The organism is Mycobacterium gordonae (genome assembly GCF_001417955.2).
GTDB classification, from domain to species: domain Bacteria; phylum Actinomycetota; class Actinomycetes; order Mycobacteriales; family Mycobacteriaceae; genus Mycobacterium; species Mycobacterium gordonae_B.
This window is the reverse complement of the sequence record NZ_LKTM01000338.1, coordinates 1-45,500: the sequence shown is the minus strand read 5'-3', so window position 1 is coordinate 45,500 and position 45,500 is coordinate 1. Positions and strand designations below refer to the sequence as shown.

Sequence of the window (45,500 nt, the reverse complement as noted above, 5' to 3'; positions counted from 1 at the left end):
GTGTTGATCCGTATCTCGCCCTGCATCAGGCCGGTTTGCTATGAACCACTGGACTCAACTCACCCTGGCACGCAGGGTCCCGACGAAGCGATAACTCGCTGTGAACCGTCTTGGTCGAACAGTTCTTTGCTCCAATGCTCCAGGACCGCGGCGCTGTCCCAATCATCAGGATGGAAACCCGGGCGATTGTAGGAACGGAAACGCCGCAGCGCATCGGCGGTGAACATCGGGGTGCGACTAAAGCGGTACAGACTGCGCACCAGGGTGACCGGGTTATATGAGGCTCTATCAGCGGCCATAGACAAGGCAGTCTGCAGAATGAGCTCGCCGAACAGAATTACTGAAGCGATCCGCATGCCCCGTACACGGGTGCGCTCGGTTGCTCCCACCAGCCGATAGACATCAAAGGCAACCGCTTTGTGCTCCGACTCCTCGAAGGCATGCCACAGCAGAATCGGTCGAACCTCTGTCTGGCCGATGAGCTTCTGGGCGTCTTCGCTGGTAAGAATGATTTCTGCCAGCGTAGCGGTGTAGTGCTCCAACGCGGAGGTCATGGACAGCCGCATTTCCGGCGAAAAGCGCCGTTCCAATCGCTTGATCAAGCGTCCGACATGACGGTCGATTCGCGCGGTCGGATAACCCATGACCTGGAGTCGCTCGTTTAGGAGACGATGCTGGTGTCGATGTGTGGCCTCTTGTCCGATGAAACCCTTGACCGCTGTCTCTAGTTGGGGATCGTCGATGGAACTCTGGAAGTTCCTGACCGAGCGGATGAAGAAATCCTCGCCTTCCGGGAACGTCGCAGAAAGCACCGAGATGAAATGGCTCATCACCAGGTCGCCATCGACAAAATGTTGCCGCTTCGTGGAGGTCGGCATCGGAAACCGAACGCGCCTGGGTTTTGGCAGCACCCGGGTCGGGGTCGGGGCTTGATCGTCCGACATTTGAGGTCCTTCCTCGAAGTTTGGATCTGACTTTATGCCTTGTCAGATAAGACTGCCAGACTGTAGGACATGAGTCCAGCACGTGTCTATGGCGGGCTGTCCGCAACTCAACGCGATGCACAGCGTCGCGTGATGTTGATTGATGCCGCGGTCTCAATCATGGGCACCCACGGAGCTACCGCGTGCACCGTGACCGCCGTGTGTGCGAAATCAGGAGTGACGAGCCGGTACTTCTACCAACAGTTTCGCGATCGAGACGCGCTCTTGCGTGCGGTATTTGCCAAGATCTCCACTACCTTCCAAGCGGTGATAACCAGCGCCATTCCGGACGACACGGTTGCTCCTCAAGAACTGGCTTACGCTCCGATCAAGGCCCTGGTTCAGGTGATCGAGAACGATCCCCGCATGGCCCGCATACTGTTTGTCGAGTCGGGCGCAGAACCCCTCCTTCGGCAGCTGCGAAGCGATCTGATGACCGATTTTGCGGAGCTGGTGCTCAGAGAGGCCCGCTTGCACCTCGATATACCCAGCGATGTGCTCCAAGTCGCAGATCTCGCCGCTACCTACGGTGTCGGGGGCCTGTTCGAGATACTCCGTCGCTGGATAGATGGACAACTGAACCTCTCGACTGAAATGCTCATCGAGCACTGTGCGGGTTTTCTCGGCATTCTCGGCCTGTATACCCTCGGACAGGCGCCTGATCAGGCCGCTCCGCCGCTGGCCAAAGCCGAGGAGACCCGATAGATTCTGGCCGACCGGCGTTATGCACTACTCGGTTGGCTGAAGGGCATGGCGCGACACTGACAATCGCTGCGGGTGTTCACCCGAGATCGCGAACCGTAGACTCCACGCGCGCCGGACGAGGAACTCGATACGACCTCGCACGGGCCCTGTGTGCCGTCCCTCCCCAGTCAATTCCTTCGATCGCTCGATCTGCAGCGAACGCACCGCTTCGATCCTCGCCATTCGACGGAACCACGGCGCGGAACAAATCCGACGCCCGCCTGCGCCGTTGTCACCTGATGTTAATTGCGGCTAACATCAGCGCCTAGTAGATCGACGTCGATGCTCGCCCGGAAGGAAAACTTTGGTACAGGTCCTGCCCGATCGGGTCGACGACACCGCGCCCGGCTATCTCAAGAACCGCGAAGGACTGAGCGCGCAACTCGACACCATCGCGGAGCAACTGGCGCTGGTCAACGGCGGCGGCGGCGCGAAATACGTTGCGCGCCACCGTAAGCGGGGCAAGCTGCTTGTCCGCGAGCGCATCGAGCTGATGCTCGACCCCGACACGGCGTTCCTCGAACTATGCCCCTTCGCCGCCTGGGGCAGTAAGTTCCCCGTCGGCGGTAGCGTGGTGGTAGGCATCGGCGTGGTCGAGGGCATCGAGTCGATGATCATCGCCCACGACCCCACCGTCCGCGGCGGCGCATCGAACCCTTATACCTTCCGCAAGGTGTTCCGCGGCATGGCCATCGCGCGGGAGAACCGACTGCCCATCATCAACATCGTCGAATCTGGCGGCGCCGACCTGCCCACACAGGCAGAGATCTTCGTGCCCGGCGGACAGCTGTTCCACGACTTGACCCAGCACAGCGCAGCGGGGCTGCCGACACTGGCCCTGGTCTTCGGCAACTCGACCGCGGGAGGTGCGTACGTCCCGGGCATGTGCGACTACGTCGTGATGGTGCGCAACCGTTCCAAGGTGTTCCTCGGCGGTCCGCCGCTGGTCAAGATGGCCACGGGCGAGGTCTCCGATGACGAGTCGCTCGGCGGCGCCGACATGCACGCCCGCACCTCGGGGCTGGCCGATTACATGGCCGAGGACGAGCAGGATGCGATCCGCATCGGCCGTCGCATCATGGCGCGGCTCAACTGGCGGAAGAACGGCCCCGGACCCACCACGCCGCCGCACCCACCGGTGCACGACCCCGATCAGCTGCTCGGCATCGCGTCGGTCGATCCGAAGGTGCCCTTCGACCCCCGCGACGTCATCGCCCGAGTGGTCGACGGCTCGGCCTTCGACGAGTTCAAACCTCTCTACGGCACGTCACTCGTCACCGGCTGGGCCTCGATCCACGGCTTCCCGGTCGGCATCCTCGCAAACGCACGGGGCATCCTGTTCAGTGAGGAGGCCGAGAAAGGTTCGCAGTTCATCCAACTGGCAAATCAGATCGACACCCCCCTCATCTTCCTGCAGAACACCACCGGTTTCATGGTCGGTGCCGAGTACGAACAGGGCGGCATCATCAAGGACGGCGCCAAGATGATCAACGCCGTATCAAACAGCACGGTCCCCCACGTGACCATCACCATGGGTGCGTCCTACGGTGCCGGGAACTACGGCATGTGCGGGCGATCGTACTCACCGCGTTTCCTATTCGCTTGGCCTAACTCGAAGTCGGCCGTGATGGGTCCGGCGCAACTGGCCGGAGTGCTGTCCATCGTGGCGCGCGAGTCCGCCGCCGACCGCGGGCTGCCCTTCGACGAGCAGGCCGACGCCCAGATGCGCGCCGCCGTCGAGGAACAGATCGAGCGCGAATCCGTCGCACTGGCCAACAGCGGCCGACTTTACGACGACGGGATCATCGATCCCCGCGATACGCGGACCGTTCTCGGGTTCTGCCTGTCGGTGATCCACAACGGCGAGGTCCGTGGCCAGCGTGGCTACGGCGTGTTCCGGATGTGATGGCGATGCCCAAGATCCGCAAGGTCCTGGTCGCCAACCGTGGCGAGATCGCGCGGCGGGTGTTCCGCACTTGCCGCGATCTCGGGATCGCCACCGTCGCGGTCTATTCCGACGCCGACGCCGACGCGTGGCACGTCGCCGACGCCGACGAGGCCGTGCACCTTCCCGGCTCGTCTGCCGCCGAGACCTACCTCGACATCCACCGGATCATCGCCGCTGCCTCGCTCACCGGCGCGGACGCAGTACACCCCGGCTACGGCTTCCTTTCGGAAAACGCCGGGTTCGCGCGCGCCTGTGCCGCCGCCGACCTCGTCTTCATCGGTCCGCCGCCCGGGGCGATCGACGCGATGGGCTCGAAGCTGCAGGCCAAGAAGACGATGTCCGACGCGGGGGTGCCTGTGCTGCCCGGTGGCGACACGACGGGGCTATCGGCCGAGCAGCTGGCGAAGCTGGCCGCCGACGTCGGCTACCCCGTGCTGGTCAAGGCCAGCGCCGGCGGCGGTGGCCGAGGCATGCGCATTGTCGCGTCGCCGGACGAGCTCGACGAAGCGGTCACCTCCGCTTCGCGTGAGGCCGCCGCCGCGTTCGCCGACGGCACCGTCTTCCTCGAGCGTTACGTCCAGCGCCCACGCCACGTCGAGATCCAGATCATGGCCGACACGCACGGAAACGTCGTCTCTCTGTTCGAGCGCGAGTGCTCCGTGCAGCGTCGACACCAGAAGGTGATCGAGGAGGCGCCGTCACCGGTCGTCGACGACGCGTTGCGCGCTCGGATGAGCGAGGCCGCCATCGCCGCCGCGCGCGCCGTCGGCTACGTAGGCGCCGGGACGGTCGAGTTCGTCTACGACGCCGCTCAGGATGGCAAAGCCGACTCCTTCGCCTTCCTAGAGATGAACACCCGGCTGCAGGTCGAGCACCCGGTTACCGAGCTGATCACCGGCCTCGACCTGGTGCGTGCCCAGCTGCTCGTAGCCATGGGCCGCCCGCTGCCTGAGGAGATGCACAACCCGCGAATTCGCGGTCACGCGGTCGAGGCCCGGCTGTGCGCCGAGGATCCGGCCGATGACTACCGGCCCTGTACCGGCACCCTGCGCACCTTGGATGTCCCGGCGCTTGCCGGCGTGCGGGTTGACTCGGGTTTTCGTGCCGGTTCGGTCATCAGTCATTACTACGATTCGCTGCTGGCCAAGGTCATCGCGTGGGCACCAACGCGCGACGAGGCACTTGCCAGCCTCTCGGCGGCGCTGGCCGGCGCCCGTATTCACGGCGTGACCACCAATCGCAACCTGCTTGTTCGCGTCCTGCGCCATGACGAGTTCGCCGGGCGGGGCACCGACACTGGGTTCCTTGACCGACACGACGTCGCCCAACTCGGCGCTGCCCTCCCAGACACGCAGTCCGAGCGCCTGCACGCCGTCGCGGCGACCGTGGCCGGGGTGGCCGCGCGGCGTGCCGTCGCAACTCTGCAGGCCACGTTGCCCGCCGGCTGGCGCAACAACCCTTCGCAGCCGCAGACCACAACCTGGCAGACCCAGGGCGGGCGCGAAGTGCGCGTCGGGTACACGTTAGGTTCGACAGGGACCTGCCTGCAGGTCGACGACGAGCCGTTGGCCGACGTCGAGGTTGTCGAGGGCAGTAGCGAGCGGGTGGTGCTGCGCGTCGACGGGGTGCGCCGCACTTATGATGTCGTCCTCGACGGCGATGTTGCCCACCTCGACTCGGTCGCCGGCTACTCCGCCCTGCGGCTGGCGCCACGCTTCGTCGACCCGAGCACTCTGAACCCGCCCGGGTCGCTCACCGCGCCGATGCCGGGCTCGGTGATCCGACTACCGGTCGCCGAGGGCGAGACGGTGTCAGCCGGTCAAACGCTCGTCGTCCTGGAGGCGATGAAGATGGAGCACACCGTCGCGAGCCCGATCGACGGGGTGCTGAGCGCCCTGCCGGTCCAGGTCGGCCATCAGGTCTCGAGCGGTGACGTCCTCGCCGTGGTCGAGGCGGTGGACGGCGGTGAAGTGGCGTCGGACGCCACGGAGCTCTAATGAAGCCGGCGCGCTCCCGATCGGTGGCGCGTCGATACCGATGTGAGGAGTGTCATGGAATTGCACGAGACAGAGGAACGTCAGGACCTGCGCAAGGCGGTCGCCGAGATCGCCAAGGACTTCGGACACGAGTACTACCTGGAAAAGTCGCTGGCCGGCGGGAAGAGCACCGAGCTGTGGCAGGCCGTGGGCAAACAGGGCTTCCTCGGGGTGAACCTTTCCGAGCAGTACGGCGGCGGCGGCGGCGGCATCTACGACATGCAGATCGTCGGTGAGGAGCTCGCCGCGGCGGGCTGCCCGCTGCTGATGACCGTCGTCTCGCCGACCATCTGCGGCACGATCATCCAGGCATTCGGCAGTGAGGAACTCAAGCAGCAGTGGCTGCCGGGCATCGCCAGCGGCGAGACGATCATGGCATTCGCGATCACCGAGCCGGACGCGGGCTCGAACTCGCACAACATCTCCACGACCGCGAAACGCGACGGCGACGACTGGGTCATCAACGGCACCAAGTACTACATTTCTGGTGTCGACGAAGCCGAAGCGATCCTGGTCGTCACCCGAACGTCTACCAACGACAGTGGTCGCGGACTACTCAGCTTGCTCGTCGTGCCCACCGATGTCCCCGGGCTCACCAAGTCACTCATCCCGGTGCAGGCGGTCACTCCAGAGAAGCAGTTCACTCTATTCTTCGATGACGTCCGCGTGCCGGCCGCCAACCTTATCGGCGCGGAGAACGAGGGCCTGCGCCAGGTCTTCATGGGCCTGAACCCGGAGCGAATCATGGGGGCGGCGCTCGGCAACGGCATCGGTCGCTACGCGCTGGATAAAGCCGCCGATTACGCCCGCAACCGCCACGTGTGGGGAACGCCGATCGGCTCGCACCAAGGCGTATCGCACCCGCTCGCCCACGCCAAGATCCAGGTTGAGCTGGCCCGGTTGATGACTCAGCGTGCCGCCTCCCTGCACGACGCCGGCGATCCGGGGTCGGGTGAGGCGTCGAACATGGCGAAATATGCCGCAGCCGAGGCGGGCATCCTGGCGCTCGACCAGGCGATTCAAACCCACGGCGGCAACGGCATGGCCACCGAGTACGGCCTCGCCACGTTGTGGGGTCCGGCCCGGCTCATGCGCACCGCGCCGATCAGCCGCGAAATGATCCTCAACTTCGTGGCGCAGCACAGCCTGAAACTGCCCGCGTCCTACTGAGTCGCCGCGGAATGAAAGGGAATCGAATGCAACTCGGCATCGGTCAGTGGGTGAGCCGGCGCGCCTTCCTCAACGGCGGGCGCACCGCGTTGATCAGCAACGGCGCGCACATCACCTACGCCGACCTCGATCGGCGCACCAACCAGGTCGCCGCCGCACTCATCGCCCTCGGCGTGCGCAAGGGCGATCGGGTCGCGATGCTGCTGGTCAATTCGACCGAGTTCATCGAGGTGCTGCTGGGCTGCGCCAAAATCGGCGCACTTGCAGTTCCGCTCAACGTGCGCCTTGCCGGACCCGAGATCGGCTACATCCTGGCCGACTCAGGCGCCGATGTTCTGGTCTTCCACGAGCCGTTCGCCGCGCAGGCCAGGAGCGCCGTCACCGAGTCCGGAGTCCGCGTGCGCCATGTCGTGCGCGCCGGTGGGGTGCCGGCGCCGGGCGAGCTCGGCTACGAAGACGTCGTCTCGGGCGCCGCGCCCGAACCGCTCAACGGTGACGTCGACGGCCGCGACCCCGCGTTCATCATGTACACGTCGGGGACGACGGGCCGACCCAAGGGCGCGATCCTCACCCACGACAACCTGCTATGGAACGCGATCAACGTCCTCGGCACCGACATCGGCCTGCGGGGCGAGGACGTCACCGTCGCGGTGGCGCCGATGTTCCACATCGGCGGGCTGGGAGTACACACCCTGCCGCTGTTGTACGTCGGCGGCACCAGCGTGATCATGCCGTCCTTCGAGCCGCGAGCGACGTTACAGGCGATGGCCGACCACCACGTCACGGTCCAGTTCATGGTGCCGGCCATGTGGACCGCACTCACACAGGTGCCCGACTTCGACTCCTTCAACCTGTCTGCGCTGCGTTTCGCCATGGGCGGCGGGTCGCCCGTCCCCCTCACGGTCATCGACTTCATGCGCGAGCGAGGCGTGCCCTTCACCGAGGGCTTCGGCATGACCGAGACCGCTCCCTTGGTGACCGTCCTCGACGCCGAGAACGTCAGCACGCGGGCCGGGTCGATCGGCCGCGTCGCAATGCATGTCGACGCCCGCATCGTCGACGACGACGACCGCGACGTCGCGACCGACACCGTGGGCGAACTGATCGTGCGCGGCCCGAATGTGTTCACCGGCTACTGGATGAAGGCCGAGGCGAGCGCCGAGGCGTTACGCGGGGGCTGGTTCCACACGGGCGACCTCGGGCGCATGGACGCCGAGGGCTTCATCACCCTCGTCGACCGCAAGAAGGACATGATCATCTCCGGCGGCGAGAACGTCTACCCGATCGAGGTCGAGCAGGTTCTCTTCCGCCACCCGGCGGTGTTCGACGCCGCCGTGATCGGCGGTAAGGACGCGAAGTGGGGCGAACGCGTCGTCGCGGTCGTGGTCGCCGACCCGGCGACACAGGCGCCGAGCGCCGAGGAGATCGTAGCGTGGTGCCGGGAGCGGCTGGCACACTTCAAGTGTCCGCGTGACGTGCACTTCGTCGCCGAACTGCCGCGCAATGCCACCGGCAAGCTGCTCAAGACCGAGCTGCGCGCGCAGTTCACGGGCATCGAGGGCGGAGTCGTTTTGCGCTGAGTCGTGCCGCTGCACATCGCGGGTTCGAAGCAGGGCCCCTAAATCATGAACTGAGAAGAGGATGCGACAGCATCGGCGGGGGCTAGCGGTTTCGTTCACCTCCCTTGATTTGGTGCGGCGGGTGCCGACGCAGGCAACCCCAGCGCCGGTAGGATCCCAGCCCGGCCCAGCGGATCGGACGGCGAACAACGTAACCACAAATCGACAGGAGGCCTGAAAGTGGCCGGTTTGCGCCGCAAACTGCTCCTCGAGGCCGCCGCCGACCTGTTCGCGCGGCAAGGCTTTCACGCCGTGGGCATCGACGACATCGGTGCCGCAGCAGGGGTGAGCGGGCCGGCCGTCTACCGGCACTTTCAGAACAAGGACGCGATCCTGCGCGAGTTATGCGACGCCGCCATGACTGAGCTGCTGGCCGGCGCCCGGCGCGCCACCAACGCCGGCACACCGACGGAGGTCCTGCACGCCCTTGTCGACCTACACGCGGCCTTCGGCGCGCGACGACGCGGCCTGTTGGCCGTCTACGCCCGCGAGCACCGCTCGCTGTCGCCGCTGGCGACCCGTGCCCTGCGACGCCGACAGCACAGGTACGAGTCCTTCTGGGTCGACGCGCTCGTACGAGCACGGGGCGATCTGGACCGTGAGCGCGCACAGGGCCTGGTCGCCGCCGTGCTGTCATTGCTCAACGCGTCCGCGTACATGCCGGCGTCGCTGGACGACGCGACGATTGAGGCGATGCTGGCCGCCGCGGCCGTTGCGGCGCTGTTCAGCCGCGCGGTTACACAGCAGGTAGACGGCGCCCCGCACCGGATTTAGTGTGTGTCGAGCAGCGATTCGGGAACGTCCACCACTCGGGATCGCACGTACTCCCCGAGCCCCTTGGCCTGCGCGTCCGGCCGGGTCGAGGAGGCCACCCCGTCACCGAGCAAGCCGTGCACCACCACGTTGAGCGCGCGCAGGTTCGGCAGTTCGAAGCGCTCGATGCGCAGGTGCGCCGTCTCCGGCCCGAGCAGTGTGCGCAGCCGCTCGACGCTCAGGTACTCGCGCGCCCACGCGTAACCGGGGTCGTCGCGTGCCCACAGTCCGAGGTTGGCGTTGCCGCCCTTATCTCCGGACCGCGCACCGAGTACCGACCCGAGCGGCGCGAGCCGCGTCGGCCCGGATGGCGCCGGCAGCTTCGCGGGCGGGGCGATCCCAGCCGGCGGGACCGCACCGGTCGGCGGGTCAGGGATCACGTGCCGATTGCCGTCGGCGTCGACGAGCACGTGCGTGAGGGCCGAGCGCGGAACGTAGGCCGGCCGGTAGACGCCGAACGCGGTCTCCGAGGACGGTGGCGTGGTGGTGTGGAAGCCGGCGAAACCAGCCAGGGCGATCTCCATGACCCCGCCGGAGAAGGCTCGGCCCACCTTTCGCGGGTCGGCGTCCTTCACCGTCACACGCAGGTGCGCGCAGGCTTGCTCGTTCGTCGGCGCATCGGAGACGTCGAAACGCAACAGTCGCACGTCGACTTCGTCGAAGGCGTCGCGTCCGCCGAGAACGTCGAAGAGCTGCTGTTCGGCGAAGGCCGCCTTGGCCTCGATGTCGAGGCCGGTGAGCACCATGGTCATCGTGTTGCGGAAGCCGCCCACCTCGTTCAGCGCCACCTTCAACGTGTCCGGCGGCGGACTGCCTTTCGTACCGCTGATCGCGACACGGTGCTCACCCTGTTGAGCCAGGCGAATGGTGTCGAAGTGGGCGACGACGTCGGGGCCGAGGTAGGCAGGTTCAGCGATCTCGTAGAGCAGCTGGGCGGTGACCGTGCCGACTGAGACCAGTCCCCCGGTGCCGGGATGCTTCGTGATCACCGAAGAGCCGTCCTCGGCGACCTCGGCGATCGGAAACCCCGGGTAGCGGCGGTCGGTGATCTCGTCGAGGAACGCGTAGTTGCCGCCCGTCGCCTGAGGGCCGCACTCGATCACGTGCCCGGCGACGACCGCACCCGCGAGCCGATCCCAGTCGGCGCGTGCCCAGGCGTGCCACCAGGCCGCGGGACCGACCACGAGGGATGCGTCGGTGACCCGGCCGGTCACGACGACGTCGGCGCCCGAATGCAGCGCCTCGGTGATGCCCCAGGCGCCGAGGTAGGCGTTGGCCGACACCGGTTTGATGTCGCCGACGGGCGGCGTGATTGCGTGGAGGTCGCCACGTAGGTCGTCGCCCTCGACGTGCGCGACGCGCGCGGTGAGGCCGAGACGTGCGGACAGCTCGCGCAACGCGGCGGCCAAGCCGGCGGGATTCAGCCCGCCCGCGTTCGCGACGACCTTGATGCCACGATCGAGACAGGTGCCCAGCACCTGTTCCATTTGGGTGAGGAAAGTCCGCGCGTACCCGCCGGACGGGTCTTTGGCCTGGGCCTTGGCCAGGATGAGCATGGTCAGCTCGGCCAGATAGTCACCGCACAGGACGTCGATCGGTCCGCCCTCGACCATCTCGCGGGCTGCGGCGATGCGGTCGCCGTAAAAGCCGGAGCAGTTGCCGATGCGGACCGGGACGCTCACCGCTGACCCCCTGCGAACTGGCCCGCCACGCGCCCGCCGCCAGGGGGCCCCGCGAAGGCCTGGGCGATCGCGAGCCACTGGTCGGCCAGCGGTCCGTCGGCGACCAAAGCGGTGTCGTCGCGGTGGCGGCGTTGGGTCACCAACAGGCAAAAGTCCAGCGCCGGCCCGCTCACGCGGTTGGCGGCGTCGGCTGGCCCCCACGTCCAGACGCTGCCGTCCGGAGCGGTCAGCTCGACGCGTACCGGGTCCGCGGGGAGGTCCAGACCGTTGGCCAGGTAGCTGAAAGCGCGCGCACCCACCCCGATGTGGGCCACGTGCCGCAGCCGTGCCGTGGCCTCGCGGGTCGCGCCGAGCGCGTCGACGATGTCCTGGCCGTGCGCCCAGGTCTCCATGAGTCGCGCTGTCAGCGACGAGACCGCGCTCATCGTCGGCCCGAACCACGGCAGGCGGGTCGCCGGGGCAATGTCCGCGAACGCCGCAACGAGGGCTGCACGCGACGTGTCGAACCACGCGAGCAGGTCGGCAGCCGGCATTTGACGGTAGCGCTCAGCGATGACGTCGGGTGAGATGCTTCCGTCGGCCATCATCGGCAGGTAGTCGCTGCTGAAACCGTCGGGGTCGGTGGCCGAGCGCACCGCCACGTCGTCGAAGAACGCCAGATGGCTGATCTGGTCGCGGATCGCCCAGCCCACGGCCGGAGTCGGCGCGTCCCAGCCGCGCGGACCTTCGGGCAGCGGTGCGATGAGTTCGCGCAACGCGGCCGTTTCGGCTTCGATGTCGGCGATTACCGACTGCATGGTCACCGCCATGTCAGCGTCCCTTCCACTGTGGTGCGCGCTTCTCGCGGAACGCCGTCGGGCCTTCCTGCGCGTCGTCGCTCAGATAGACCGGCTCCCATATCTCGTCGGCCAGGTCGTAGGCGGCGGCGAGGTGGTGCTGTGCCGAGAGGTACACGGTGCGCTTGGACGCAAGCACCGATAGCGGTGCGTTCGCGGCGATGCTGAGCGCCAACTGCCGGGTACGCTCGCGCAACTGATCGGCCGGCACCACCTCATTGACTAAGCCGACCTGGTGGGCGCGCTCGGCGGTGATCGGGTCGCCGGTCAGCAGGATCTGCATGGCAACGCGTGGGGGCACCAGCCACGATAGCGGTGCCGCCCACGGCGACCCGCGGCCGACTTTGACCTCGCTGACGGCGAAGGTCGCGTGTTCGGCAGCCACGACCAGGTCGCACTGCTGCGCGAGCAGGAAGCCCCCGGCGAACGCGACACCGTTGACGGCCGCGATCGTCGGCTTCGCGACATCGATGTTGCGGCCGAACTGCGGAGCGAAGTCCTTCGGGGGCACCTTGAGCGCGTTCTGCGCCATCTCCTTCAAGTCCCCGCCGGCGCAGAACGCCTTATCGCCCACGCCGGTGAGGACGAGCACCTTCGCCGCGTCGTCGTCATTGAAGCGGCGTACCGCGTCGAAAAGCCCCGTGCGCACAGCGTTGTTCAGCGCGTTGCGCGCCTCGGGCCGGTTGATCGTCAGCCAGGCCACGCTGTCGACGACCTCGTAGCGAACCGGTTGCTCGGCCACCGAGCCTCCGTCCCTCACCGTCGCCTCGCATGTGAGTGGCAGCTCACCCCGGCACCTCGACAAACGGGTCGGCCAGCTCAACGGTGGCTTCACTCGGCACGCACGGACCATCTTCGCTCGAGACGAGCAACTCGAGGTCGACGAGGCGCCGTCCGCCATCGTCGCGTTTGGCCACGACCTTGCCGCTCAGGGTTGCGGTCTGGCCCGGATAGATCGACCGGATCATTGAGATTCTGCGGCGCCGGATGAGCGCGTCGGGTCCGGCCCATTCGTTGAGGCCGCGGTCGATGAAGCCATGGAAGAAGAGGGTTGACAGGTAGATCGTGCGCTGGCCCTGGCTGCGCGCGTAGTCGGGGTCGTGGTGACCGGGGAACCAGTCCCATGTCGAAGCCGCGTTCATGCAGATGCGCTTGTAGCTGATCTCGATCGAGACGGGCGTCAGGGTGTCGCCGACGGCGATGTCCTCGAACCGCACGGGGACGCGGACCATGCTGCGCTCGGTGGAGTCGTTCATGATGCGCCTTCACTATCGGCGGTGTCGTATCGGAAGAGCACGTTGGTGTTGCGGCCGATGACCTCACCGTGCTGGTCGGAGAAGGTGCTCACCGTGGTGATGAACACACCGGTGCCCACCCGCGTCGTCTTGGGCTCGGAGATCGAGGCGATCTCCTCCACGATCGACACGTGATCGCCTACCCGGGGCCGGCGTTCGAACTCCGTCGTCGTCGAGGCGTTGATGATGTGGTGGCCCGGCAACGGGACGCTGAGCGCGAACATCATGTCGGCACGCGCTAGGTACCCGGGCACCCACTGCGGCGCGAAGCCGAGGCTCATCAGCAGCCCGGGCGGGCAGTCCTCACCCTCCCAGTAACGGGGGTTCGCGTCCTCGACGAGCGAGCAGTAGTACAACACCATCGAGCGGTCGATCGGGAACCACGCATGCCGCGGTTCGGAGCGATGACCGACCCACGCCCGGCCTTCGTCGAAGGTCCCGAACGTCATCCCGAGGCCGGTGACGTCGCTCGTTGGCGCGCTCACCGGGTCACCTGCACGACGGCGCTCCCCTTTATCGCGGGTTCGCCGGTCTGGCGCGTGACCACGAGTTCGAGGTCTGCCACCTGCTGCCCTCCGGCCTCGCGCACGCCGGTGACCCTGCCGCCGAAGCTGAGCAGGTCACCGGGCCATACCTGACCGGTGAACCGGATGCGGAACGAGCGGATGTTGGCCAGCCCCACCCAGGCGGTCAGCCGCTGCGCGAGCACACCGCCGTGCAGCAGTCCCATGCCGAACACACCGGGCATGCCGGCCGCGCGGGCGAACTCTTCGTCGTGGTGGATCGGGTTGAAGTCGCCGCCGGAGCCGGCGTAGCGAACGATGTGCGAGCGCGTCAGCGGGCCGAACTGTGAGGTCGGCATCTCGTCGCCGATGGCCAACGCCACCGGCGCGGGGGATGTCGTCATTGGGTGGAGCCTCCGGTTTCGATCAAGACGTCGGTCTGGCGCACGACGAGTTCGTCGCGCTGGTTGGTGAAGTCGGTCTCGATCGTCACGATTGTCATGATGCCGCCGCGCTTCCCCTCGCGGCTGGTCACGTTCGACACCCGACGAGTCTCGGTGAGCTCGTCGCCGACGAACACCGGCGCGAAATACTCCCAGCCGCACTCACCGTGCAGTACGCGTCGCAGGTCGAGCCCGAGGGCGCCGAACATGTCGTCGTCGGCGCGCCAGTGAGCCGAGGAGACGACGAAGGTCGGAGGAGCGGGGATCGCGCCGAAGCCGGCGGCGCGGGCGGCCGCGACGTCCTGGTAGATCGGGTCGCGGTCGCCGAGCGAAAGTGCGAACTCGCGCACTTTGGACCGGTCGACGGGAAACGTGGTCCTCCCGAGTTGCGTCCCGATGAGCGATGCGTCAGCCACTCTGGTCACCTTTCCCGCCGGCGAAGGCCGGCGCACAATCGCGAATGAGGCTGCCGAGGTTCTCGGCGATGCGCTCGGGCGCGAGACCAATCGAGGGTGAGTAGAGAACGATGTGGTCCAGCACGCCCTCGTAGCGGCGCAGCCCTTCTCGGACCTCGGCGGCGGTGCCGGCCACCGCCATCGCGTCGATCATGTCGTCGGTGACCGCGGCGAACATGGCCGGCAGGTCACGCCGTGCGAACGCGTCGCGGATGGCCGCTGCCTGCCTGGCGAAACCGCTGACGTCGAGCACGTGCTCGTAGGTCTTCACCGAGGAGTAGAACGCGATCTGCTGCGCGGCCTCACGACGTGCGATCTGTGGGTCGTCGTGCACCGCGCAGATGACCATCGAGACGATCTCAATGTCGGCGGGATCGCGTCCGGCCCGCTCCGCACCGCGCACGACGGCTGGGCGGGCGACCTCCTCGACGTAAGTCGTGGTGAACAGCGGATGACCAGCCAACCCGTCGGCTACGCGCCCTGCCACCTCGCACATCCGCGGACGCACGCCCGCGGTGATGATCGGGATCGCTCGCTTCGGCGGCGCGACGTCGCCGGTTGGGACGAGATTCATCCGGTAGAAGCGCCCCTCATGGCGCACGGGGCCCTCGTGCAGGTTCCAGATCCGACGCACGAGCGGGACCAGCTCCTCCATGCGCAGAGCGGGAGCGGAGGTGTCCTCCACGCCGTGCCAGTCGCTCATCATGCGGCGTGTACCGTTGCCGAGCCCGAGTACGACGCGCCCGCCTGAAAGCTCGTCGAGGTCACGCGCCTCGGTGGCGAGCACGAGCGGGCTGCGCCCGACGCCATACAGGATCGACGACCCGATGCGGCAGCGCTTTGTGCGCGCGGCCATCGCGGCCATCGAGATCGAGCCGGAGCGCGAGTAGAACTCCGAGGCCCAGGCGGCGTCGAAGCCGGCGAGGTCGGTAGCCTCGGCGGTCTCGACAAGGGTGGCCAAGTCCGCGCCGAGCACCGAGACCCCGTACGTGGTCACGACGCCGCCAGCCTGAATCGGACCAGCCCAAGGTCCTCGTTCACCCGCTCGAACACTGCGCGCACTCTCGCCCCGATCGCAACTTCATCTGGGGCCACGCCCTCGAGACTGGCCAACAACTGCGGCCCCTCGTCCAGACGAACGAGCACGACGACGTACGGCTCGCTGCGCGGGAACGAGTCCCACGGGGGGCGGTACACCGGCGCGAAACTGACGATCTCACCAGTACCCGCCGCGGTCTCCCAGGCCAACTCACCGTCATGGCAGACGGGACACACCAGCCGCGGGTAGAGGAAAGGGTGGTCGTTCGCGCACCGCTGGAAGACGAGTACACCGCGGGCCGCTGCTGCGAAGTAGGGACGGTTGACATCGGTCAGCGGCGGCAGCGCCTCAGGATCGTGCAGACCGTCGAGAGAACTCGAAGCTGCGGTCATGACGCTCCCTCCATCACCATGCTGACGTGACTGCACAGCATCGAGCCGTAGCTGTGCACGAACGCGGTATCCGCCCCGGGCACCTGACGGCCCTCGGCGCGACCGGACAACTGCCAGTAACCCTCAAGGATCTGCGAAATGCCAGAGGAGGTCCCGGTGTGCCCGAACCGGATTAGGCCGCCGTCGGTGTTCACCGGAAGGTCGCCCCCCGGATCGGCGCAGCCGTCACGGTAGAAATCGCCTGCCCCACCGGGCTTCACGAAACCCGCCTCCTCAAGGATCATCGCCGGGTTGGAGGCGAAGGCGTCGTAGAGCAAAGCGATGTCGACGTCGGCCGGCGCCCGTCCGGAGCGCTCAAAGGCCATCGGACCCGAACGGGCGGCCCCGGTACGACCCGGCCGGGCCAGCGAGGTCAGAAAACCGTGGGTGTGACCCTCTCCAAAGCCCAGCAAATGCACCGGCCGGTGCTTGCCCGCGCGAGCCCGGCGGGCCGAGCCCAGCACCAGCGCGCCACCGCCCTCGCAGGGAATCGAGCAGTGGTAGAAGTGGAACGGCCCGGCGATCGGCCGGGACGCCAGCACGTCCTCCACAGTCAGGCGTTGAGCGCCGTGCGCGATAGCCGCGGGGTTCAGTGCGGCCCAACGGTCCTGCGACACGGTGACCTCGGCGATGTCCGCCTTGCCCTGTCCCGTCTCGTGCATCCAGGCCTGCGCGATCAAACCGTAGAGCGCCGGCACGGACGGTCCATAGGGCATCTCGAACGCGTGGTCACACACCAGCGCCATCAGTTCGCGCCCGCCATCGCGGATCGGTGGAAACTTGCCCGCCGACACGACCAGCACCGTCTCGGCCTCGCCCCGGGCGATGACGTTACTCGCCATGCGCGTCATGGCGAGATGGGTCCCGCCGCCAAGCTGACAGGTCATCTGAAGTTTCAGATTGTGCAGCCCGAGATAGTCCATGAGGTCCTCGGACAGGAAGATCGAACCCTCGTTCGTCATCGGCCCGGCGCACACGAGACCGTCGACCTCGTCTGGGACCACCCCTGCGTCGGCGAGAGCCGCGACCGCGGCGCGCACATGCAATTCAGTGGAGGTGTACGGAACGTTTCTTCCTGGAGCGAGTTCGGCGGCACCGATGATGGCCGGCTGGTCGTGTGGCATCCGGACTCCTTCCGACCACGCGTTCAACGCCGGTCCCGACGTGAACGACGGTTAGCATAGCGTGACTAGGGGGTCCGCGTCACCCCCGGCCCGCACCCGCCGCCAGCGCGGTATGGATTCTCTGGATGTCGTTGCGCCTCTTCCCAAGAGGGTGCTGCGATGACCGAAACCCGCGCCGATCGTGTCGTTTCTCGACGATGTCCAGGTGACAGATGAGGCCGATCGCGAAGCCCGCTGGTTCCGGTGGACGCCCGGCACGCGCCCGGGCGGAACTTTGCGCGCTCAGTCGCGCGTTTTTCTGAAGTGGCGCGGTGACCGACCGGTCCACCGTTTGAAGGCATGTGTGAAGTTCGTGAGGTCCGCGTACCCGAGTTCTGCCGCGATCTCGCTTACAGACACCGATCTGTCGAGAAGTCGCAGAATTGCTCGCTCCTGCAAGAACGACTGACGTAATTCTCGAAAGGTGGTCCCCTCTTCGCTGAGGCGCCGCTTCAACGTGCTCGGGGATATCGAGAGCTCGCCCGCCGTCCGGCTGATGTTCGTTTTTCCGGGATCTTTCTCGAGCAGGTCCCTTACTTTTTCGGAGACCGACGTGTCACGTCGTTGATCGAGAGTTCGCTGCAAATCGGTGACGGCAATCCGGTACGCCACAGGATCGGAGAATCGACAGACCTCCTCCAGCGTAGCCGCGGGAACGTGGACGAACGAGCTGGGGGCGTCGAAGAAGATCCGACCCGCCAACACTTCGTCATGAAGAACCCACGACTCCGGCGCTGAATGACTCAGATGCAGTTCAATATTCGGTACGGCACCCGCGAGCATGTCGAGCAGACGCAACAGCGCCAGCCCACCGTAGGTGACGGCCAGGCAGTTCAGGCCCGCGTCACCGGTGCGACCGGTGAGCCCGATCGTGAGGCCGCGTTCCGTCGAATGGAACGACGGGCTGAGGGCTGTGGTGATCACCGGCAGATAAGCAAGCAACTCGACAACCTCGGCTACCGAGCCCGCGCTGACCAAGGGAACACTGAGTGCCCCAAAGGACGTCAGTTTGGCGTGTTCAGCGAACGCGAAACCCAGACGGGTTCCCTGATCACAATCGAAATCGGAATATATCTCCCTGAACCACCGTAAGGGGACCTGCGCGTCGCGGCCCACCAACATCGACTCGGTGACGTGCTCGCGAACCATGATGCTGCGCAGCGCAATGCTGGCGTCATGCCCCAGCGACTCACTGTCCAGCATCTGCAGGAAAGCCAGCGCTGGCATACCCGAGTCGTCGAGTTTCACGTGCCTCCCTGCGCGTGAGCTAAAAATACAACTCTTTGACTCCTGCGAGCCTAGCGACGCTGGTCACGCGCGACAACACTAAAAAGAGAAGTTCCAGATTGAGGAGAGTTAATCATGGCAGTCGTCACCTTCGTCTCTCATGACGGCGAGAAGTACGAAGCCCCCTTGGCCGAAGGGCAGTCCTTGATGCAGATTGCGGTCAACAACGCGGTGCCCGGCATCGACGGCGATTGTGGAGGGGAAGCCGCATGCGGAACGTGCCACGTGATCGTCGCTCCCGAGTGGTCGGACACGGTGGGACTCTGCGGCGCCAACGAAGAGGAGATGCTCGCGATGAACCCCGAGCGTCAGCGGACGTCGAGGCTGTCCTGCCAGATGGCCGCCTCCGAGGCATGGGATGGCTTGACGGTCGAGCTACCTGAGTTCCAGCTCTGAAACAACGCCATGGATTTGGAGGAAACAATAATGAGTATTCCCGCGGCAGTGGCCGCCAAAGCCCAGTCTGCCGTGCCTCTGGAGCTGCAAATCCGCGGCGCACACCTCTACGACAAGACACGCCGGTGGGTAACCGGAACCAATGGTAAGAAGATCTTCACCGAGACGCCCATTCCTCCGGTCGAGGACATCGATATCGCCGACATCGATCTCAGCAACCCGTTCCTCTACCGCCAAGGCCGCTGGAAGTCCTACTTCGAACGCGTGCGCAACGAGGCGCCGGTGCACTACCAGGCTCACAGTCCGTTCGGCCCGTTCTGGTCGGTGACCCGCCACGCGGACATCATCGCCGTCGACAAGAACCACGAGGCTTTCTCCGCAGAGCCGTTCATCATCATCGGGAGACCGCCTCGCTTTATGGACATCGCCATGTTCATCGCGATGGATCCGCCACAACACGACTTGCAGCGCGCTTCCGTCCAAGGGGTTGTCGCGCCGAAGAACCTGCGCGAGATGGAGGGGCTGATCCGCTCGCGTGTCCAGGAAGTGCTGGACGATCTACCGGTGGATCAGCCGTTCAATTGGGTGCACCACGTCTCCATCGAACTGACAGCGCGCATGCTCGCGACCCTGCTGGACTTCCCGTACGAGCAGCGGCACAAGCTCGTGGAATGGTCGGACCTCGCCACCTCCATGGAGCAAGCCAATGGTGGTCCTTCCGACAACGACAGAGTGTTTCGTGGCATGGTCGACATGGCGAAGGGGCTCAGCGCTCTCTGGCATGACAAGGCGGCCCGTACCGCCAACGGGGAGCGACCGGGCTTCGATCTGATCACGATGCTGCAGGCCAACGAGGACACTAAGGATCTCATCGACCGCCCGATGGAATTCCTCGGCAATTTGGTACTGCTGATCGTCGGGGGAAACGACACGACTCGCAACTCGATGAGCGGAGGGGTTCTCGCCTTGAACCAGTTCCCCGATCAGTTCGAGAAGTTGAAGGCGAACCCTGACCTGATTCCCAACATGGTATCCGAGATCATTCGCTGGCAGACCCCGTTGGCGTACATGCGCCGAGTCGCGAAAAAAGACATCATGTTGAACGGGCAATTCATCCGCAAGGGCGACAAGGTCGTGATGTGGTACGCCTCTGGTAACCGCGATGAGCGTGTCTTCGAGCGGGCCGATGAGTTGATCATCGATAGGAGCAACGCCCGCAATCACATCTCGTTCGGGTTCGGCGTGCACAGGTGCATGGGAAACCGACTTGCTGAGTTGCAGCTTCGAATCCTGTGGGAGGAATTGCTCCCTCGCTTTGAGAACATCGAGGTGGTCGGCGAACCCGAGTATGTGCAATCGAATTTCGTCAGGGGTATCAGCAAGCTGATGGTTCGCCTCACTCCCAGGCCAAGTGCGTGACTCCCGAACGAGCGGTGATCGTCGGCGCGAGCCACGCCGGCGCGCAGTTGGCAGCTAATCTTCGAAGGGAGGGGTGGTCTGGGGAGGTCGTGCTCATCGGCGACGAGGGGGGACTGCCCTACCACCGGCCTCCGTTGTCGAAGGGATACCTGGCCGGCAAGAACGGCCTCGACGACCTCCTGATTCGCGGCGCTGATTTCTACGAAAAGCAGCACATTCGACTCTTGAATGCGACCGTGGAGGCGATCCACCGGAGTGCCAAGCGTGTGTCTCTGAGCACCGGCGACACGCTGACGTACACCAAGCTCGCGTTGTGCACCGGTGCAAGGGCCAGACGACTCCCCACACCAGGGGTGGATCTTCCCGGAATTCACTACCTGCGTACCGCTGCAGACGTCGAGTTGATCCGTGCCGCCGCTACACCGGGTCGGAGGGTTGTGATCGTGGGCGGCGGTTACATCGGGTTGGAAACGGCGGCCTCGCTGTGTTCGCTCGGCATGAACGTCACCGTCCTCGAGGCAACCGAGCGTGTACTCGAACGGGTCACCGCGCCGGAGGTTTCCGCGTTTTACACCCGAATCCACAACGGCGAGGGAGTGGAGATCCGAACACACGCTCTCGTCGAAGCCTTCTTCGGTAACGGTGGGGTGCAGGAGGTGGTGCTGGCTGACGGCGAACCGATCCCCGCCGACTTGGTCATCGTCGGCGTCGGTGTGGTGCCGAACACCGAGCTCGCCTCGGCCGCAGGATTATCCGTCGACAACGGCATCGTGATCGACGACCAGGCCCGCACCAGCGACCCCGACATCGTGGCCGCCGGCGACTGCACCAGCCACACCATGGCTCGATACGGCTCGCGTATTCGTTTGGAATCCGTATCGAGCGCCGGCGAGCAGGCCAAGATCGCTGCGGCGACAATCTGCGGAAAACACAGCGCAATCGCTGCGCTTCCATGGTTCTGGTCCGACCAGTACGATCTCAAACTCCAGATTGCAGGTCTCAACGCCGGGTACGACGAAGTGTTGCTCAGTGGTGACCCGTCGCGTGAGCGTGACTTCAGCTGCTTCTACTTCCGCGAGGGCGAACTCATCGCCGCCGACTGCGTCAATCGTCCTCGCGATTTCATGTCCAGTAAGCGGGCCATCAGCCAGCAGCTCCGAGTTGACCGCTCAGAGCTCCTCGCCGGCTCGATCTGACACGAGAGCTTGCTAGTTACAAACTGTGGACAACTCCCAGGTACCTGAGTGCTACGCGGGAGATCCGCTCACCGGTGGTGGCGATGTCCGCGGCTGGGAGTACAACATGACTCACTGTCAGTCGCACCAGAACATCTGCGACCTCCTCAACGTCTTCGGAATCGAGATCGTCGAAGTGGTCGTTAAACCACGTGATCAGAGCCGCGGAGCAGAGCTGAAGCAGGGAAGCCGACGTCGGCAGAAGAGGTAGGACTCCAGTAGACGACGAGCCACCGCGATCATTCCCCGAAGGGTTGGACGTCAGAACTGCCTTGAGGAGCGGGCTGTCTTCTGCTTCACAGAGGGTGAATTGCACCGCTGCGGTGATGCCGCCCCGCACGTCGCCCACGTGTTCGGCAAGGACGGCAAGAATGCCTTCCATAAAGCGCTGGCCCTCCGACACCACAAGCGCGTCGCCGAGCCCCTGTTTGTCGCCGAACTCTTTGTACAACGTCGGGCGGGAGACGCCGACCGATTCGGCAACCTCGCTCATCCGGACCTGATCCCAGCCCTTCTCGATGGCGAGTTCTCGTGTCGCCCTCAAAACCTTTTCGCGCACATGCCGGCGGAAAGACACCCGCGCTGGTTCAGTTGGCATAGGAGCAGGATAGGCGCCAGCCCTACATGGGCAGTCAACCGACAGCAGGGTTCATGTGGTCCTGTCGAGGAATTCGACGACCGCCGTCGAGAATGCGTCGTTGTTGTCGCCGGCAATCATGTGTCCCGCGCCCGATACGTCAACGGTTTGCGCGTGCGGAACGACGGTCAGGAAATGCTTTACTGTCTCTTCGGAGACCATGTCAGATAGTAGGCCCCGGACCAGCAGCGTTGGCGCGGACACCTGCCTCGCACCATCAAGAAGGAACGCGCTCATCATGTCGAAGTCTTTAGCGCCTTCGTCTGGATCACCCTGCAGGAACTGGAAATTCGACGTCACGAAAGCTGGATCCCATCGCCAGGCCCAGCGACCGTCTTCGCGACGGGCGAGGACTTTTCGGAGGCCGTCGAGGTTTTCGGGGCGAGGGCGGTGCGGGTTGTAGGCGGCGATCACGTCAGCGGCCGACTCTAGGCTGTCGAAACCTTCGGGGTGTGCCGACATGAACGCTACGACTCGTCGGGCGCCTTCCATCTCCATTCGCGGAGTGACGTCAACCAGGACGACGGCCTGCCATAGGTCCGGCGGGGCGAGCAAGTGTGTTCCGAGAATGGTCAAGCCGCCCAGAGAGGCGCCGATCGCGGCGACGGGGCGGCCGGAATCGGCGTATGAGCGCACGGCCAATAGGTCGGATCCAAGCCGGTCCCCGTCGTAGCGTCCGTCGGGGTCCCAGTCGCTGTCCCCGTGTCCCCTGGTGTCGTACGCGGCCACCGTGTAGCCCCGCTGGTGCAGGCGTTGGGCGGTGACGTCCCAGGCGTGTCGGCTTTGACCTCCGCCGTGAAGGAGCAACACGACCGCCCGCGGCGCATCACAGCGGTAGAGGTCGACCGCCAGCGTCAGCCCGTCCGCCGTGGGCACGCGCTCGACCACAGGAGCCGACGAATCGCCTGTTCTCTTTGCCGACATCAGGAGCTCGTCTTCGGTGCGACGACGGTGACGGTTCCCTGGGCCGCACACACCGCTCTGCCGTCGTTGCAGATGTCGATACGCGCCACACCGCTGGTTCTGCCCAGCGAGATGATCTCGGCTGTGGCTACACAGGTGCCGCTAGAGACCGGACGAAGCAGATTCAGTTTGAACTCCGTTGTCGCGACCCAAGATCCCAGTGGAATCACGGGATAAAACACCACTCCGAGGCAGTGGTCGACCATGGCCGATAAGCAGCCCCCATGCAGGTTCCCGAAAGGCGTCTTCAGGTCGTCGCGTGCGTCCATCTCCGCGACGAGCCGTCCCGCAGTGAATTCGGTGTGACGGAAGCCGAGGTAACCGGCCAACCCGCCCGTGGTTTCTGCTGCGCTCTTTAGTTGCTCAGCGACCTGTTCGTTGAACGTGGTGAATTGCACAGGCCCTCCTACCTCATCTGCCGTCGAGACATTACGCCATAGATGTCACATCGGTCGAGCGTGGTCACCCGCCAGGATCGCCGGAAGGAGAAACCTCGACAGAAACGCCCGGAGTCCGTCACGACTGCGCTCCCGCGGCCCTCGAACAGTCAGCAGGCTCAATATCGTGCGGACAACCCACTCGGCGGCGTCGTCGACGGAGACGCCCGGTTCCACGCAACTCCAGTGTCTGGTGAAGATGGGACGCAGAAATTCGGTGACGATTTCGAAGAGGGACGTCGAGGTCCCCGCCGCGAGACCCACGCCGGCGAGTTCCTCGTCGCTGCCGAACAACAATCCGATGATCTCTTCGCGGCGCGCGGCCTCAACCGTGTATTCCACGAAATCGACGAGCGCGGAGCCCAGGTCGGCGTGCGCCGCGATCCGCGGGCTGATGCGGTCGAGATAGCGCTCGGCGGCGCGAATGATGACACCCGACATCACCGCCTCCCGACTGGGGAAGTAGCGATACACCGTTGCCCTGGACACACCCGCTGTTCTGCCGATGTCCTCCATGGTCGTGCCCACCACACCGCAACTCTCGAGGCACCGCTCGGCAGCATCGAGCAACCGGTCGCGAGCGGACCCACGATCTGTCGGCGCGGCGGCGCCCCATCTCAACAACCTCGTCGACACACAGCTAGTATGCCGCGAGCGCACACCATTGTGACTTGCCCACGCACATGACACCATCGCAGTTATGTCTCAAGTCAGCCCCGTGGCCCTGAGCGGATGCCGATGCCGATGTTGGTAGAAGCGCGTACCCCGGTTGTCGTCGGCGTGGGCGAAGTTACCCATCGCGGGAACGACTTCGTGGACCCGATCGACTTGGCGGTAGAAGCCGCACGCCGCGCGGTCAAAGACGCAAGTCGCCCGGTCGAGCGGCGCATCGACACCGTCGCGACTCCGGGCATCCTGGTCATACCGCGCGACAATCCCGCCAGCAGGATCGCCGAAGCGATGCACATCAGTCCCGCCCGCCGCATCAGCTGTCCCGTCGGCGGAAACACCCCGCAGTATCTCGTCGAAGTGTTGGGTGGCGAAATAGGCGAAGGCCGTGCAGATGTCGTCCTGGTCGTCGGGGCGGAGAGCGGGCATTCCGCACGCAAGCTTCAGGGCGGGGAACTTCTCGACTCGCCGCCCCCACCCCGCTCCGACGACGAATCCCTGGGCGACGCCCGCCCCGGGCTGAGTCAAGCCGAATTGTCGGTGGGTCTGAGTTGGCCGCACGAGGTGTATCCCATCTTCGAGTCCGCGATCGCCGCGCGCCACGGCCGCGACTTCGATGCTCAACGGGAGTGGCTGGGCACGCTGATGGCCCCGTTCACAGCCGAGGCGGCACGCCATCCGGAACAGGCCTGGTTCCCACGCGCACGAAGTGCCACCGAACTCAGCGAAGTCACCGCGGAAAACCGCATGGTCTGCTTGCCCTATCCCAAGCTGCTCAACAGCATCATGTCCGTCGACATGGCTGCCGCCTTCATTCTCATGGCGGCCGAGGTGGCGGACGAATTAGGCGTCGCGCGCGATCGTTGGGTCTTTCCCTGGTCAGCAGCGACTTGCAACGACGTGTACTTCCCCGTGGAACGGCCGGACCTCAGCCGCTCATCGGGTATCGAGGTAGCGGCACGGAAGGCTCTCGATGCGGGCCGGTTGACCACCGACGACATCCGGTGGTTCGACCTCTACTCCTGCTTCCCGTCGGCAATTGAGATGGCTGCCGAGGCTCTCGACTTGGACCCCCTCGACGACAGAGGCCTCACAGTAACCGGAGGCCTGCCTTATCACGGCGGTCCCGGAAACAATTACGTCAGCCACTCGATCGTGGAGATGGTCCGACGGTGCCGACGCGACCCAACCGATGCCGGACTCGTCACCGGCCTCGGGTGGTATTCGACCAAGCATTCGGTCGGTGTGTGGTCGGCCACCCCGCCACCAGCCGGGTGGCGACTGCTCGACACGGCGGTCGAACAAGCTCAAATCGATTCATCGCGGCTGGCCGTCGCAGGCGCCGACGAGGCGACCGGTTGCGCGACAGTCGACGGATACACCGTCGTCTACGACCGAGACGGCCAACCTCGATGGACTCCGATCATCGCGCACCTGTCCGACGGGCAAAGAGTCGTCGCACGCAGCGACGATCCGCAGATCGCCGAGGCGATGGGCGCGGAAATGTACGTAGGTAAAACGGTGTGCCTCCGAAACACAGGGTCGTTCACCGGGTTCGAGCTTCCATGATCGCCGAGGCGATGGTGCTGACCGGACCGCGGAGTCTGCAGCGGCGCCAGATGACCATCCCCGACGTCGGCGACCGGGGTGCGATCCTGCGAGTTGAAGCATGCGGTCTGTGCGGAACAGATCACGAACAATTCACCGGACACCTGCCTGCCGGCTTCTCATTCGTTCCAGGGCACGAAATCGTCGGCATCGTCGAACATGTCGGCGCTGCGGCCGGCCAACGCTGGGGTGTACAAGCCGGCCAGCGCGTGGCCGTTGAGGTGTTCCGGTCCTGCCGAGACTGCCCCGAGTGCCGCCGCGGCGAATACCGGCGGTGCGCGGTGAACGGCATCGCCACCATGTTCGGGTTCGTCGACGTGGAGATCGGCGCGGGCTTATGGGGCGGATACGCCACCCATGTGGAGCTTCCGTGGGACGCGATGCTGCTCCCGATTGCCGAAGACATGGACCCCGTTCTCGCCACGTTGTTCAACCCTCTCGGGGCCGGTATCCAATGGGGGGCGACTCTTCCCGACACCAAGGCCGGGGACGTCGTAGCGATCCTGGGGCCCGGCATCCGCGGAATCTGTGCGGCGGTGGCGGCCAAAGAGGCGGGAGCCGCGTTCGTCGCGATGACCGGCGTAGGCCCACGCGACGAACAACGACTGGCCATAGCCAGATCATTCGGTGTCGACCTGCCCATCGATGTATCGCAGGACGATGCAGCGACCGCGCTCCAGCGTGAGACAGGCGGACGGCTTGCCGACGTGGTCGTCGACGTCACCGCTAAAGCACCCTCCGCGTTCGCCGATGCCGTCGGCCTTGCCAGGCCCGGCGGCACAATTGTGGTGGCCGGCACCCGCGGAGGAGGCGGCGCGCCCCGGTTTGAACCAGACTTGTTGGTCTATAAAGAATTACACGTCGTAGGCGCACTCGGCGTGGAGTATCCCGCCTACCGGGCAGCCCTCGAGATTCTCGCCATGGGCCGCTGGCCGTTCGACCGGATCACCAGAGAATCAACCGGCTTCGCTGGGCTCGCGCAGCTGCTCACTTCGCTTGCAGATGAAAGTGCCCGATCAAGTGGGGCGCTGCACAACGTCTTTTTGCCCACGCCCGAACGGCGTGGGCAGAGGTTCAACAGAGAGGGCCACCCGTGACCATGGCGGAACGCGTACCGATGCTCGACCGTGAGCAGGCCCAGCTGCGAGCTGCCGAATGTGGGTTGCCCGAAGAGTTGGCAGAACTGTCGGTATTCCGCGTGGCACTTCATCAGCCGCGTGTGGCGGTTGCGCTGTATGGGCTGCTGGACGCGTTACTCTTCCGCGGTTCCCTTGACGCGCGGCTACGCGAGCTGGTCATCTTGCGCATCGGCTGGATCACTGGCTCCGAATACGAATGGACTCAACATTGGCGAATCGCCACACTGCTCGGCGTGCCTGAGCCTGATCTCCTCGCGGTGCGCGACTGGCAGAATTCCGAAAGCCTCGGGCCAGTCGAGCGTGCGGTCCTCGCAGCGACCGATGATGTGGTACGCGACGGGGTCATCTCCGAGGAAAACTGGGCTGGGTGCCAGAAGGCATTCAATAGCGATCACGCGGTTTTGGTCGAACTTGTCGGAGCAATCGCCAATTGGCGGCTCTTTTCGATCCTGCTTCGATCTCTGAATATTCCGCTTGAGTCCGGTACCGACGGCTGGCCGCCCGATGGGCGAGCTCCTCAGCGTCGCGATTGAGCAAAAACGTGGACCGGTGCTTGACCGAAGCGGTCAGCGCCCCAATCGCCAGACCACGACCCGTGTCGTAGACGGACAAGTCCCCCCTCGGACACCCATGCGACAAGGCCCCGTTGCCGAGTCTGCGCCAACGGCGTTCAGACTGCGCGGAGGGCCGCCTTTTCTCGACAACTGACAACCCTCACCGCAGGCTCGATGTGCGGTGCGCGGGGTCGTAGGCTGGGTGCGGCCTGCAGTCGGGAGGGTGACCATGAACCCAGCCAGGGGATTTCTCCGGCGAATGCCGGCTCGCAGGTATCGCGACCGACGGGAAGCGGGTCGCGTGCTGGCGGCCCAGCTGACGTCTTACCGAGGAACGCCCGGGTTGCTCGTACTCGGCCTGGCCCGCGGGGGCGTGCCCGTCGCGTGGGAGGTCGCCGCGGCCCTGGACGCCGATCTGGACGTGTTTCTGGTGCGTAAGCTCGGCGTCCCGCGCTGGCCGGAACTGGCGATGGGCGCACTGGCCAGCGGCGGCCGGGTGGTGATGAATGACGACGTGGTGTCCAGCCTGCATATCGGCGACGACGAGGTGCGCTCGGTCATCGAGAGCGAGACGACCGAACTACGCCGGCGTGAACTCGCCTACCGCGGCGGCAGGCCGGAAGCCGACCCGCGCGGCCGTGCCGTGGTGCTCGTCGACGACGGCATCGCCACCGGCGCGAGCATGCTGGCAGCGGTGCGGGCGGTGCGCGCCGCCGGAGCGCGGTCGGTGGTGGTCGCGGTGCCGGTGGGGCCCCGCTCGGCCTGTCGCCAACTCGCGGCCGAAGCCGATGACGTGGTGTGCGCGACGATGCCGGCGGACTTCGACGCCGTCGGGCAGGTCTACGCCGATTTTCATCAGGTCACCGACGACGAGGTGCGGGCGCTGCTGGCCACACCGGCCGGCGACGCCCCGCGCCACTGAGAGCGCGCTACTTCTTGGAGCTTTCGTCGACCGCCGGCTCCTCCGCGGGCTCCCCCGCCTCGGACTCCTCCGCGGCCGGCTCGTCAGCTTCTTCGGGGTAGTCGACGGCGTCGAGGGGTTCGCCGTCGTCCTCCTCTTCGTCCTTCGCGTCCTGGTCGTCGTGGGCCGCGTCGCGCTGCTGGCGCTCCCGGACTGCGTCGACGATGAGCAGGATGACCCCCAGCACGCTGGCGCCGATACACACCCACGCCACCAGCTCATTGCTGGTCACCACGGCGAACACCAGGGCGACGAGCCCGATCAGGGCTAATACGAGCGCAGTGATCAACATTGGTCATCCTCCGGCCGGCGCGGTGCGACTGCCCAACCTACCAGGGTCGACACTGCCCAAGCGGCAGCCCGCGCGTGTCCGTCCCCCCGCAGAGCGTCAGTTGCCGCGATTGAACTGGTCGAATCCGCCCGAATCGGCGCTGGAGTCGACCGGAGCCGCGGACCCGCGCTGGCCAAGCTCTTCGAGCTGGGATTCCAGGTAGGTCTTGAGCCGGGTGCGGTACTCGCGTTCGAATGTCCGCAGCTGCTCGAGCCGGCCTTCCAGCACCGTGCGCTGCTGGTTGATGGTTCCCATGATCTCGGAGTGCTTGCGTTCGGCGTCGGCCTGCAGGGCGTCGGCCTTCTCCTGGGCCTGGCGCAGCTGCGTCTCCGACCGCGACGTGGCGTCGGCGAGCATCGCATCGGCCCGCTGGCGAGCCTCCGACACCGTGGTCTCGGCGGTGTGGCGGGCCTCGCTGAGAATCTGGTCGGCGTTGGCGCGCGCGTCGGCCAGCATCTTGTCCGACTCCGCCTTGGCCGTGCTGGTCAGGCGGTCAGCGGTGTCCTGGGCCAGGCTGAGCACCCGAGCGGCCTTCATGGCCTGTTCCTCGTTGCTGGCCGACGGCGCCGCGACCGGAGCGGCCACCGGTGCCGGCTTGACCGGCTCGGGCTCGGGCTCGAAGGTCGGAACGGGCTGAGCAACGGTAGGCGCGGCGGCACCGCCACCACCGCCGGCGGCCAGTTCCTGGTCCAGCTCGGCGATGCGCTGACGCAGATCGGAGTTCTCCTCGATCAGCCGGGTCAGCTCGTTTTCCACCAGGTCGAGGAAGGCGTCAACCTCATCTTCGTTGTACCCGCGTTTGCCGATAGGCGGCTTACTGAACGCCACATTGTGGACGTCGGCAGGTGTAAGCGGCATTCTTTGTCCCCTCAAAGTTCCTGGACGGTCAAGCGATCTGGAGAGTCTAAAACGGTGCGGTAGCCGTCTGGCAACTGCCGCCCATCCTGTCACACCAGACTCGGCGGTTGCCGATTGGACTAATAAATAAGGAGCAATTTCAATCTCTAAGGCAAATAAATCACATTTCTTAGATGAGAAAAATCGCGCGCATCACACTTGTCGCCGAATCGTGGCCGAACCGTCTCCTAGCTACGTTCAGTCCGTGGCAAGCGGCCGCTACGCCGCAGCGCTGAACGCCAACTGCATCCCGATGAATGCCACGAGCAACAACACCAGGATGGACAGGTCCAAACGGACGGCGCCGATGGTGATCTGCGGGATGAGCCGGCGCAGCAACTTCACCGGTGGATCGGTGACGGACATGATGATCTCCAGGATCACCACGGTCACACCCGTCGGCCGCCAGTCCCTGCTGAACGAGCGGATCCACTCGATGACGACCCGCGCGATGAGCAGCAGCCAGAAGGTGAAGAGCGCAAAACCAAGGATCTGAAAGAACAGCACCAACGAGAGCCCGACCTTAACGATGACGATGAGAGGAATGTCCGCGCCGCCGCAGCGGCACCAGCAAGCCTACCGACCCGAGCGCGGCATACCTGTCGCGAGGGACGGCCGACATGCGCTCAGCCCGGTCGGCCACCCTGTGACCTACCGGGCTGTGCAGCGGAGATTTCGCCTATTGGTAAGCGTAGAAACCGGTTTCGGCGATGCGGCGACGCTCCTCCGGGGAGACGTCGACGTCGGCGGGCGACAGCAGGAACACCTTGGTCGCCACCTTGTCGAACGACCCGCGCAACGCGAAGGCCAGGCCGGCGGCGAAGTCGACCAGTCGCTTGGCGTCGGCGTTGTCCATCGACACCAGGTCCATGATGACCGGGGTGCCGTCGCGGAACCGCTCGCCGATGGTGCGTGCCTCGCTGTAGTCCTTGGGCCGCAGCGTGGTGATCTTCGACAGCGGGTGGCCGTCCTCGAACATCATCGCCATGCGGCGCGGGTCCATCGCCAGAGCGCCACGGGTGGAGCCGCGCAGCCACGAGCCCAGACGCGGCCGGGCCATGTCCGGCCGGTCGAACTCGCGCGGCTGGAAGCGCGGCTCCTCGGGGTAGCCGCCGCGGTAGCTGCTCGGCGGCGGATAGTCGGCGGGCATCTCGGGACGCAGGTCGCCCCGCGGGTCCCGGCGCGGCTCGTCGTATTCGCGATCGCGCCCTTCGTAACGGCCGTATTCGTCGTCGAATCGGGGCCGCGAATAACCCCGGGACGGCGTGCGGTCGTCGTAATACTCGTCGTCGTAATCCTCCATCGGAGCCATACCGAAGTAGGCCTTGACCTTGTGGAGAGTGCTCATCGTGCGACCCCTTCTAGCCTGGGATATTTGTTGTTTGTGATGAAGGTGTGACTCGAGTGACTATTCACGGTGACCGTAACCGCCGTTCACCCAGAAGCGCGGTACCGACACGCACACACGTCGATCCATGTTTGACGGCAATCTCGAGGTCGCCCGACATGCCGGCCGATAACCCCGTCGCATTGGGGAACGCCTGGCGCACCCGGCAGTGCTCGGATTGCAGCCGGTCAAAGGCCTGTTCGGGGTCCCAGTCCAGCGGCGGAACACCCATCAAACCGACCAATTCGAGACTGTCGGCGCCCTCCACCTGTTCGCAGATCCGATCCAGCGCGCCGGACTCGGCGATATCGACCCCGCCGCGCGACACGTCGCCGTCCAGACTGACCTGAACGTAGACCCGCAGCGGCGTGCTGCGGCGCTGTTCGGCCAGGGCGCCGGCCACCGCCCGCTCCAGCGCGGTCACCAGCTGACCGCTGTCCACCGAGTGGGCGGTGTGCGCCCAGCGCGCCAATGCCTTGGCCTTCTTGCGTTGGATCTGGCCCACCATGTGCCACTGCATCTGCCGGGATTCCCCTGATGCGCCCAGCAACCGCGCCACCTCGGCCACCTTCGCCGACGCCTCCTGCTCCCGCGACTCGCCCACGGCCCGCACTCCGAGTCGGGCCAGAATCGCCACGTCGGAGGCCGGGAAGAATTTGGTGATCGGGAGCAGTTCGATCTCACCGACGTTGCGCCCGGCCGCCTCCGCGGCCGCCGCCAGCCGGGAGCGCACCGACGCCAACGCGCGGGTCAATTCCGACTGGCGCTCGCCCTGGGCGGCATCCGTGTCGGTCATCGCGGTGCTTCCATCCACACCAGGGACGCCAGTCGACCCGTCGGCGCGTCGCGCCGATGACTGAACAGGGCGGGGTCGGCCGCGGTGCAGCGCGGGTCGACCTCGATGGAGGTCACCCCCAGCCGACGGAGCTGGCCGGCAATGCCGACTCGCAGATCCAGGCCCGCGGTACCCGCGGGGGTGGTGGTGCGGCTGCCGGGTAACACGGCTTCGACCTCGGCGGCCATCGCCTCGGGCACCTCGTAGTTGCGACCGCTGACCGCGGGGCCCAGCAGCGCCGAGATATCGCCGATCTGCGCCCCCAACTCCAGCATCGCCTCCACCGTGCGGAGCACCACGCCGTGCTGCGCGCCGACGCGGCCGGCGTGCACCGCGCCGACGACACCGGCCCGCGCGTCGGCGAGCAACACCGGCACACAATCCGCCGTCACCACGGCCAACGCCAATCCTGTTGTCGCCGTGACTATTCCGTCGGTGTCATGGAGGGCTTCGCGCCGCGGACCGGCCACCGTCTCGACGTGGGTGCCGTGCACCTGGTTCATCCACAACACCCGGTCGCCGGGTAGGCCGATGGCTTTGGCCAGCCGGGACCGGTTGGCCCGCACGGCAACCGGGTCGTCACCGACATGGTCGCCGAGGTTGAAAGTGTCGAACGGCGGTTTCGAAACGCCGCCCGCCCGAGTCGTGGTGACCCGACGGATCCGAACGCTCACGTCCCCAGTATCTGGATGTTGTCGCCTGTCAGGCTGCATCGACGTCGGGCCACCATGTTTCGAGGCCGGTTTGTCGCGCAGTGGCAAGCAAACTGAGACCTCAGCGGCGCATGAAGGGCGGCACATCGACGTCGTCGTCGTCACCACCGATGCTCAGGGTCGCCCCGTTGGTGTGCAGCGGGACACTGACCGCGTCGACCGGTTCGAACAGCGTCGAGGTGAGCTTGCCCGCCTTGGCTGTCTCGATGCGGTGGGCGCCACCGGCTTCGTTGCTGCTGACGGCTTTGCGGCCGGGGCCGGCGTCGAAGCCGGCCGCGATCACGGTGACGCGCACCTCGTCGCCGAGCGAGTCGTCGATCACGGTGCCGAAGATGATGTTGGCGTCCTGGTGGGCGGCGTCCTGCACGAGCGAGGCGGCCTCGTTGATCTCGAACAGGCCAAGGTCGCTGCCCCCGGCGATCGACATCAGCACGCCCTGGGCGCCTTCCATCGAGGCTTCCAGCAGCGGTGAGTTGATCGCGATCTCCGCGGCCTTGAGCGAGCGTCCCTCGCCGCGGGCCGAGCCGATGCCCATCAGGGCGGTGCCGGCGCCGGACATGATGCCCTTGACGTCGGCGAAGTCGACGTTGATCAGGCCCGGTGTAGTGATCAGGTCGGTGATGCCCTGGACACCGTTGAGCAGCACCTCGTCGGCGCTGCGGAAGGCGTCCATCAGCGACACCGCCGCGTCGCCCATCTGCAGCAGGCGGTCGTTGGGAATCACGATCAAGGTGTCGCAGCTCTCCCGCAGCTGTCCGATGCCGTTTTCGGCCTGGTTGCTGCGCCGTTTGCCCTCGAACGAGAAGGGCCGCGTGACGACGCCGACGGTCAGCGCGCCGAGCTTGCGGGCGATGCTGGCGACGACGGGCGCGCCACCGGTACCGGTGCCACCGCCCTCCCCGGCGGTGACGAACACCATGTCGGCGCCGCGCAGCAGTTCCTCGATCTCCTCCTTGGCGTCTTCGGCGGCCTTCTTGCCGACCTCCGGGTCGGCACCGGCGCCCAGGCCCCGGGTCGAGTCGCGGCCGACGTCGAGCTTGACGTCGGCATCGCTCATCAGCAACGCCTGCGCGTCGGTGTTGATGGCGATGAACTCCACACCTTTGAGGCCTTGCTCGATCATTCGGTTGACGGCGTTGACGCCGCCACCACCGATGCCCACGACCTTGATGACGGCCAGGTAGTTGTGTGGGGGGGTCATCATTCGTCTTCCTCCCTGATGGGCTTTCAGTTCCCCGGTAATGCGTGGGTATGCCTGCGGTGTGTCTCCTTGCAAAACCCTCAACCTCAACCATAGAGTTAGAGTTATGTCAAGTAGTTCCGCGTAACCAGAACCGTATGGGTACGACGGGCACTAGCCGTGCAGGCGCGCCGACGCGCGGCACGCATTTTTCTCTTTCGCCGAGTGTGACGCTGGCTTCACGGTCGCCGTCGAATGTGAGGCCAGCTTCACGGTCGGCGGGATAGGGCGTCAGGCCAGCTATTTGACTGTCGGCAGGTCCGGGCTGGACACGTCGTAGGTGCGGCCGGGCTGGGTCAGCAGTGCCGCCAGCTTCTCGGCCTTCTCCGCCGCCCGGTCAGTGGTCCCCCAGATCACCACCCGGCCGTCGGTCAGCGTCAGGGTGATCGACGACACCGAGGGCGCCGCGATCCGGCCCACCTCCCCGGCGACCTCGGGCCGCAGCGTGCTCAGCACCTTCAACGCGGCCAGCGTGGCGGGGTCGGTGGGACCCGGGTTGTCCACGTCGATGTAGGGCACCGCGGGCGGCGGCGGGTCGGTCGCGAAGTCGACGCCGTCGCGGTCGAACAGGTGCGGCCCGTCCGGAAAGTCCTTCACCACCACCGGGATCCGCTCGACGATCGTGATGCGCAGCGCCGACGGGTACTGCCGCTGCACCCGAGCGCTGGCCACCCGCCGGATCGCGGCGACCCGGTCGGCGACCTGGTTGGTGTTGATCTGCAGCAGCGGCGTTCCGACCCGCACCTGCGCGGCGTCGAGCACCTCCTCCCGGGTGACGACCCCGGTGCCGGTGACCACGATGTTGCGGGCCGACATCGCCGGGGTGAAATAGAGGATCAGGCCGAGCCCGACCCCCACCACCACCAGCAGCACCGTCGCCAGGAGCATCTTCAAGCCCCGAACGACGCCGCGCGCAACAGGTTTGGGCTCGGGGAGCACCGCCCCCTTGGCGCGCCGCTTGGCGTCGCGGCGGGCCTCCTCGATCGCGGTGGCCCGGGCCTGCGCGGCCCGGCGCTCGGCGCGTTCCCGCCGGGCACGCCGACGGGGCCCCTCGAAGTCCTCTTCTTCTTCGGCTTCCTGGGCCGGCTCTTCGGTCGAGATCGGTTCCGTGACCGTGGTGTCGGCGGAGTCGGGACCTTCACCCGCCAGGTCGGCGGGCCGACTTTCGTCGGGTTCGCTCACTGCGGCACCCCGCGGCCGGGCGCGCTGCGATTGGCCCGCAGCCGCAGCGCGGTGACGATCTCGGGTCCCAGCAGCGTCACGTCACCGGCGCCCATGGTGACGATGACGTCGCCGGGTGCCGCGGCGGCGGCCACCTCCTCGGCCACCGCCGAGAAGTCCGGGAGGTAGTGCACCGGGACGCTGACATGTTCGGCGACCGTGGCGCCGCTGATGCCGGCCAGTGGTTGTTCGCGCGCGCCGTAGACGTCGAGCACGAAGACTTCGTCGGCGCCATCCAGCGCTGCCCCGAATTCCTGCGCGAATGCCTTTGTGCGCGAATACAAGTGGGGCTGGAAGACGACCAGCGAACGGCCGCTGCCGCTCTGCTGGACGACGGAACGCACGGCCGCCAGGGTGGCGCCGATCTCGGTCGGGTGGTGGGCGTAGTCGTCGAACACCCGCACCGCATTGGCGGTGCCGACCAGTTCGAAGCGTCGCCGCACTCCTTCGAAGCCGGCCAGCCCGTCGAGCACCTCGTCGACGGGCGCGCCGATCTCGACCGCCGCGAGCAGCGCGGCCAGCGCGTTGAGCGCCATGTGGCGTCCCGGCACCGACAGCCGCATCACCCGCTGCTGAGGCTCTCCCGCCAGCTGGATATGGGCGACGGCCTCGGTGCCGTGTTGCTCCCAGGACAGCAAGCGGGCGGCGAGCGACCCGTCTCCCGACCCGTAGCGCAGCACCCGGATGCCCAGTTCGGCCGTGCGCCGCGCCAGCGCGGCCGCACCCGGGTCGTCGGTGCACGCCACCAGCGCTCCGCCGGGCGCCAGCCGCTCGACGAAGGAGTCGAACACCCCGACATAGGCCTCGGTGCTGCCGTAGAAATCCAGGTGGTCGGACTCGATGTTGGTGACGACCGCGACGTTGGGCGTGTATTCGAGCAGCGTGCCGTCGCTCTCGTCGGCTTCGGCGACGAAGAGGTCGCCGCTGCCGTGGTGGGCGTTGGTGCCGGCCTCACCCAGTTCGCCGCCGACCGCGAAGGACGGGTCGCGTCCGCAGTGCTGCAGCGCGACGATCAGCATCGACGTCGTGGTCGTCTTGCCGTGTGTGCCGGTGACCATCAGGGTGGTGCGCCCGGCCATCAGCTTGGCCAGCACCACCGGCCGCAACACCACCGGGATGCCCCGGCGCCGGGCCTCGACGAGCTCCGGATTGGTCTTGGGGATGGCGGCGTGGGTGGTGATGACGGCGGTGACCCCGCCGGGCAGCAGGTCCAGCGACGACGCGTCGTGGCCGATGCGGATCAGCGCCCCGCGCGCCCTCAAGGCGTGCACGCCGCGCGACTCCTTGGCGTCGGATCCCGACACCATCCCGCCGCGGTCCAGCAGGATGCGTGCGATGCCTGACATGCCGGCGCCACCGATGCCGACCATGTGCACGCGCTGCAGCTCCGGCGGCAACTGTTCGGCGGTCACCGGCGCGCTCCCCGCATCTGCCGGGCGACGTCCAGCGCCGCCCGGGCCACCTGCTCGGCGGCGTCGCGGTGTCCTACCAGGGTGGCCGCCGCCGTCATCGCCGCCAGCCGCGGCGGGTCGTTGAGCAACCCGGACACTTCGCGGGCCACCAGTTCCGGTGTCAAGGCGGCGTCGGCGACGATCATGCCGCCCCCGGCGTTGACCACCGGCAGCGCATTGAGCCGCTGCTCACCGTTGCCGATCGGCAGCGGCACGTAGATGGCGGGCAGCCCGACGGCCGAGACCTCGGCCACCGTCATGGCGCCGGAGCGGCAGATCACCATGTCGGCGGCGGAGTAGGCCAGGTCCATCCGGTCGAGATACGGCACCGCCACGTACGGCGGGTCACCGGGGTCCGGCGTGCGGAGTTCGAGGGTGTTCTTGGGTCCGTGCGCGTGCAGGACTGACACGCCGGCGGCGGCCAGGTCGGCGGCCGCGCCGGAGACGGCCCGGTTCAGCGACACCGCACCCTGGGACCCGCCGAACACCAGCAGGACGCGGGCGTCGTCGGCGAAGCCGAAGTGGGCCCGTGCCTGTGCGCGCAGGCCGGCGCGGTCCAGCGTGGTGATCGCCGCCCGGATCGGCACGCCAACCACCTCGGCGCGCCGCAGCCCCGAATCGGGCACCGCGGACAGAATCCGGTCGGCGGTGCGGGCGCCCACCCGGTTGGCCAGCCCGGCGCGGGCATTGGCCTCGTGGATCACCACCGGGATACGGCGGCGCCCCGGCCTGCCGCGCGAAGCCAGGTAGGCCGGCAGCGCGACGTACCCGCCGAAGCCGATGACGACGTCGGCGGCGACCTTGTCGAGCACCGCGCGGGTTTCCCGGACGGCGCGCCAGACCCGCGGTGGCAGCCTGGCCAGGTCGCCGCTGGGTTTGCGGGGCAGCGGCACCGGGGTGATCAGCTCCAGCTGGTAACCGCGCTCAGGTACCAGCCGGGTCTCCAGGCCGCGCGCCGTGCCCAGCGCGGTGATCCTGATCCCGGGGTCCAGGGCGGTCAGCGCGTCGGCCACGGCCATCGCGGGCTCCACATGGCCGGCGGTCCCGCCGCCGGCCAGCACGACCGAGAACGCACCACCGGCGGGCAGGGGACTGTCCCCTCGCCCGCCGGCCGACTCCGTGACCTTGTCGTTCACCCGTAACGCTGACCTTCCAATGCACCTACGCGCCGTGTCTGGCGACGGCCGGCGTACTGCTGGCCAGATCTATGATGCCTGTCCCGCCCGTGGCCGCTTCCCGCAGACCGCCGACTGGTGCGCGGCTGCGACTTCTGCGGCGGTCCGGCGGCGCGGCGGGCGGCCGGCGCCTTGGGTGCCTGCTGCGGCCGCTTCCTGTCCCGGAACGACTCGATCCGGCTGGGCACGTAGGGCTCCGGCAGCGGCAGCCGCAGCAGCCGGTTCACCTTGTCATCGCGCCCGGCGCGCAGCGCGGCCACCGCCTCGGGTTCGTGCCGGGCCGCGTTCGCCATGATTCCGATCATGAAAAGCGTTGCCGCCGTGGATGTTCCGCCAGCCGAAATCAGTGGCAGCTGCAGACCGGTGACGGGCAGCAGGCCGATCACATAGCCGATGTTGATGAATGCCTGGCCGAGCACCCAAAGCGTCGTGGTAGCGGTGAGCAGCCGCAGGAACGGGTCGGCGGACCGGCGCGCGATGCGCATGCCCGTGTAGGCGAACAGTCCGAACAACCCCAGCAGGCCCACCGCTCCGATGAGGCCCAGCTCCTCGCCGATGATGGCGAAGATGAAGTCGTTGTGGGCGTTGGGCAGGTAGTTCCACTTGGCCACACCCTGCCCCAGGCCGTCGCCGAAGATGCCGCCGTGGGCCAGCGCGTACTTGGCCTGCCGGGCCTGATAGCCGGTGTCCATCGGGTCGTCTTCGGGATCCAGCCACGACCGCACCCGGTCGGAGCGGTAGCCGGCGGACATCGCCAGCACCGCGCCGGCGGCGAACACCGCGCCGAGCGAGCTGACGAACACCCGTAGCGGCAGGCCGGCGTACCACAGCAGGCCCAGCAGGATGATGCCGAGCGAGACCGTCTGGCCGAGGTCGGGCTGGGCCACGATCAGCCCCAGCGCGATGAGCGCGGCCGGCACCAGGGGAATCAGCATTTCGCGCAGCGAAGCCCGCTCCAGGCGCCGGGCCGCCAGCAGGTGGGCACCCCAGATCGCGAACGCGATCTTGGCCAGCTCGGACGGCTGCATGGAGAAACCCGCGATGACGAACCATTTGCGGGACCCGTTGGCCAGGTTGCCGATACCCGGAATGAGCACCAGGACCAGCAGGATGATGGTGATCGCGTAACTGGTGAACGCGATGCGCCGGATGAAACGCACCGACATCCGCAACCCGGCATAGCAGGCGACAAGCCCGACGACCGTCCACAGCACCTGCTTGGCGAAGATCGTCCAGGCCGAGCCGTCGTTGTCGTAGGAGTGCACGCCGGACGCGGACAGCACCATGATCAGGCCCAGCGACGTCAGCAGCGCGGTGACGGCGACGATGAGGTGGAACGATGTCATGGGCCGACCCAGCCAGGCACCGAATGCGGTGCGTGGCCCGCCCGCCTCGGCCTTGGCGGTCTTCTCGCCGGGGACGGCAGCGTCAGCCTGGTCGGCCTCGTCCGTCACCTCTGCGGCGGCCGACGTCTCCCCCTTGTCCCGGCGGAAGAGCCGGGTCACTGCGATACCCACACCGCCTACCGGACCGCGGCGCGAACGGCGGCCGCGAAGGCGTCGCCGCGTGCGGCGTAGCCGGTGAACTGGTCGAACGATGCGCCGGCCGGCGCCAGCAGCACCGTGTCTCCGGGTTTCGCCAGGTCACGGGCCGCGGATACGGCCGCGGCCATCACGCGGGCGCCGATATCCTCGTTATTAACTTGTGTCACATCAGCAACAGAAACCACACCAGTCGCATGCATCTCAACATCCTCGCCTGTAACAACCTGTACGACGGGGACATCGGGCGCGTGTCGTGATAACGCCTCGGCAACCTCGGCGCGATCCCGCCCGAAAAGGACCGCCCCGACCAGGTGGGACGCGATACGGGCCAGTTCGGCGTCCAGAGACGCGCCCTTGAGCAGACCACCGGCCAGCCACACGACCCGGGGATAGGCCAGCACCGACGCCTGGGCGGCGTGCGGGTTGGTGGCTTTCGAGTCGTCGACGTAGGTGATGCCGTCGGCGACCGTCACCACTTCACAGCGGTGCCGGCCCAGCCGGAATCCCGCGATGGCGGCGGCGATCGCCTCGGGTGTCACGTCGACCGCGCGCGCCAGGGCGGCGGCTGCCAGCGTGTTGAGCACTCCCACCGGGCCCGGCACCGGAATCGAGGTGACCGGCAGCAGCGGCAGATCCTCGGCGAAGGCACGGTCGACCAGCTGCCCGTCACGCACGCCGAGCTCGCCGGGCGCGGGTTCACCGAGCCGGAAGCCCACCCGGACTGCTGCCGGGGCGCTGTCGCGCAGCGCCGCCGCCCGGCTGTCGTCCAGTCCGACGACGGCGACCCGGCCGGTCAGCACCCGGGCCTTGGCGGCGGTGTAGTCGGCCATGGTGTGGTGCCAGTCCAGGTGGTCTTCGGCGATGTTGAGCACCACGCCCGCCTCCGGCCGCAGCGAGGGCGCCCAGTACAGCTGGAAGCTGGACAGCTCGACGGCCAGCACGTCCGACGGCTGGTCCAGCACGTCGAGCACCGGGTCGCCGATGTTCCCGCACAATTTGCTGCGCAGTCCCCCGGCGGTCAGCATGTCGTGCAGCATCGAGGTGGTGGTCGTCTTGCCATTGGTGCCGGTCACCACCAGCCACCGCCGTGGCGGCCCGAAATTGCCGGCCGCATCCAGGCGCCAGGCCAACTCCACATCACCCCAGATAGGCACCCCGGCCGCGGCGGCCGCCGCCAGCACCGGGGTGCTCGGCTGGAATCCGGGGCTGGTGACCACCAGCGCGTACCGGTCGATCTGCTCAATGGCGGTCGCGGGGTCGGCGGTCGCGACGCCCGCCGCGGCGTGCGGGGCCAGCATCGCCGGGTCGTCGTCGCACAGCGTGGGCACGGCCCCGAACCGGGTCAGCGTGGCCAGCACCGCGCGGCCGGTCACCCGGGCGCCGGCGATCAGGACGGGCGCACCCGGCGCCAGGGGATCCAGCACGTCAGGCACCGATCGTGGACAGCCACTCGCCGTAGAACAGGGCGACGCCCAGGCCGCAGCTGATCGCGGTGAGCAGCCAGAACCGGATGATCACCGTGGTTTCCGCCCAGCCGCCCAGCTCGAAATGGTGGTGGAAGGGCGCCATCCGGAACACCCGGCGCCCGGTGGTCCGGAAGGCGAGGATCTGCAGCACGACCGAGGTGACTTCGGCGACGAACAGCGCCCCCAGCACGACGGCGAGAATCTCGGTGCGGCTGGTCACCGACAACCCGGCGATGATGCCGCCCAGAGCCAGCGACCCGGTGTCGCCCATGAAGATCTTGGCCGGCGCGGCATTCCACCACAGAAAACCGATGCAAGCGCCCGCGGTGGCGGCCGCGATCAGCGCCAGGTCCAGCGGATCGCGCACGTTGTAGCAGCCCAGGCCGGGCGCGGTGACGCAGGCGTTGCGGTACTGCCAGAAGGTGATCAGCACGTAGGCGCCGGTGACCATCGCCATGCAACCGGCGGCCAGGCCGTCCAGCCCGTCGGTGAAGTTCACCGCGTTCGACCAGGCACTGACCACTATCACGCAGAACAACACGAACAGCCCGGGGGCAAAGGTGACCGTGGCGATCTCGCGCACGTAGGACAGATCCGCGCTGCCCGGCGTCAGGCCGGCGTTGTTGCGGAACTGCAGCACCAGCACGGCGAACAGCACGGCGGCGGTGATCTGCCCGACCGTCTTGGCCGTCTTATTCAGGCCCAGGTTGCGCGACCGGCGGATCTTGATCAGGTCGTCGATGAAACCGACGCCGCCCAGTGCGGTGGCCAGGCCCAGCACACACAGGCCCGACGCCGAGATCCCTTCACCGTCGAAGGCCAGCCCGAACAAGTGCGTGCCGAGATAGCCGGCCCAGATGCCGGCCAGAATCGCCACCCCGCCCATCGAGGGCGTACCCCGCTTGGTCTGGTGGCTGGGTGGGCCGTCCTCGCGGATCTGGTGACCGAACCCCTGCCGGGTGAACAGCCGGATCAGCGCCGGAGTAAGCAGGATGGACACGGTCACCGCGATGGCGACGGCGATCAGGATCTGTCTCACGGGCGTGCGCCCTCGGCGGTCAGTGCGTCGGCCAGCGCCCCGAGCCCGACCGAGTTGGACGCCTTGACCAGCACCACGTCTCCAGGCTGCAGCTCGGCGCGCAGCAGGGCCAGAGCGTCGTCGGCGTCATCCACCATGACGGCTTCCTCCCCCCACGAGCCCTCCATCACCGCACCCTGGTGCATGGCGCTCATCGACCTCCCGGTTCCCACGACAACGAGTCGAGACACATCTAATCGCACCGCGAGCCGGCCGATGCGGTCGTGCTCGGTTATTGCATCCTCGCCGAGTTCGGCCATCTCACCCAGCACCGCCCAGCTGCGTCGCGGATGAGTCTCACCGTGGGCGATCCAGGCCAGCGCCTGCAGACCCGCCCGCATCGACTCGGGGTTGGCGTTGTAGGCGTCGTCGATGACGGTCACGCCGTCGGCACGGGTGCTCACCTGCATGCGATGGCGCGACACCGGGCCGGCCGCGGCGAGCGCTGCCGCGATCTGTTCCACGCTCGCGCCGCACTCCAGTGCGACCGCGGCCGCGCACAGCGCGTTGCTGACCTGGTGCTCGCCGTAGACGCCGAGCCGAACCTCGGCCTGTTCGGCGCCCGCGTGCAACGTGAACTGGGGCCTGGCCAGCTCGTCGAGTGTCACCGGCCCGGCCCACACGTCCGCGGTCTTGGAGCCGCCGTCGCGACTCACCCGGACGACCCGGGCCGCGGTCACGTCGGCCATCGCCACCACCAGCGGGTCGTCCGCGTTCAGGATGACCACACCGGATGACGGAACTGATTGCGGCAGCTCGGATTTGGTCTGGGCGATGATCTCCCGGGAGCCGAACTCGCCCAGATGCGCGGTGCCGACATTGAGCACCACGCCGATCGACGGGGTCGCGATATCGGCCAGCGCGGCGATATTGCCGGGGTGGCGGGCCGACATCTCCAGAATCAGGAAATCGGTGTCCCGCGTTGCCCGCAACACCGTCCAGGGATGACCCAGTTCGTTGTTGAACGAGCCCGGTGGTGCGACCACCTCACCCAACGGCCGCAGCACCGCGGCCACCAGGTCCTTGGTCGACGTCTTGCCCGACGAGCCGGTGATCCCGATGATCCTCAGGCCACCGGCCGTCAACTCGGCGGCCACCGCGGCGGCCAGCCTGGCCAGCGCCGCCAGCACGGCCGCGCCCGAGCCGTCGGCGTCGTGCTCGAGTACGGAGGCCCGATCGTCGACGGCGGTCTCCGGCCGTACGACGATCGCGGGTACGCCGACCGGCCGGGCGGCCAGCACCGCCACGGCGCCGGCGGCCACGGCGGATGCGGCGTGGTCGTGCCCGTCGGAGCGGGCACCGGGCAGGGCCAGGAACAGGCCGCCCGGGCCGACGGCGCGGGAGTCGAATTCCACCGTCCCGGTGACGCGGGTGGTCGCGGCCACTTCCGGGCTGATGTCGGTCAGGGTGCCGCCGACGATGTCGGCGATCTGGGCCACGGTCAGGTCGATCACGGCCGGCCTCCCTGGGCCTCGAGAGCCGCCGCGAGTTCCACCCGGTCGTCGAACGGGCGCACCTCGTCGGCGCTGCGCTGGCCGGTCTCGTGGCCTTTGCCGGCGACCAGCACCACGTCTCCGGGGCGGGCCCAGCCGACGGCGTAACGGATCGCCTCGCGCCGGTCGGCGATCTCGGCCAGCTCCGCTTGTGAACGGGCTTCTTTTGCGCCCGCGAGGATTTCGCGGCGGATGGCGGCCGGATCTTCACTGCGGGGATTGTCGTCGGTGACGACGACGAGGTCGGCGAGTTCGGCGGCCACCGCACCCATCGGCGCCCGCTTGCCCGGGTCCCGGTCGCCACCGGCGCCGAAGACCACCGCCAAGCGACGGTCCGGCCGCACCAGGGTGGTCAGCACCGCGCGCAACGCACCCGGTTTGTGTGCGTAGTCGACCAGCGCGAGGAAGTCCTGTCCCCGGTCGATCTGCTCGAGCCGCCCCGGGACCCGGGTTTCCCGCAGACCCGGTGCGGCCTGCGCCGGCGAAACCCCGACCGCATCCAGAAGTGCCAGCGCCACAAGGCAATTCGCGATGTTGTAGTGGCCCGGTAGATTGATGCCGATGCGGAGCTCGGCGCCGGAGGGATCGACGGCGGTGAATTCCTGGCCGGCCGGACCGCAGGGCGTGACGTCGCGGGCGCGCCAGTGTGCGGGCTCCCCGGTGACACTGACGGTGATCGCATCACCCGCCCGCCCCGCCATCGCACGACCGGCCTCGTCGTCGACGCACACCACGACCCGGCGGGCACGCAACGCCGAGGTGGGGTCGAACAACAGCGCCTTGGCCTCGAAGTAGTCGGCCATGGTCGGGTGGAAGTCGAGGTGGTCGCGCGAAAGATTGGTGAAACCGCCGACGGCGAACTCGGTCCCATCCACCCGCCCCAGTGCCAGCGCATGGCTGGACACCTCCATCACGACGGTGTCGACGCCGCGTTCGGCCATGGCGGCGAACAGTGCCTGCAACGCCGGGGCCTCCGGCGTCGTGAGCGCGCTGGGGATGTCCGCGCCGTCGATGCGGATGCCGATGGTGCCGACCAGGCCCGCCACCCGTCCGGCGGCCCGCAGACCCGCTTCGACCAGGTATGTCGTGGTGGTCTTGCCGGAGGTGCCGGTGATTCCGATGACGGTGACCCGGTCCGACGGGCGGCCGTACACGGTCGCGGCCAGTCCTCCGAGCACGCTGCGCGGTGCCGGGTGAACCAGGACCGGCACTGCCGCCGCGTGCGGACCCATCTCGGTGACCCCGTCGGCATCGGTGAGCACCGCGACCGCTCCGCGCCCGATAGCGTCGCCGGCATGCCGGGCGCCGTGCGTGGTCGATCCCGGCAGCGCGGCGAACAGGTCGCCGGGCTGGACGTCCTGGCCGCGCAGCGTCACGCCCGTCACCGTCACATCGGGTCCGGGGGGCGGTGGCGCGCCGATCTGCGCGGCCAGCGTGGACAGCGCAACGCCGGCGACGACGTGCGGGCGCAGCCCAGCGGGCGTCGACTCCGCCACGGGCAGCACCTCCGTCCGAGCGCAGATGGTCAGGGATCGCCATGATCGGCCCTGACACCCTATCGAGAGGCACCCGGTCACCGCGTAGAGCCGCGCCCGCGCGGAGCGCTACGGAACTATGACGATCCGTTCTGGCCGGGCTTGCCGAGAATCAGCCCGCCGCTGCCGCCGGCGCCGCTCGCGCCGCCGTTGACACCGTTGCCGCCGTCACCGCCGTTGCCGAAGAAGGTCTGGGCAAAGGAGCCCTGGGTGAATGCCCCGACGTTGCCGCCCGCGCCACCGTCGGCAGCGCCACTGCCGAATCCGGCGTTGCCGCCGTTTCCGCCGAAGCCAACAGTAAACAGGCCGCCGGCGTCGCCGCCATCACCGCCGTTACCGCTCTGCCCAACGCTGCCGCCTCCCGCGCCCCCGGTGCCGCCGACAGCAAGGCCCGCGACATTGGCGCCCTGGCCGCCAGCACCGCCCACACCACCCACACCGTTGTTGCTGAATCCGCCCGCACCGCCGGCACCTCCGACGCCCAGGCCCAGGATCGCCGCGCCGGTACCGCCGCCACCGCCTGCACCCCCTGGCCCGGCCGGATCCACCGCGCCGCCGATTCCGCCGGCACCTCCGACGCCTGCGCCCAGGACCACGGCGCCGGTGCCGCCCATACCGGCCGCACCGCCACCGGCAGAGCCAGATCCACCCGCTCCACCGACCCCCCCC

43 protein-coding genes and 2 pseudogenes are annotated in these 45,500 nt (G+C 67.2%); 13 read left to right on the top strand and 32 right to left on the bottom strand.

The window, feature by feature from the left end; translation table 11 throughout:
- Window positions 1–59: 59 nt before the first annotated feature.
- Window positions 60–944 (bottom strand): metal-dependent hydrolase, encoded by an 885-nt coding sequence (locus tag AO501_RS23445; RefSeq protein ID WP_055579974.1) that lies wholly within the window; start codon window positions 942–944, stop codon window positions 60–62.
- A 69-nt stretch (window positions 945–1,013) separates the two neighbouring features.
- Between AO501_RS23445 and AO501_RS23440 the strand changes: the two genes are divergently transcribed.
- The 6 genes from AO501_RS23440 to AO501_RS23415 all read left to right on the top strand — a co-directional run bounded on the left by AO501_RS23440 (window position 1,014) and on the right by AO501_RS23415 (window position 9,274).
- Window positions 1,014–1,688 (top strand): TetR/AcrR family transcriptional regulator, encoded by a 675-nt coding sequence (locus AO501_RS23440; RefSeq protein WP_011560584.1) that lies wholly within the window; start codon window positions 1,014–1,016, stop codon window positions 1,686–1,688.
- Window positions 1,689–2,031: 343 nt separating this feature from the next.
- Window positions 2,032–3,633, top strand: coding sequence for an acyl-CoA carboxylase subunit beta (locus tag AO501_RS23435; RefSeq protein WP_011560585.1), 1,602 nt, complete (start codon window positions 2,032–2,034; stop codon window positions 3,631–3,633).
- 5 nt (window positions 3,634–3,638) lie between these two features.
- The gene (locus AO501_RS23430; protein WP_005116476.1) at window positions 3,639–5,672 is read left to right on the top strand and encodes a biotin carboxylase N-terminal domain-containing protein; all 2,034 of its coding nucleotides are present in this window, start codon (window positions 3,639–3,641) and stop codon (window positions 5,670–5,672) included.
- Between the two features lie 54 nt (window positions 5,673–5,726).
- Entirely contained in the window at window positions 5,727–6,881 is a 1,155-nt protein-coding gene (locus AO501_RS23425) for an acyl-CoA dehydrogenase family protein (protein WP_011560586.1), read from the top strand.
- A 26-nt stretch (window positions 6,882–6,907) separates the two neighbouring features.
- Window positions 6,908–8,461 (top strand): acyl-CoA synthetase, encoded by a 1,554-nt coding sequence (locus AO501_RS23420; RefSeq protein WP_011560587.1) that lies wholly within the window; start codon window positions 6,908–6,910, stop codon window positions 8,459–8,461.
- A gap of 219 nt (window positions 8,462–8,680) precedes the next feature.
- The gene (locus AO501_RS23415) at window positions 8,681–9,274 is read left to right on the top strand and encodes a TetR/AcrR family transcriptional regulator (RefSeq protein ID WP_011560588.1); all 594 of its coding nucleotides are present in this window, start codon (window positions 8,681–8,683) and stop codon (window positions 9,272–9,274) included.
- On the opposite strand, the gene AO501_RS23410 is transcribed toward AO501_RS23415, so the two are convergent.
- The 11 genes from AO501_RS23410 to AO501_RS23360 all read right to left on the bottom strand — a co-directional run bounded on the left by AO501_RS23410 (window position 9,271) and on the right by AO501_RS23360 (window position 18,408).
- Window positions 9,271–10,995, bottom strand: coding sequence for an acyclic terpene utilization AtuA family protein (locus AO501_RS23410; RefSeq protein ID WP_011560589.1), 1,725 nt, complete (start codon window positions 10,993–10,995; stop codon window positions 9,271–9,273). The genes AO501_RS23415 and AO501_RS23410 overlap by 4 nt on opposite strands.
- A complete protein-coding gene (locus AO501_RS23405) occupies window positions 10,992–11,804 on the bottom strand; it encodes a TIGR03084 family metal-binding protein (RefSeq protein ID WP_011560590.1) in 813 nt (270 codons plus the stop codon). Before AO501_RS23405 ends, AO501_RS23410 begins: the two co-directional genes overlap by 4 nt.
- 1 nt (window position 11,805) lies before the next feature.
- Window positions 11,806–12,573 carry an enoyl-CoA hydratase/isomerase family protein gene (locus AO501_RS23400; protein ID WP_011560591.1) on the bottom strand — a complete coding sequence of 256 codons (768 nt, stop codon included), beginning with the start codon at window positions 12,571–12,573 and terminating at the stop codon, window positions 11,806–11,808.
- A 43-nt stretch (window positions 12,574–12,616) separates the two neighbouring features.
- Complete coding sequence (locus tag AO501_RS23395) at window positions 12,617–13,087, bottom strand: MaoC/PaaZ C-terminal domain-containing protein (protein WP_011560592.1); 471 nt, start codon at window positions 13,085–13,087, stop codon at window positions 12,617–12,619.
- A complete protein-coding gene (locus AO501_RS23390; RefSeq protein ID WP_017205330.1) occupies window positions 13,084–13,575 on the bottom strand; it encodes an FAS1-like dehydratase domain-containing protein in 492 nt (163 codons plus the stop codon). Before AO501_RS23390 ends, AO501_RS23395 begins: the two co-directional genes overlap by 4 nt.
- Window positions 13,576–13,607: 32 nt before the next feature.
- Window positions 13,608–14,033 carry a dihydroxy-acid dehydratase gene (locus tag AO501_RS23385; RefSeq protein WP_011560594.1) on the bottom strand — a complete coding sequence of 142 codons (426 nt, stop codon included), beginning with the start codon at window positions 14,031–14,033 and terminating at the stop codon, window positions 13,608–13,610.
- The gene (locus AO501_RS23380; RefSeq protein WP_011560595.1) at window positions 14,030–14,488 is read right to left on the bottom strand and encodes an FAS1-like dehydratase domain-containing protein; all 459 of its coding nucleotides are present in this window, start codon (window positions 14,486–14,488) and stop codon (window positions 14,030–14,032) included. Before AO501_RS23380 ends, AO501_RS23385 begins: the two co-directional genes overlap by 4 nt.
- Complete coding sequence (locus tag AO501_RS23375) at window positions 14,481–15,524, bottom strand: LLM class flavin-dependent oxidoreductase (protein ID WP_014382413.1); 1,044 nt, start codon at window positions 15,522–15,524, stop codon at window positions 14,481–14,483. The genes AO501_RS23380 and AO501_RS23375 overlap by 8 nt, the downstream gene beginning before the upstream one ends.
- A complete protein-coding gene (locus AO501_RS23370) occupies window positions 15,521–15,958 on the bottom strand; it encodes a Zn-ribbon domain-containing OB-fold protein (protein WP_011560597.1) in 438 nt (145 codons plus the stop codon). The genes AO501_RS23375 and AO501_RS23370 overlap by 4 nt, the downstream gene beginning before the upstream one ends.
- The gene (locus tag AO501_RS23365) at window positions 15,955–17,121 is read right to left on the bottom strand and encodes a thiolase family protein (RefSeq protein ID WP_011560598.1); all 1,167 of its coding nucleotides are present in this window, start codon (window positions 17,119–17,121) and stop codon (window positions 15,955–15,957) included. The genes AO501_RS23370 and AO501_RS23365 overlap by 4 nt, the downstream gene beginning before the upstream one ends.
- Before the next feature lie 282 nt (window positions 17,122–17,403).
- Entirely contained in the window at window positions 17,404–18,408 is a 1,005-nt protein-coding gene (locus AO501_RS23360; RefSeq protein ID WP_025239364.1) for a helix-turn-helix domain-containing protein, read from the bottom strand.
- Between the two features lie 114 nt (window positions 18,409–18,522).
- Between AO501_RS23360 and AO501_RS23355 the strand changes: the two genes are divergently transcribed.
- The 3 genes from AO501_RS23355 to AO501_RS23345 are packed head-to-tail and all read left to right on the top strand — an operon-like array spanning window position 18,523 to window position 21,458.
- Complete coding sequence (locus tag AO501_RS23355; protein WP_005086615.1) at window positions 18,523–18,843, top strand: 2Fe-2S iron-sulfur cluster-binding protein; 321 nt, start codon at window positions 18,523–18,525, stop codon at window positions 18,841–18,843.
- Between the two features lie 30 nt (window positions 18,844–18,873).
- On the top strand, window positions 18,874–20,262 hold the full coding sequence (locus AO501_RS23350) for a cytochrome P450 (protein WP_025239363.1): 1,389 nt from the start codon (window positions 18,874–18,876) through the stop codon (window positions 20,260–20,262).
- On the top strand, window positions 20,259–21,458 hold the full coding sequence (locus AO501_RS23345) for an NAD(P)/FAD-dependent oxidoreductase (RefSeq protein WP_029644203.1): 1,200 nt from the start codon (window positions 20,259–20,261) through the stop codon (window positions 21,456–21,458). The genes AO501_RS23350 and AO501_RS23345 overlap by 4 nt, the downstream gene beginning before the upstream one ends.
- A 16-nt stretch (window positions 21,459–21,474) precedes the next feature.
- On the opposite strand, the gene AO501_RS23340 is transcribed toward AO501_RS23345, so the two are convergent.
- From AO501_RS23340 to AO501_RS23325, 4 genes are all read right to left on the bottom strand, one after another.
- Entirely contained in the window at window positions 21,475–22,056 is a 582-nt protein-coding gene (locus AO501_RS23340; protein WP_025239361.1) for a TetR/AcrR family transcriptional regulator, read from the bottom strand.
- A 90-nt stretch (window positions 22,057–22,146) separates the two neighbouring features.
- Window positions 22,147–23,058 (bottom strand): alpha/beta fold hydrolase, encoded by a 912-nt coding sequence (locus tag AO501_RS23335; RefSeq protein ID WP_011560604.1) that lies wholly within the window; start codon window positions 23,056–23,058, stop codon window positions 22,147–22,149.
- Window positions 23,058–23,495 (bottom strand): PaaI family thioesterase, encoded by a 438-nt coding sequence (locus AO501_RS23330; RefSeq protein WP_011560605.1) that lies wholly within the window; start codon window positions 23,493–23,495, stop codon window positions 23,058–23,060. The genes AO501_RS23335 and AO501_RS23330 overlap by 1 nt, the downstream gene beginning before the upstream one ends.
- 45 nt (window positions 23,496–23,540) lie before the next feature.
- The gene (locus AO501_RS23325) at window positions 23,541–24,194 is read right to left on the bottom strand and encodes a TetR/AcrR family transcriptional regulator (protein ID WP_371725699.1); all 654 of its coding nucleotides are present in this window, start codon (window positions 24,192–24,194) and stop codon (window positions 23,541–23,543) included.
- Between the two features lie 84 nt (window positions 24,195–24,278).
- Between AO501_RS23325 and AO501_RS23320 the strand changes: the two genes are divergently transcribed.
- From AO501_RS23320 to AO501_RS23305, 4 genes and pseudogenes are all read left to right on the top strand, one after another.
- Window positions 24,279–25,772, top strand: coding sequence for an acetyl-CoA acetyltransferase (locus AO501_RS23320; protein WP_025239360.1), 1,494 nt, complete (start codon window positions 24,279–24,281; stop codon window positions 25,770–25,772).
- Entirely contained in the window at window positions 25,769–26,908 is a 1,140-nt protein-coding gene (locus AO501_RS23315; RefSeq protein WP_051464906.1) for a zinc-dependent alcohol dehydrogenase, read from the top strand. Before AO501_RS23320 ends, AO501_RS23315 begins: the two co-directional genes overlap by 4 nt.
- The gene (locus AO501_RS23310) at window positions 26,905–27,483 is read left to right on the top strand and encodes a carboxymuconolactone decarboxylase family protein (RefSeq protein ID WP_025239359.1); all 579 of its coding nucleotides are present in this window, start codon (window positions 26,905–26,907) and stop codon (window positions 27,481–27,483) included. Before AO501_RS23315 ends, AO501_RS23310 begins: the two co-directional genes overlap by 4 nt.
- 211 nt (window positions 27,484–27,694) lie before the next feature.
- Window positions 27,695–28,426: pseudogene (locus AO501_RS23305) on the top strand (phosphoribosyltransferase); the annotation flags it as partial.
- A 7-nt stretch (window positions 28,427–28,433) separates the two neighbouring features.
- Here AO501_RS23305 and AO501_RS23300 read toward each other — a convergent pair.
- The 16 genes and pseudogenes from AO501_RS23300 to AO501_RS38410 all read right to left on the bottom strand — a co-directional run.
- Window positions 28,434–28,757, bottom strand: coding sequence for a hypothetical protein (locus AO501_RS23300; protein WP_055579972.1), 324 nt, complete (start codon window positions 28,755–28,757; stop codon window positions 28,434–28,436).
- 96 nt (window positions 28,758–28,853) lie between these two features.
- Window positions 28,854–29,654: a DivIVA domain-containing protein gene (locus AO501_RS23295; RefSeq protein ID WP_055579971.1), complete on the bottom strand. Its 801-nt coding sequence runs from the start codon at window positions 29,652–29,654 to the stop codon at window positions 28,854–28,856.
- A 258-nt stretch (window positions 29,655–29,912) separates the two neighbouring features.
- Complete coding sequence (locus tag AO501_RS23290) at window positions 29,913–30,203, bottom strand: YggT family protein (protein WP_055579970.1); 291 nt, start codon at window positions 30,201–30,203, stop codon at window positions 29,913–29,915.
- A 169-nt stretch (window positions 30,204–30,372) separates the two neighbouring features.
- Window positions 30,373–31,041, bottom strand: coding sequence for a cell division protein SepF (locus AO501_RS23285; RefSeq protein WP_055579969.1), 669 nt, complete (start codon window positions 31,039–31,041; stop codon window positions 30,373–30,375).
- A 64-nt stretch (window positions 31,042–31,105) separates the two neighbouring features.
- A complete protein-coding gene (locus AO501_RS23280) occupies window positions 31,106–31,876 on the bottom strand; it encodes a YggS family pyridoxal phosphate-dependent enzyme (protein WP_055579968.1) in 771 nt (256 codons plus the stop codon).
- On the bottom strand, window positions 31,873–32,589 hold the full coding sequence (gene pgeF, locus AO501_RS23275; protein WP_055579967.1) for a peptidoglycan editing factor PgeF: 717 nt from the start codon (window positions 32,587–32,589) through the stop codon (window positions 31,873–31,875). Before pgeF ends, AO501_RS23280 begins: the two co-directional genes overlap by 4 nt.
- 100 nt (window positions 32,590–32,689) lie before the next feature.
- A complete protein-coding gene (gene ftsZ / locus AO501_RS23270; protein ID WP_055579976.1) occupies window positions 32,690–33,829 on the bottom strand; it encodes a cell division protein FtsZ in 1,140 nt (379 codons plus the stop codon).
- A gap of 279 nt (window positions 33,830–34,108) precedes the next feature.
- A complete protein-coding gene (locus tag AO501_RS23265; protein WP_082658795.1) occupies window positions 34,109–35,050 on the bottom strand; it encodes a cell division protein FtsQ/DivIB in 942 nt (313 codons plus the stop codon).
- A complete protein-coding gene (murC, locus tag AO501_RS23260) occupies window positions 35,047–36,501 on the bottom strand; it encodes a UDP-N-acetylmuramate--L-alanine ligase (protein WP_055579966.1) in 1,455 nt (484 codons plus the stop codon). Before murC ends, AO501_RS23265 begins: the two co-directional genes overlap by 4 nt.
- On the bottom strand, window positions 36,498–37,676 hold the full coding sequence (murG, locus tag AO501_RS23255) for an undecaprenyldiphospho-muramoylpentapeptide beta-N-acetylglucosaminyltransferase (protein ID WP_055579965.1): 1,179 nt from the start codon (window positions 37,674–37,676) through the stop codon (window positions 36,498–36,500). The genes murC and murG overlap by 4 nt, the downstream gene beginning before the upstream one ends.
- Complete coding sequence (gene ftsW / locus AO501_RS23250) at window positions 37,673–39,232, bottom strand: putative lipid II flippase FtsW (protein WP_055579964.1); 1,560 nt, start codon at window positions 39,230–39,232, stop codon at window positions 37,673–37,675. Before ftsW ends, murG begins: the two co-directional genes overlap by 4 nt.
- 5 nt (window positions 39,233–39,237) lie before the next feature.
- Entirely contained in the window at window positions 39,238–40,683 is a 1,446-nt protein-coding gene (gene murD / locus AO501_RS23245; RefSeq protein WP_055579963.1) for a UDP-N-acetylmuramoyl-L-alanine--D-glutamate ligase, read from the bottom strand.
- A 1-nt stretch (window position 40,684) separates the two neighbouring features.
- Window positions 40,685–41,764 carry a phospho-N-acetylmuramoyl-pentapeptide-transferase gene (mraY, locus tag AO501_RS23240; protein WP_055579962.1) on the bottom strand — a complete coding sequence of 360 codons (1,080 nt, stop codon included), beginning with the start codon at window positions 41,762–41,764 and terminating at the stop codon, window positions 40,685–40,687.
- On the bottom strand, window positions 41,761–43,257 hold the full coding sequence (locus AO501_RS23235; RefSeq protein WP_055579961.1) for a UDP-N-acetylmuramoyl-tripeptide--D-alanyl-D-alanine ligase: 1,497 nt from the start codon (window positions 43,255–43,257) through the stop codon (window positions 41,761–41,763). The genes mraY and AO501_RS23235 overlap by 4 nt, the downstream gene beginning before the upstream one ends.
- Window positions 43,254–44,825, bottom strand: a complete 1,572-nt coding sequence (locus tag AO501_RS23230; protein ID WP_156452747.1) for a UDP-N-acetylmuramoyl-L-alanyl-D-glutamate--2,6-diaminopimelate ligase — start codon at window positions 44,823–44,825, stop codon at window positions 43,254–43,256. The genes AO501_RS23235 and AO501_RS23230 overlap by 4 nt, the downstream gene beginning before the upstream one ends.
- A gap of 83 nt (window positions 44,826–44,908) precedes the next feature.
- Window positions 44,909–45,500: pseudogene (locus AO501_RS38410) on the bottom strand (PE family protein); the annotation flags it as partial.

Bases quoted from the DNA above. Each gene is read 5' to 3' on its own strand.
- AO501_RS23295 (WP_055579971.1), bottom strand. From the start codon at position 29,654: ATGCCGCTTACACCTGCCGACGTCCACAATGTGGCGTTCAGTAAGCCG.
- AO501_RS23285 (WP_055579969.1), bottom strand. From the start codon at position 31,041: ATGAGCACTCTCCACAAGGTCAAGGCCTACTTCGGTATGGCTCCGATG.
- AO501_RS23430 (WP_005116476.1), top strand. From the start codon at position 3,639: ATGCCCAAGATCCGCAAGGTCCTGGTCGCCAACCGTGGCGAGATCGCG.
- AO501_RS23405 (WP_011560590.1), bottom strand. From the start codon at position 11,804: ATGGCGGTGACCATGCAGTCGGTAATCGCCGACATCGAAGCCGAAACG.
- AO501_RS23425 (WP_011560586.1), top strand. From the start codon at position 5,727: ATGGAATTGCACGAGACAGAGGAACGTCAGGACCTGCGCAAGGCGGTC.
- AO501_RS23350 (WP_025239363.1), top strand. From the start codon at position 18,874: ATGAGTATTCCCGCGGCAGTGGCCGCCAAAGCCCAGTCTGCCGTGCCT.
- AO501_RS23365 (WP_011560598.1), bottom strand. From the start codon at position 17,121: ATGCCACACGACCAGCCGGCCATCATCGGTGCCGCCGAACTCGCTCCA.
- AO501_RS23320 (WP_025239360.1), top strand. From the start codon at position 24,279: ATGTTGGTAGAAGCGCGTACCCCGGTTGTCGTCGGCGTGGGCGAAGTT.
- ftsZ (WP_055579976.1), bottom strand. From the start codon at position 33,829: ATGACCCCCCCACACAACTACCTGGCCGTCATCAAGGTCGTGGGCATC.
- AO501_RS23335 (WP_011560604.1), bottom strand. From the start codon at position 23,058: ATGTCGGCAAAGAGAACAGGCGATTCGTCGGCTCCTGTGGTCGAGCGC.
- AO501_RS23440 (WP_011560584.1), top strand. From the start codon at position 1,014: ATGAGTCCAGCACGTGTCTATGGCGGGCTGTCCGCAACTCAACGCGAT.
- AO501_RS23355 (WP_005086615.1), top strand. From the start codon at position 18,523: ATGGCAGTCGTCACCTTCGTCTCTCATGACGGCGAGAAGTACGAAGCC.
- AO501_RS23370 (WP_011560597.1), bottom strand. From the start codon at position 15,958: ATGACCGCAGCTTCGAGTTCTCTCGACGGTCTGCACGATCCTGAGGCG.
- AO501_RS23300 (WP_055579972.1), bottom strand. From the start codon at position 28,757: ATGTTGATCACTGCGCTCGTATTAGCCCTGATCGGGCTCGTCGCCCTG.
- AO501_RS23385 (WP_011560594.1), bottom strand. From the start codon at position 14,033: ATGACGACATCCCCCGCGCCGGTGGCGTTGGCCATCGGCGACGAGATG.
- AO501_RS23315 (WP_051464906.1), top strand. From the start codon at position 25,769: ATGATCGCCGAGGCGATGGTGCTGACCGGACCGCGGAGTCTGCAGCGG.
- AO501_RS23420 (WP_011560587.1), top strand. From the start codon at position 6,908: ATGCAACTCGGCATCGGTCAGTGGGTGAGCCGGCGCGCCTTCCTCAAC.
- AO501_RS23395 (WP_011560592.1), bottom strand. From the start codon at position 13,087: ATGAACGACTCCACCGAGCGCAGCATGGTCCGCGTCCCCGTGCGGTTC.
- AO501_RS23280 (WP_055579968.1), bottom strand. From the start codon at position 31,876: ATGACCGACACGGATGCCGCCCAGGGCGAGCGCCAGTCGGAATTGACC.
- AO501_RS23445 (WP_055579974.1), bottom strand. From the start codon at position 944: ATGTCGGACGATCAAGCCCCGACCCCGACCCGGGTGCTGCCAAAACCC.
- AO501_RS23390 (WP_017205330.1), bottom strand. From the start codon at position 13,575: ATGACGTTCGGGACCTTCGACGAAGGCCGGGCGTGGGTCGGTCATCGC.